Annotated in this window: 40 protein-coding genes; 28 read left to right on the top strand and 12 right to left on the bottom strand. The window is 63.5% G+C overall.

Annotation, left to right across the window (positions count from 1 at the left end; translation table 11 throughout):
- Together ACOZK4_RS14915 and ACOZK4_RS14910 are read right to left on the bottom strand one after the other, a co-directional pair.
- Nucleotides 1-993, bottom strand: a 993-nt coding sequence (locus ACOZK4_RS14915; RefSeq protein WP_421592547.1) for an MATE family efflux transporter, incomplete at its 3' end; no start/stop codon positions are given.
- Nucleotides 994-1,211: 218 nt separating this feature from the next.
- Nucleotides 1,212-2,435: an MFS transporter gene (locus ACOZK4_RS14910; RefSeq protein WP_421592546.1), complete on the bottom strand. Its 1,224-nt coding sequence runs from the start codon at nucleotides 2,433-2,435 to the stop codon at nucleotides 1,212-1,214.
- A 118-nt stretch (nucleotides 2,436-2,553) separates the two neighbouring features.
- On the opposite strand from ACOZK4_RS14910, the gene ACOZK4_RS14905 reads away from it, so the two are divergent.
- Complete coding sequence (locus ACOZK4_RS14905) at nucleotides 2,554-3,144, top strand: TetR/AcrR family transcriptional regulator (protein ID WP_313528656.1); 591 nt, start codon at nucleotides 2,554-2,556, stop codon at nucleotides 3,142-3,144.
- 6 nt (nucleotides 3,145-3,150) lie between these two features.
- Here the strand turns inward: ACOZK4_RS14905 and ACOZK4_RS14900 are convergent, their stop codons facing one another.
- Both ACOZK4_RS14900 and ACOZK4_RS14895 read right to left on the bottom strand, forming a co-directional pair.
- Nucleotides 3,151-4,302 carry a ceramide glucosyltransferase gene (locus ACOZK4_RS14900; RefSeq protein WP_421592545.1) on the bottom strand — a complete coding sequence of 384 codons (1,152 nt, stop codon included), beginning with the start codon at nucleotides 4,300-4,302 and terminating at the stop codon, nucleotides 3,151-3,153.
- Between the two features lie 147 nt (nucleotides 4,303-4,449).
- On the bottom strand, nucleotides 4,450-4,995 hold the full coding sequence (locus ACOZK4_RS14895; RefSeq protein ID WP_421592544.1) for a cysteine hydrolase family protein: 546 nt from the start codon (nucleotides 4,993-4,995) through the stop codon (nucleotides 4,450-4,452).
- Nucleotides 4,996-5,091: 96 nt separating this feature from the next.
- Between ACOZK4_RS14895 and ACOZK4_RS14890 the strand changes: the two genes are divergently transcribed.
- Entirely contained in the window at nucleotides 5,092-6,051 is a 960-nt protein-coding gene (locus tag ACOZK4_RS14890) for a GlxA family transcriptional regulator (RefSeq protein WP_421592543.1), read from the top strand.
- On the opposite strand, the gene ACOZK4_RS14885 is transcribed toward ACOZK4_RS14890, so the two are convergent.
- The 3 genes from ACOZK4_RS14885 to ACOZK4_RS14875 all read right to left on the bottom strand — a co-directional run bounded on the left by ACOZK4_RS14885 (nucleotide 6,048) and on the right by ACOZK4_RS14875 (nucleotide 9,526).
- Nucleotides 6,048-7,454 carry a protein kinase domain-containing protein gene (locus tag ACOZK4_RS14885; RefSeq protein ID WP_421592542.1) on the bottom strand — a complete coding sequence of 469 codons (1,407 nt, stop codon included), beginning with the start codon at nucleotides 7,452-7,454 and terminating at the stop codon, nucleotides 6,048-6,050. The two genes, ACOZK4_RS14890 and ACOZK4_RS14885, sit on opposite strands and share 4 nt — an antisense overlap.
- A complete protein-coding gene (locus ACOZK4_RS14880; RefSeq protein ID WP_421592557.1) occupies nucleotides 7,454-8,194 on the bottom strand; it encodes a metallophosphoesterase family protein in 741 nt (246 codons plus the stop codon). The genes ACOZK4_RS14885 and ACOZK4_RS14880 overlap by 1 nt, the downstream gene beginning before the upstream one ends.
- 96 nt (nucleotides 8,195-8,290) lie before the next feature.
- A complete protein-coding gene (locus ACOZK4_RS14875; RefSeq protein WP_421592556.1) occupies nucleotides 8,291-9,526 on the bottom strand; it encodes an NAD(P)/FAD-dependent oxidoreductase in 1,236 nt (411 codons plus the stop codon).
- 146 nt (nucleotides 9,527-9,672) lie between these two features.
- Between ACOZK4_RS14875 and ACOZK4_RS14870 the strand changes: the two genes are divergently transcribed.
- The 12 genes from ACOZK4_RS14870 to ACOZK4_RS14815 all read left to right on the top strand — a co-directional run bounded on the left by ACOZK4_RS14870 (nucleotide 9,673) and on the right by ACOZK4_RS14815 (nucleotide 22,270).
- Nucleotides 9,673-10,566 (top strand): VOC family protein, encoded by an 894-nt coding sequence (locus tag ACOZK4_RS14870; RefSeq protein WP_421592541.1) that lies wholly within the window; start codon nucleotides 9,673-9,675, stop codon nucleotides 10,564-10,566.
- Nucleotide 10,567: 1 nt separating this feature from the next.
- Nucleotides 10,568-11,407, top strand: coding sequence for a 3-deoxy-8-phosphooctulonate synthase (gene kdsA, locus ACOZK4_RS14865; RefSeq protein ID WP_421592540.1), 840 nt, complete (start codon nucleotides 10,568-10,570; stop codon nucleotides 11,405-11,407).
- A 131-nt stretch (nucleotides 11,408-11,538) separates the two neighbouring features.
- Nucleotides 11,539-12,813, top strand: coding sequence for a phosphopyruvate hydratase (gene eno, locus ACOZK4_RS14860; protein WP_421592539.1), 1,275 nt, complete (start codon nucleotides 11,539-11,541; stop codon nucleotides 12,811-12,813).
- A 476-nt stretch (nucleotides 12,814-13,289) separates the two neighbouring features.
- Nucleotides 13,290-13,598 carry an FtsB family cell division protein gene (locus ACOZK4_RS14855; RefSeq protein WP_257950752.1) on the top strand — a complete coding sequence of 103 codons (309 nt, stop codon included), beginning with the start codon at nucleotides 13,290-13,292 and terminating at the stop codon, nucleotides 13,596-13,598.
- A gap of 149 nt (nucleotides 13,599-13,747) precedes the next feature.
- A complete protein-coding gene (gene pdhA, locus ACOZK4_RS14850; RefSeq protein WP_313532303.1) occupies nucleotides 13,748-14,794 on the top strand; it encodes a pyruvate dehydrogenase (acetyl-transferring) E1 component subunit alpha in 1,047 nt (348 codons plus the stop codon).
- 17 nt (nucleotides 14,795-14,811) lie between these two features.
- On the top strand, nucleotides 14,812-16,194 hold the full coding sequence (locus ACOZK4_RS14845; RefSeq protein WP_421592538.1) for a pyruvate dehydrogenase complex E1 component subunit beta: 1,383 nt from the start codon (nucleotides 14,812-14,814) through the stop codon (nucleotides 16,192-16,194).
- Between the two features lie 15 nt (nucleotides 16,195-16,209).
- The gene (locus tag ACOZK4_RS14840; protein WP_421592537.1) at nucleotides 16,210-17,553 is read left to right on the top strand and encodes a pyruvate dehydrogenase complex dihydrolipoamide acetyltransferase; all 1,344 of its coding nucleotides are present in this window, start codon (nucleotides 16,210-16,212) and stop codon (nucleotides 17,551-17,553) included.
- Nucleotides 17,554-17,568: 15 nt separating this feature from the next.
- Nucleotides 17,569-18,210, top strand: a complete 642-nt coding sequence (locus tag ACOZK4_RS14835) for an SGNH/GDSL hydrolase family protein (protein ID WP_421592536.1) — start codon at nucleotides 17,569-17,571, stop codon at nucleotides 18,208-18,210.
- A gap of 58 nt (nucleotides 18,211-18,268) precedes the next feature.
- A complete protein-coding gene (gene lpdA, locus ACOZK4_RS14830; RefSeq protein WP_421592535.1) occupies nucleotides 18,269-19,714 on the top strand; it encodes a dihydrolipoyl dehydrogenase in 1,446 nt (481 codons plus the stop codon).
- Entirely contained in the window at nucleotides 19,686-20,783 is a 1,098-nt protein-coding gene (gene lipA, locus ACOZK4_RS14825) for a lipoyl synthase (protein WP_421592534.1), read from the top strand. The genes lpdA and lipA overlap by 29 nt, the downstream gene beginning before the upstream one ends.
- A gap of 193 nt (nucleotides 20,784-20,976) precedes the next feature.
- Nucleotides 20,977-21,429 carry a type II toxin-antitoxin system RatA family toxin gene (locus ACOZK4_RS14820; protein ID WP_421592533.1) on the top strand — a complete coding sequence of 151 codons (453 nt, stop codon included), beginning with the start codon at nucleotides 20,977-20,979 and terminating at the stop codon, nucleotides 21,427-21,429.
- Nucleotides 21,430-21,460: 31 nt separating this feature from the next.
- Entirely contained in the window at nucleotides 21,461-22,270 is an 810-nt protein-coding gene (locus tag ACOZK4_RS14815) for a hypothetical protein (RefSeq protein WP_421592532.1), read from the top strand.
- On the opposite strand, the gene ACOZK4_RS14810 is transcribed toward ACOZK4_RS14815, so the two are convergent.
- The 3 genes from ACOZK4_RS14810 to ACOZK4_RS14800 are packed head-to-tail and all read right to left on the bottom strand — an operon-like array spanning nucleotide 22,267 to nucleotide 24,145.
- Nucleotides 22,267-22,767, bottom strand: a complete 501-nt coding sequence (locus ACOZK4_RS14810) for a CinA family protein (protein WP_421592531.1) — start codon at nucleotides 22,765-22,767, stop codon at nucleotides 22,267-22,269. The genes ACOZK4_RS14815 and ACOZK4_RS14810 overlap by 4 nt on opposite strands.
- Nucleotides 22,764-23,984, bottom strand: coding sequence for a bifunctional 2-C-methyl-D-erythritol 4-phosphate cytidylyltransferase/2-C-methyl-D-erythritol 2,4-cyclodiphosphate synthase (locus ACOZK4_RS14805; RefSeq protein ID WP_421592530.1), 1,221 nt, complete (start codon nucleotides 23,982-23,984; stop codon nucleotides 22,764-22,766). Before ACOZK4_RS14805 ends, ACOZK4_RS14810 begins: the two co-directional genes overlap by 4 nt.
- Nucleotides 23,985-24,016: 32 nt before the next feature.
- Nucleotides 24,017-24,145, bottom strand: a complete 129-nt coding sequence (locus ACOZK4_RS14800) for a hypothetical protein (RefSeq protein WP_421592558.1) — start codon at nucleotides 24,143-24,145, stop codon at nucleotides 24,017-24,019.
- On the opposite strand from ACOZK4_RS14800, the gene dusB reads away from it, so the two are divergent.
- The 9 genes from dusB to hflX all read left to right on the top strand — a co-directional run bounded on the left by dusB (nucleotide 24,122) and on the right by hflX (nucleotide 35,599).
- Entirely contained in the window at nucleotides 24,122-25,147 is a 1,026-nt protein-coding gene (dusB, locus tag ACOZK4_RS14795; protein WP_421592529.1) for a tRNA dihydrouridine synthase DusB, read from the top strand. The two genes, ACOZK4_RS14800 and dusB, sit on opposite strands and share 24 nt — an antisense overlap.
- Nucleotides 25,144-26,295: a two-component system sensor histidine kinase NtrB gene (locus ACOZK4_RS14790; RefSeq protein ID WP_421592528.1), complete on the top strand. Its 1,152-nt coding sequence runs from the start codon at nucleotides 25,144-25,146 to the stop codon at nucleotides 26,293-26,295. The genes dusB and ACOZK4_RS14790 overlap by 4 nt, the downstream gene beginning before the upstream one ends.
- Nucleotides 26,295-27,749, top strand: a complete 1,455-nt coding sequence (gene ntrC / locus ACOZK4_RS14785; RefSeq protein WP_421592527.1) for a nitrogen regulation protein NR(I) — start codon at nucleotides 26,295-26,297, stop codon at nucleotides 27,747-27,749. The genes ACOZK4_RS14790 and ntrC overlap by 1 nt, the downstream gene beginning before the upstream one ends.
- Before the next feature lie 206 nt (nucleotides 27,750-27,955).
- Nucleotides 27,956-30,229 carry an ATP-binding protein gene (locus ACOZK4_RS14780; protein WP_421592555.1) on the top strand — a complete coding sequence of 758 codons (2,274 nt, stop codon included), beginning with the start codon at nucleotides 27,956-27,958 and terminating at the stop codon, nucleotides 30,227-30,229.
- Nucleotides 30,219-31,583 carry a sigma-54 dependent transcriptional regulator gene (locus ACOZK4_RS14775; protein ID WP_313526882.1) on the top strand — a complete coding sequence of 455 codons (1,365 nt, stop codon included), beginning with the start codon at nucleotides 30,219-30,221 and terminating at the stop codon, nucleotides 31,581-31,583. Before ACOZK4_RS14780 ends, ACOZK4_RS14775 begins: the two co-directional genes overlap by 11 nt.
- A gap of 29 nt (nucleotides 31,584-31,612) precedes the next feature.
- Nucleotides 31,613-32,989 (top strand): Trk system potassium transporter TrkA, encoded by a 1,377-nt coding sequence (gene trkA / locus ACOZK4_RS14770; RefSeq protein WP_421592526.1) that lies wholly within the window; start codon nucleotides 31,613-31,615, stop codon nucleotides 32,987-32,989.
- Nucleotides 32,990-32,996: 7 nt separating this feature from the next.
- The gene (locus tag ACOZK4_RS14765) at nucleotides 32,997-33,860 is read left to right on the top strand and encodes a D-amino-acid transaminase (RefSeq protein WP_421592525.1); all 864 of its coding nucleotides are present in this window, start codon (nucleotides 32,997-32,999) and stop codon (nucleotides 33,858-33,860) included.
- 99 nt (nucleotides 33,861-33,959) lie between these two features.
- The gene (gene hfq / locus ACOZK4_RS14760; RefSeq protein WP_023514954.1) at nucleotides 33,960-34,202 is read left to right on the top strand and encodes an RNA chaperone Hfq; all 243 of its coding nucleotides are present in this window, start codon (nucleotides 33,960-33,962) and stop codon (nucleotides 34,200-34,202) included.
- 77 nt (nucleotides 34,203-34,279) lie between these two features.
- Nucleotides 34,280-35,599: a GTPase HflX gene (hflX, locus tag ACOZK4_RS14755; RefSeq protein WP_421592524.1), complete on the top strand. Its 1,320-nt coding sequence runs from the start codon at nucleotides 34,280-34,282 to the stop codon at nucleotides 35,597-35,599.
- A 7-nt stretch (nucleotides 35,600-35,606) separates the two neighbouring features.
- Here hflX and mazG read toward each other — a convergent pair whose 3' ends face one another.
- Together mazG and ACOZK4_RS14745 are read right to left on the bottom strand one after the other, a co-directional pair.
- Nucleotides 35,607-36,458 (bottom strand): nucleoside triphosphate pyrophosphohydrolase, encoded by an 852-nt coding sequence (gene mazG, locus ACOZK4_RS14750; protein ID WP_421592523.1) that lies wholly within the window; start codon nucleotides 36,456-36,458, stop codon nucleotides 35,607-35,609.
- 7 nt (nucleotides 36,459-36,465) lie between these two features.
- Nucleotides 36,466-37,053 (bottom strand): nucleoside deaminase, encoded by a 588-nt coding sequence (locus ACOZK4_RS14745; RefSeq protein ID WP_421592554.1) that lies wholly within the window; start codon nucleotides 37,051-37,053, stop codon nucleotides 36,466-36,468.
- A 197-nt stretch (nucleotides 37,054-37,250) separates the two neighbouring features.
- Here ACOZK4_RS14745 and cysG point away from each other — a divergent pair, with 197 nt between their 5' ends.
- The 5 genes from cysG to ACOZK4_RS14720 all read left to right on the top strand — a co-directional run bounded on the left by cysG (nucleotide 37,251) and on the right by ACOZK4_RS14720 (nucleotide 42,238).
- The gene (gene cysG / locus ACOZK4_RS14740; RefSeq protein ID WP_421592522.1) at nucleotides 37,251-38,690 is read left to right on the top strand and encodes a siroheme synthase CysG; all 1,440 of its coding nucleotides are present in this window, start codon (nucleotides 37,251-37,253) and stop codon (nucleotides 38,688-38,690) included.
- A 1-nt stretch (nucleotide 38,691) separates the two neighbouring features.
- Nucleotides 38,692-39,006 (top strand): DUF2849 domain-containing protein, encoded by a 315-nt coding sequence (locus ACOZK4_RS14735; protein WP_421592521.1) that lies wholly within the window; start codon nucleotides 38,692-38,694, stop codon nucleotides 39,004-39,006.
- A 10-nt stretch (nucleotides 39,007-39,016) separates the two neighbouring features.
- Complete coding sequence (locus ACOZK4_RS14730) at nucleotides 39,017-40,690, top strand: nitrite/sulfite reductase (protein ID WP_421592520.1); 1,674 nt, start codon at nucleotides 39,017-39,019, stop codon at nucleotides 40,688-40,690.
- A gap of 13 nt (nucleotides 40,691-40,703) precedes the next feature.
- On the top strand, nucleotides 40,704-41,204 hold the full coding sequence (locus tag ACOZK4_RS14725) for a DUF934 domain-containing protein (RefSeq protein ID WP_421592519.1): 501 nt from the start codon (nucleotides 40,704-40,706) through the stop codon (nucleotides 41,202-41,204).
- Nucleotides 41,205-41,425: 221 nt separating this feature from the next.
- The gene (locus ACOZK4_RS14720; RefSeq protein ID WP_421592518.1) at nucleotides 41,426-42,238 is read left to right on the top strand and encodes a ferredoxin--NADP reductase; all 813 of its coding nucleotides are present in this window, start codon (nucleotides 41,426-41,428) and stop codon (nucleotides 42,236-42,238) included.
- Nucleotides 42,239-42,263: the final 25 nt, after the last annotated feature.

Raw genomic sequence — 42,263 nt, 5'->3', positions numbered from 1 at the left:
GACGGCGGCGAGGCCGACGCGCAGCACCGCATTGGCGCGCTGCGTCAGGCCGGCGCCATGATTGTTGCCGAGGATCGTCTGCACGGCCTGGCTCATGCCGAGCAGCGGGAGATAGGCGAAGGTCAGGATGCGGGTGACGATGCCGTAGGCCGTGACCAGGGTTTCGTATGCGCTACCTGCCGAGATTTGCAGGGCGGCGATGACCGCGGCGGAGACGAGCGCAAGACCGATGAAGCCGAGGCTTTGCGCCGCGCCGAGCGCCAGGATGTCTCGTGTCTGTTCGGACAGGCGGGATGGTTTGCCCATGATATCCGTAAGGCGCAGGTTCGTTTTCCCGACAGTTCTGAACACCACCAGAAAGCCGAGCGCCAACAGTTGCGCCAGCACGGTCCCGAGCGCGGAGCCGGTGACGCTGAGATCGAGCCCCACGATCAGGATATAGTTGAAGGCGAGGTTGGCGAGCGAGACGAAGAGGCTCGCCAGCGCCATCAGCCCGACGCGCCCTTCGCAGCGAAGCGCATCAACATTGACCGCCAGCAGCAGTTGGAACGGGGAGAAGAACACGACGATCGCGATATAGCGATAGGCCAAGGTTTCGAGCACCGGCGCGCCATTGCCGATGGCGGCGATGAGGGCGGGACCAACGGCAAGGAAGGCCAGGATGAAAGCTGCACCGAGGGCCAGCGCCAGCCAGTGGGCGGCAGAGAAGACGGTGCGGGCCGCCGGCAGATCGCCTGCGCCGAGACGGCGGGCCAGCAGGCTCGCCATGCCGCTGCCGACGAGGGTGGCGAGAGCCACCAGCAGCATGAAGATGGGAAAGACCGCCGTGACGGCGGCGACGGCCTCCGGCCCGGCATAGAGGCCGAGCATCACGGCATCCATGACAGTCAGAAGCCCGTTCATGCTCATGACGAAGACGATGGGGGCTGCCGTCCTGGCGAAAAGCGCGCCGAGCGGCGCGGTCAGAAATAGGTTGGAATGGTCTTGCGACATCCCGCTCTCCTCATATGCATTCCGATAAGAGGGAGGGGCTCGCATTACCTGCCGCACGAAATGCTTCGAGGGTCGGGGTCGTCGAAGATCAGATTTCACCGGGACTTACGTCTGCGAGCGGCAGGTATCTGAAACCTTGGAATGCTCGTTACCGGTGCGGCGCGATGGCGTCAAGCCGTGGGCGTGAAGGCCCGGCGCGGTGGCCGGGCCTTGCTGTCCTATTCCGCGGCCTGCGGCAGCGGGCAGATGCCGCTGGCGCAATCCTCGCCGGCCAGCGATCGTTGGCCGAGCGCGATGGTGAGCGCGGCACTGAGGCCGGCTGCGACGGAGACCCAAAAGCCGTTGTGCGGGCCAAAGGTATCGACGGCCCAGCCGGCGACGAAGGCACCGAGCGCCATGCCGATCCCGATGCCGGTCGTGACCCAGGTGACGCCTTCCGTCAGCATGGCCTCGGGCACGCGGCGTTCGACGATGCCGAAGGCGGTGATGAAGGTGGGTGAGATGGCGATGCCGCTGACGAAGACGGCGATGGCCAGCAGCGGCACCGTGCCGGCGAAGGGCAGCGGCAGTGCCGTGAGCGCCAGAATGGTGACGGCGATCATCAGCTGCTTCTGCAAGGCCAGCTTCGGGTTCAGCGCGCCGAGCACGAGGCCGACAACGAAGGAACCGATGGCATAGACGCCGATGACGAGGCTTGCGGCATTCGGCTGGCCGAGATCCTTGGTGATGGCGACCGCGCTGACTTCAGCCGTCGCGAAGGTTGCGCCGACGAAGACGAGGGCAAGCGTGATAATCTGGATCGGGCGCAGGCGAATAGCCGACTTCTGCGGCGCGCTGCCGGCGACGTGGCGAACAGCGGGTTCTGTGCTCCGCTGGAGCACGAAGGCGAGGGTGCCGAGCGCCAGGAAGGCGGTGCTGATCAGCATGCCGGCTTCCGGGAAGAGCGCGACGGCGAGGCCGACCGAGAGCGAAGCGCCGGCAATATAGACCAGCTCGTCGGCCGCCGATTCGAAGGCAAAGGCGGTGTTGAGCTCCGGGCGGTCGCGGAAGAGTTCGGTCCAGCGGGCGCGCAGCATGGCGGGCATGCTGGGCATGGCGGCGGCAAGCAGCGCGGAGGCAAACAGCGTCCAGACCGGCCAGCCCTGGTTTGCGGCGGCAATCAGCGTGAGGAAGGCGATGACGGAGACGATGGTCGTCGGCATCAGCACCGCCGACTGGCCGTAGCGGTCGACGGCGCGGGAGATTTGCGGGGCGATGAGGGCGTTGGTCAGCGCATAGGTCGCCGAAACGGCGCCGGCGAGCCAGTATTCACCATGGGTCTGCGACAGCATGGCGACGATGCCGATCGGTGCCATGGCGATGGGAAGGCGGGCGAGAAAGCCGGCGGCGGAGAACCCCTTGGTTCCCGGCACGCTGAAAATTTCCTTGTACGGGTTGGACATGGCCTGCTCCTGTAAACGGGCGGTTCCACCACTTACATACGTGGCGTATATCCAGGAAATAGTTGCATACGTGACGTATGTCAAATAAAATACGCGACGTATGTGAATAGGAGACGCCATGCGCAAGCCGCGCGAGGAAATGATTGCCGAAACAAGGGCAAAGCTGATTGCCGCCGGCCGCAAGGCCTTTGGCACCGTCGGCTATGCCGATGCGTCCATGGATGATTTTACGGCAAGCGCAGGGCTGACGCGCGGCGCGCTCTACCATCATTTCGGCGACAAGAAGGGGTTGCTTCAAGCCGTGATGCGCGAAATCGACGCGGAGATGACGGTGCGGCTCAACCGTATTTCGGCGGCTGCGCCGAACCGCTGGCAGGGCTTTGTCGATGAATGCGTCGCCTATATCGAGATGGCGTTGGAGCCGGAAATCCAGCGCATCATGTTCCGCGATGGGCCGGCGGTGCTGGGCGACGTCTCGCAATGGCCGACCAGCCGCGGCTGTATCGCGGCACTCAGTCGCAGCATTGACCATCTGAAGGCGGAGGGGACGATGGCCGAGATCGATACGGAAGCCGCCGCCCGGCTGATCAATGGCGCCAGCAGCCATGCGGCGTTGTGGATCGCCAATTCGGACGATCCGGAGGACACTTCGAAACGCGCCGTGCGCGGCTTCCGTACTGTGCTGGATGGCTTGCGCGCGAAAGCCTGAGGCGAGTCACGAGCCCGCCGGAGCTTCCTTCAGTTCCGACGCATTGGTGCCGATCGTCATCGTGTTGCCGCGCCAGTCGATGGTGCCGCCGATCCAGGCGCGCAGCCAGATGGCCGGCATCATGATATCGCGCGCCATCATCGCCGGCACGGACCAGCGCGAGAGATGCCAGCCCTTGAACCGTGCAAGGGCGAGTTCCGGCAGGTAGACGCCGGCCAGCACCATCAGGACGGTGGGCAGGAGCGTCAGGTCGCCCAGCGCGACGGCGACGAGTGCGAGCAGCAATGGCGGCAGCACGCCCAGAAGAATTTCCGGCGCGAAGAAGCTCGGGAAGGTGACGCGGCGCAGGCGCGACCAACGGGCCTGGCGTGACCAGATCTCCTGCTCGGTGCGGCGGCCGAGCGGTTGCTCGAACGGAGCGGATACCAGGTGGACCTTCAGGCCAAGCCGGTTCACCAGCTTGGTGGAGGCGGCATCCTCGGCGATTTCGGCATTGAGCGCATGGATGCTGCCGTTCGCATCGAGCATCGGCTTGTACCAGAGCATGCTCTTGCCCTGTGCAAAGCCGAGCCCGACGGCCTCGCCGGCATATTGCCAGCGCGCCTGCTGGGTGTTGAGGAACATGCATTCCACCTCCGCCCAGAAACCCACCGGCCGTGAGCCGAGCGGCGTGGAGCAGACGAGGCCAGAATCGCTGCGCCAGCTGCCCATGAGATGCTGGATGTAGTCCGCGGGCATCAGCACGTTGGAATCGGCAAGGATCACCCAGTGGTGCCGGGCGGCCTGCCAGCCTTTCACGCAATTGTTCAGCTTCGGGTTGGCGCTGATCCGGTCATCGCCGACGAGGATGCGCATTTCGATCTCGGGATGGGCGGCGGCGGTCTTTTCGATGAGCGGGATGATCGGATCGTTGCCGTGGGCGACGCAGAACAGCAATTCGTAGCGCGGCCAGGAGAGGCGGAAGGCGCGCTCCAGCGTTTCGCCGGTAAAATTCTCGATGCCGCGAACGGGGATGACGATGGAGACCGGCGGCTTCTTGCGCAAATCCGGCGGCGGTGCGCCCGTGGCATCCAGCCGCCTGCCGGCGATGAGGATGCTCGCGAGATTGGTCGCGACAAGAGCGCCCGAGGCAAGGGCGAAGGCCTGAGCCATGTCCATTCACGCAGTCTCCGAAAGGCGCCACGCTTTCAGGCGGCGGCCGGGGTGCATTCACGCGCGAAGGAACACCATTGTCACATGACAGGGGAATGACGGGCATAGTTCATCCCCTTCGCAACGCGGCGAAGGGGATGAAAGGAAAGCGCTTTACGACAGGTATTCCGCCGTCGTCGTAACCTTGCCGTAGCCGAATTCCAGCGCCGACATGATGGTGGCGTGGACCTGGGCGGCCGGCACGACCGAATCGCCGAAAGCTTTGTCGCGCGTAGCACAGGCATCGTGCACCACCGTCAGATCATAACCGAGATCGGCAGCGGCGCGGGCGGTGGCGTCGATGCAGACGTCGCTCATGGCGCCCACGACGACGACCTCCTCGATGCCGCCGGCCTTCAGCGTGTCCTGAAGAACGGTGTCGCGGAAGGAGTTGGGGTAGTTCTTGATGACGACGGTATCGCCGGCTTCCGGCTTCACGGCGGCGATCGGATTGATGCCATCGGTGTTGGGCGCAAAGAGCGGAGAATCGGCTTCCAGCGAGACGTGATGGACATGGACGATCTTGTCGCCGCGGCTGCGGGCCGCCGAGACGACGCGGGCGGCATTGTCAGCGGCGGCGTCGATACCTTCCAGTGCGAAGCTGCCGGTGGCGAGATAATCCTTCTGGAGGTCGACGATGATGACGGCGCGTTTGCTCATGAGAAATCCTTCCTCGGTTGATGTCATGGACATTCTTCCTCCATCCTGCCATCTCTCGCCATTGGCGATACCGACATAATCAAGGGTGAAAGTGACATGGTCTCCTCGGCCGAAATCGGACTGGTGATCTATCCCGGCGCGCAGATGGCGGCGGTGCTTGGCATGACCGACCTCTTCAATTCGGCGACCCATATGGCGCAGGCGAAATGCGGGGCGGGTGCCAAGATCCGGGTCAGCCACTGGCGGCTGGAGGACGGAAAGCCGGTACGGACCGATGCCAGCGCCGCGCCCGATGCGGCGGAGCGGCCGGCGGTGCTGGTGCTGCCGCCGGCCCTTGGCGACCCGATCCTGCGCGAGGAGGCGGCGCCCTTTGCGGCCTGGCTGCGCGAATGCCATGCCTCCGGCATCCAGCTCGCCTCGATCTGCGCCGGTGCCTTCCTGCTCGGAGAGACGGGGCTGCTCGCCGGCCGCACCATCACCACCAATTGGGTGATCGCCGAAACTTTCGAGATGCGTTTTCCCGACGTGACCGTCGATACGGACCGTTTGCTCAGCGAGGACGGCGATATCGTCACGGCCGGCGGCGTGATGGCCTGGGTCGATCTCGGACTGAAGCTGATCGACCGTTTTCTCGGGCCGACGATCATGCTGGAGGTCGCCCGGCAGTTCGTCGTCGATCCGCCCGGTCGCGAGCAGCGCTATTACAGCACCTTCTCGCCGCGTCTGCTGCATGGCGATGCGGCGATCCTCAGGGTGCAGCATTTCCTTCAGGCGAACGAGGCGCGGGAAACCGCGATCGATGTGCTGGCCGCGCAGGCGGGGCTGGAGGAACGGACGTTTCTGCGGCGCTTCCGCAAGGCGACGGGGCTGACGACCTCGGATTATTGCCAGCGGCTGCGTGTCGCCAAGGCGCAGGAGCTGTTGCAGTTCACCATCCGCTCGGTGGACAGCGTCGCCGTCGATGTCGGCTACAACGACCCCGGCGCGTTCCGGAAGGTTTTTGGCCGCATCGTCGGGCTGACGCCGGGCGATTATCGCAAGCGCTTTCGTTCTTAGCTTTCCGGACGCGTGCGGTTGCGTACCACGGTGACGGTGCAGGGCGCATGCGCCGCGACCTCGCCGGAGACGCTGCCGAGCATCGAGCGCATGGCTGATTCGGCGCGCGCACCCATCACGATATGGTCGACATAGTTTTCGCGGGCATAGGCGAGAATGGCATCGGCCGGCGAGACGGCCTCCAACACGTGGAACGTGATACCGCCGCCGGGTGTCGGCAGGCCCGTCGACCAGGTGCGCAGTTCCACCAGCCGCATGACATGCTTGTTGCGGCCTTCCTCGTCGAGCGAGGTGTCGAGCGCGATGCGGTTGATCTTCAGCACGTTGAGGCAGGCGATGCGGGCATCCGGCGTGTTCTCGATGATGCGTGCGACCGTCCTACGCTTTGCTTCGTCCAATTCCGGCGTGCTACCCGAAAGGTTGATCGCCACCGCAACGATCGGCGCATTGGCAAGCTGCGTTTCCGCCGTCTGCGGCTTCACCGTCTCGATCGGCACCGGATTGAAGCGGCGGCGCAGCACGGTGCCGAAGGTGTCGCGCTTCATTTTCTCCGCCCGCGCGGTGAGCTTGACCGCGGACATGTCCTGCAGATCGAGCGCGAGCTGTGCCGCACTCGGATAACGCCAGGCGGGGTTTACCTCCAGGCAGCGCAGGATGATTTCCTGTAGCGCCAGCGGGATCGCACCATTGCGGGCGCGCGGCGGCAAGGGATCGCGCCAGAGCCGGCGTTTCAGGCCCTTCAACCGCTGCGGATCGCCGAACGGGCGCGCGCTGGTCGCGAAGAAATAGAGCATGACGCCGAGCGCGAAGAGGTCGCTGCGGAAATCGCTGCGCGTGCCGAGCACCTGTTCAGGCGCCATATAGGGCGCGGTGCCATAGGGCAGGCGGAACTGCTCGTCCATCAGGTCCGGCAGATGGATGTGGCGGGCAAGGCCATAGTCGATCAGCACCGCCTCGCCGCTCTCGCGGAACATCACGTTGGAGGGTTTGAGATCGAGATGCACGACATTCTGCCGGTGCAGCGAATCGAGCGCGACCGCGACCTTGGCGCCGATGGCGGCGACCTCGTCGGGCGGCAGCGGCAGGCGCTCGAGCAGCGGATAGAGCGAGGTGCCGGGCAGGCGCTCCATGACGATATAGGGCAGGGTGGCAAAATCGCCGTTGGCGACGAAGCGCGGCACGTGCGGGCCGCTGAGGCGCGGCAGGATCATCTGCTCCATCTCGAAGCCGACGATGGCGGCGGGATCGTCGCCTTCGCCGATGACCGGCACCTTCATAAGGATAGGGCAGTCGATATCCGGCCGGGAAACCTGCCAGATCCGCGCCATGCCGCCATTGTGCGCGATGTCCTCGATGACGAAGCCATCGATCTCATCGCCGGGTTTCAGCCGTCCCTTTACCATCAGCGCCCCTCGAACAGCCGCTCGGCGAGCGAGACGGGCAGGCCGGCAGCCCGAATTTTATTCGCGGCGGCCGCAATATCATAGGCGGCGCGCAGGAAACGCAGGTCGGCGCTCTCGGTGTCGTACAGCGCGAAGGCGGCGCAGGGATTGCCGTCGCGCGGCTGGCCGACAGCACCCATCACGGCAAGCCAGCGGCGCTGCGGCAGGAGCGGCACGGGTGTCGCCGCCACGGGACGGAAATGCGTGACCTTGCCGCCGGGTGCCGTGCAGTAGAGCGCCGGCTTGTGCACATGGCCGCAGAAGCTGACGCGTGCCTCGCAGGCGCCGAGATGCTCGCCGGCATCGCTGGCGTCGAGCACATAGTTCCAGTCGGAGGGCGCGCTGGCATCGGCATGCACGAAGAGGCAATCGCCCTCGCGCGCCTTCAAGGGCAGGGCGGCGAGGAAGGCACGGGCAGCGCCGCCAAGCTGCCGGCGCGTCCATTCGAGCGCCATCGTCGCCGTCGGGTTCATCGTGACGGAGGCATTGCCGATGGCGTCGTCATGGTTGCCGCGCAGGACGATCGCGCCTGATTCCGCCAGGGATCTTGCTGTCTCGACACACCATTCGGGATCGGCGCCATAGCCGACGATGTCGCCGAGCACGACGAAGCGCTCCGCACCCGCCGCCTGCGCCGCCGCCAGTACGGCTTCGAAAGCTTCGCGATTGCCGTGGATATCGGAGAGAATGGCGAGCAGCATGACCGTCCGGATCGTTGCGGTGCCGGAGCATAGCGTGCCTTGCCGCATGCTGCCATTCAACGGAAGGGGAATATCACGCCCCCGAATCGCGCTCCGTCACGATTTTTCGAAGGCGAAAAGATCCGCATCGGCATCGTTGTGGCCGGCAATGTCGGCAGAGACGATCTCGGCGGCGATCTGGCTGAAGGTGATGCCGTTGCCGCCGAAGCCCATGACGGCGAAGACATTGGGGAGTTTCGGAACGCGCCCGATCAGCGGCAGGCCGGTGCGGGTAATGCCGAAGGGCGCTGCCCAGACATGATCCGGTTCCGGCAGCGTGACGCCCAGCAAAGCTTCCGCCTTGCGGCGGATGATCTTTGCCTTCTGCTTCAGCTTCGTCCGCGAGCCGTAGGCGTCTTCGCTGTCCTCGTCTTCGCCACCGGCAATCAGTCGGCCGTCGCGGGAGCGGCGGAGATAGAGATAGGGATCGGCGCCTTCCCAGACGATGCAGTCCTTTAGCCACGCCGGCAGTTCTATACCGGGCGGCGTGGCGAGTGCCCAGGTGGAGACGATGGCGTGGTTCTCGTTCGCGACGGTTTCCAGAAATTCGTAGCCGGAGCAGAAGACGGCGTGCCCGGCGGAGAGAATCCTCCCGTCCGACGTCGCGAGAAAGACCTCGTCGGTCGTCGCGCGCACATCGGTGATTTCGAGCGGGCTGACCACTTCGACGCCGCGCGTCATCGCCGCGCGCAAAATACCCGCCGCCATCTGGGCGGGATTGGCGGAGGCGGAGATATCGCTGAGGATGGCGCCGGTGCGATCTATGGCGAAACGCTCGGCCAGCGCCGTGGCATCGAGGAAATCGGCCTCTATACCGGCGGTTTGGCGGTTTTCGACCTCCTTGCGCAGCGCCCGCTGCCCATAGGCGTCGCCCGTCAGGAAGAGGGTCTTCTTGCGTTCGAAACCGCAGGACAGGTCAAGATCGGCAACGATCCGCGTAAGCTGCTCGACGGCGCGCGCGGATCGCCGCCAGGCGCGCCGGGCGTTCGGCACACCGATCATTTCCGTAAGCTTGTGCAGGGGGATATCGATCTCGTGCTGGATCATGGCGGTGCTGGCAAGCGTACTGCCGTGCGCGGGCTTGCGCCTGTCCACGACCAGCACGCGACGCTTTCCGTCTGCCAGCGCATGGGCCATCAGCGCGCCGGAAATGCCGGCACCGACGATGATCACGTCATACTCGCGGGCGGCGGGCGTTTGATGCAGGCGGACGGCGAGGCGCGGTGTGTCTGCCCATAAAGGGCGGGATTCGTGCAGGGCGCGCTGGCGGGTGAGGTCTGAGGAGGAAGAGATGGCGGGACTCCGGATGAGACGTTCCGCAGAAATGGCCGGCAACCGGAAAAGTTCCTCCCGTTCCTTATGGGCGCCTTGCATGCTTGCATTGCAGGCGCAAAGCATGCAAAGCACGGGGCGCCTGAAACACGACCGGATTTTTCGCCATGACCGTGAGTTCGAGAACGCCCCGCCCGATCGATCATCTGGTGCTGCCGGTGTCCGATCTCGGTGTTGCCCGTGACCGGCTGACGGCACTCGGCTTCACCGTCGCCAAGGACGCCCGCCATCCCTTCGGCACGGAAAACTGTTGCGTCTTTCTTTCCGACGGCAGCTATCTGGAACCGCTCGGCATTGCCAACCGCGAGGAATGCGAGGAAGCGGCGCGCGAGGGCAATGCCTTCATCGCCCGCGACCAGGCTTTCCGTTTCCGCCGCGGCATCGAGGGTTTTTCCGGCGTCGCCATGGCAACGAAAGATGCTCTGGACGATGACCGGCGCTATGCGGCGGCCGGTCTTTCCGGCGGTTCGGTGCTGGAATTTTCCCGCGACATGCTGCTGCCCGACGGCACCTCGGCGACCGGAAGCTTCCGGCTCGCCTTTGCCGCCGACCTGCGCAGCCCCGATTTCTTCTTCTTCGCCTCGCAGCGCGTCCAGCCGCTGCCGTCCGATCGCAAGGCGCTGGAAACGCACGAGAACGGTGTGGTCGCGCTGGCCGAGGTCGTCCTGTCGGAACAGAACCCCACGGATTTTCAGTACCTTGTGCAGGAAGCGGCGGATGAACGCGAGGTCGAGGCGCTGTCCTTCGGCATGTCCGTCGACACGCCACGCGGTCGCATCACCGTTCTGAACGATGCCGGCCTGGAAGGCTTTTACGGTATTCCGCCGGTCGCCGGCGCGGATCGCGGCCTCAAGGGACGGGCGGTCGTTTTCAAGGTGGCCAGCCTGACGGCATGTCAGCATGCGCTTACCCAACGTGGTGTCATGTTACAGATACGCGACAAACGTATCGTGGTGCCGCCGGCGCCCGGTCAGGGCGTCCACTTTATCTTCGGAGAATAAGATGCAGACAAATTCGACCGTCATCGTCGGCGAAGGGCCGAAGAAGGTCACCTTCTCGCAAACCGCCCGCTTCTCGCTGATTGCCGGCCCCTGCCAGATGGAAAGCCGCGACCATGCCTATATGATGGCCGGCGCGCTCGTCGAAATGACCGACAAGCTCGGCATCGGCCTCGTTTACAAGTCGTCCTTCGACAAGGCGAACCGCACCTCGCTCTCCGGCAAGCGCGGCATCGGGCTTGAGAAGGCCTTGGAAATCTTCGCCGACCTCAAGAAGGATTTCGGCTTTCCCGTCGTGACGGACATCCATACGGAAGAGCAGTGCGCCATCGTCGCCAAGACCGTCGACATGCTGCAGATCCCGGCATTCCTGTCGCGCCAGACGGACCTCTTGGTCGCCGCCGCCAAGACCGGCCGCGTCATCAACGTCAAGAAGGGCCAGTTCCTCGCCCCCTGGGACATGAAGAACGTGCTCGCCAAGTTCACCGACAGCGGCAATCCGAATGTCATGCTCTGCGAGCGCGGCGCCTCCTTCGGCTACAACACGCTGGTCTCCGACATGCGCTCGCTGCCGATCATGGCTTCGCTCGGGGCTCCTGTGGTCTTCGATGCGACCCATTCGGTGCAGCAACCGGGCGGGCAGGGCGGTTCGTCCGGTGGCGACCGCAAATTCGTCGAGACGCTGTCTCGTGCGGCCATCGCTGTCGGCATTGCCGGTCTCTTCGTCGAGACGCATGAGGATCCGGACAACGCACCTTCCGACGGTCCCAACATGGTGTACCTGAAGGATATGCCGCGGCTTCTGGAAAAGCTGGTGGCCTTCGACGATATCGCCAAGGCGTAAGACAGTTCAAACGGATGACATGATCGCATGTCATCCGTTTTTTCTTGGGCGGCAACGCCATTGTAATTTCTGCATCGTCGATTAAAAGTGGATTTTAATCGATTAATAAACCCCGAACCAGGACGATATCCATGACTGCTATCATCGACATCATCGGCCGCGAGATTCTCGACAGCCGCGGCAACCCCACCGTCGAAGTGGACGTGCACCTCGAGGATGGCAGCTTCGGCCGCGCGGCCGTTCCGTCGGGCGCCTCGACCGGCGCGCACGAAGCCGTCGAACTGCGCGACGGTGGCAAGCGCTACCTCGGCAAGGGTGTCGAAAACGCCGTCGCCGCCGTCAACGGCGAAATCTTTGAAGCCATCGGTGGCCTTGAGGCTGAAGACCAGATCGCCGTCGACCAGACGATGATCGAACTCGACGGCACGCCGAACAAGGCTCGTCTCGGCGCAAACGCCATCCTTGGCGTGTCGCTCGCCGTCGCCAAGGCCGCCGCCGAAGCCGCCAACCTGCCGCTCTTCCGCTATGTCGGCGGCCCGAACGCCCGCGTCCTGCCGGTGCCGATGATGAACATCATCAATGGCGGCGCGCATGCCGACAACCCGATCGACTTCCAGGAATTTATGATCGTTCCCGTCGGCGCCGACAATATCCGTGACGCCGTGCGCATGGGTTCGGAAGTGTTCCACACGCTGAAGAAGCAGCTCGCCGCCGACGGCCACAACACCAACGTTGGTGACGAAGGCGGCTTCGCACCGGGCCTCGCTTCGGCGCCCGCCGCACTCGACTTCATCATGAAGTCGATCGAGAAGGCCGGCTACCGTCCGGGCGAAGACATGCATATCGCGCTCGACTGCGCCTCGACCGAATTCTTCAAGGACGGCAAATACGTTCTGGAAGGCGAAGGCCGCACGCTGGAGCCGGAAGCCATGGCCGAATACCTCGCCGAACTGGCTGCCAAGTACCCGATCTTCTCGATCGAAGACGGCATGGCCGAAGACGACTGGGACGGCTGGAAGTCGCTGACCGATAAGATCGGCAAGACGGTTCAGCTGGTCGGAGACGACCTGTTCGTCACCAACTCGGCCCGCCTGCGCGATGGCATCAAGATGGGCGTCGCCAACTCGATCCTCGTCAAGGTCAACCAGATCGGCTCGCTGTCGGAAACGCTCGACGCCGTCGAGACCGCGCACAAGGCGAGCTACACCGCCGTCATGTCGCACCGCTCGGGCGAGACCGAGGATTCGACGATCGCTGACCTCGCCGTCGCCACTAACTGCGGCCAGATCAAGACCGGCTCGCTTGCCCGCTCTGACCGTACCGCCAAGTACAACCAGCTGATCCGCATCGAGGAACTTCTCGGCGCTCAGGCCAAGTATGCCGGCCGCGGCATCCTGCGCGGCTGATCGAAAAACAGTTTTTCCAAAATGGCGAAACCCGCGTCGAGAGGCGCGGGTTTTGTTTTTTGAGAGTGACCACAGGTTAATCGGGACGCGGTATGGCCCGCCTTTTTCATGCATCGTCTACCGTGCGGCGTGGATCCTCGGGTCAAGCCCTGACATGACGGAGGGGAGGGAGCGCCTCCCCCAGCCATCAATGCAATGGCCTGCGGCAAGGCTCGGGAATACCTTTTCGTTACACTTTCTCACCCTCTGCCGCTTGCTCTCTCCGGCCTCCTCCTCTCCCACGTCATGTCAGGGCTTGACCCGAGGATCCACATCGCACCCGCATCGTTTGGAGCGTGAGAGGCGGCCATGCCGGAGTGTTTTGTCACTCTGCCACACCCGCCCACCCGCTTTTTCCCGCCCCGTCCATCGTGGTCAATGATCGGTTAACCGCTTGGCGCTAATGTCTGAATCGTATTGCGTATCGGGGCACGTGCATGTGGACCAAACACCATAAGAAGCGGAAATTCGGGCGGCTGACGCTGCCGGTAATTACAGTCGCATTCCTCTCCTACTTCGGTTATCATTCCGTCCATGGCGACTTCGGTCTGCGCGGAATGGAGGATTTCGAGCGACAGAGAGTGGAACGGCAGGCGCGTCTGGACGTGCTCGTGCGGCAGCGCCAGATCCTGGAAAAAGAGGTGGCTCTGATGAGCGACGGTTCGCTCGAGCGTGACATGCTCGACGAGAAGGCGCGCTCGTACCTCAACATGTCCAGGGCTGATGAAATCGTCATTTTCCACTGAAATGCTCGATTAACCGAAATCAGGTTAATCGTAAATATGCCTTACTAATCAGTGGCTTGCCGAGAATATAAGCCATGCATTTATAGCATTGCTACGATCGGCATTCTTCCCTATGGTTTCGTCAAAAGGGCAAACATAGGGAGGAACCGATGGCTCCGCGTAAGACCGCGTCCACGTCCAGCCGCAAGATTGCGGCAAAGCCTGCGAAGAAAGACTTCAACGGCGGCACGATTGCCGACTTCTCCAAGGAAGACGACCTGAAGGCTTACCGCGAGATGCTGTTCATCCGGCGTTTCGAGGAAAAGGCCGGCCAGCTTTACGGCATGGGCTTCATCGGCGGCTTCTGTCACCTTTACATCGGCCAGGAAGCTGTCGTCGTCGGCATGCAGCTGGCGCTGAAGGAAGGTGATCAGGTCATCACCGGTTATCGCGATCACGGCCATATGCTGGCTTGCGGTATGAGCGCACGCGGCGTGATGGCGGAACTGACCGGGCGTCGCAGCGGCCTTTCCAAGGGCAAGGGCGGCTCCATGCACATGTTCTCCAAGGAGAAGCATTTCTACGGCGGCCACGGCATCGTCGGCGGTCAGGTGTCGCTCGGCACGGGGCTGGCCTTTGCCAACCGCTACCGCGGCAATGACAACGTCTCGCTGACCTATTTTGGCGACGGCGCGGCCAACCAGGGCCAGGTCTATGAAAGCTTCAACATGGCGGCGCTGTGGAAGCTGCCGGTCATCTACATCATCGAGAACAACCGCTACGCCATGGGCACCTCCGTCTCGCGCGCCTCGGCCCAGACGAATTTTTCCGAGCGCGGCACCTCCTTCGGTATTCCGGGCTACCAGGTCGACGGCATGGACGTCCGCGCGGTGAAGGCTGCGGCCGACGAGGCTGTGGAGCACTGCCGCTCCGGCAAGGGGCCGATCATTCTCGAAATGCTGACCTATCGCTATCGCGGCCACTCCATGTCCGACCCGGCGAAGTATCGCTCGAAGGATGAAGTGCAGAAGATGCGCTCGGAGCACGACCCGATCGAGCAGGTGCGTGCACGCCTTCTGGAAAAGGGCTGGGCCACCGAAGACGATCTTAAGCAGATCGACAAGGACATCCGTGACGTCGTCGCCGACAGCGCCGATTTCGCGCAGGCCGATCCGGAGCCGGATGCATCCGAACTCTACACCGACATCCTGCTGTAATCCGGGGAGGGACACCAATGCCAATCGAGATTCTCATGCCCGCCCTGTCTCCGACCATGGAGGAGGGTACGCTCTCCAAATGGGTCAAGAACGAGGGTGACACCGTCAAGTCCGGCGACGTGATCGCCGAAATCGAAACCGACAAGGCGACGATGGAAGTCGAGGCCGTCGATGAAGGCGTGATCGGCAAAATCCTGATTGCCGCCGGCACCGAAGGCGTCAAGGTCAACACGGCGATCGCCGTGCTGCTGCAGGACGGCGAAAGCGCCGATGCGGTCGCCGCCCCCAAGGCTGCCGCCGCTGAAAAGCCGGCCGAAGCGCCGGCACCCGCTGCTGCTCCGGCCGCCGCTGCAGCACCCGTTCCGGCTCAGCCGAAGGGCGAAGTCGCCGCTGATCCGGATATCCCGGCCGGCACCGAAATGGTGATGACGACGGTGCGCGAAGCGCTGCGTGATGCCATGGCCGAGGAAATGCGCCGCGACGCCGACGTCTTCGTCATGGGCGAGGAAGTGGCCGAATATCAGGGCGCCTACAAGATCACCCAGGGCCTGCTCCAGGAATTCGGCGACCGTCGCGTTGTCGACACGCCAATCACCGAACACGGTTTTGCCGGTCTCGGCGTCGGTGCGGCGATGACGGGTCTGAAGCCCATCGTCGAGTTCATGACCTTCAACTTCGCCATGCAGGCGATCGACCACGTCATCAACTCCGCTGCCAAGACGCTCTACATGTCCGGCGGCCAGATGGGTGCGCCGATCGTCTTCCGCGGCCCGAACGGCGCTGCCGCCCGCGTCGGCGCCCAGCACTCGCAGTGCTATGCCGCCTGGTACAGCCACGTTCCCGGCCTCAAGGTCGTCATGCCCTACACGGCTGCCGACGCGAAGGGCTTGCTGAAGGCCGCGATCCGCGATCCGAACCCGGTCATCTTCCTCGAAAACGAAATCCTCTACGGCCAGAGCTTCGAAGTGCCGAAGATGGACGATTTCGTTCTGCCGATCGGCAAGGCGCGCATCCACAAGAAGGGCAACGACGTCACCGTCGTCTCCTTCGGCATCGGCATGACCTATGCCCTGAAGGCGATCGCGGAACTCGAGAAGGACGGCATCGATGTCGAACTGATCGATCTTCGCACCATCCGCCCGATGGACCTGCCGACCATCATCGAATCGGTCAAGAAGACCGGCCGCCTCGTTGTCGTTGAAGAGGGCTTCCCGCAGTCTTCCGTCGGCTCCGAGATCGCGACCCGCGTCATGCAGCAGGCCTTCGATTATCTCGACGCGCCGATCCTGACGGTCGCCGGCAAGGACGTTCCGATGCCCTATGCCGCAAACCTCGAAAAGCTGGCGCTTCCGAACGTCGGCGAAGTCGTCCAGGCGGTAAAAACCGCCTGCTACAAATAAGGGGAGGGTCGAGGTATGCCGATCAACATTACGATGCCGGCCCTTTCGCCCACCATGGAAGAGGGCAATCTCGCCAAGTGGCTGGTCAAGGAAGGCGACACAATCAAGTCCGGTGACGTCATTGCCGAGATCGAGACCGACAAGGCGACGATGGAAGTCGAAGCCGTCGATGAGGGCGTTGTCGCCAAGATCGTCGTGCCGGCTGGCACGGAAGGCGTGAAGGTCAACAGCCTGATCGCCATCCTCGCCGCCGATGGCGAAGATGTGGCTGCTGCCGCAGCCGGCGGTGGTTCGGCCGCACCGAAGGCGGAAGCCAAGGCGACTGAGGCACCGAAGGAAGCCGAAAAGCCGGCTGCTGCCGCTCCGGCTCCCGTTGCCGCCGCTCCGGCGGCTGCGCAGAACCACGGCGGTGCCGGCCTGTTCTCCTCGCCGCTCGCCCGCCGTATCGCTGCCAATGCCGGTCTCGACATCAAGTCGGTCGCCGGTTCGGGTCCGCATGGTCGCGTGGTCAAGAGCGACGTCGAGAAGGCCATCGCCTCGGGCGGTGCCAAGCCGGCCGCCGCCGCAGCAGCAGCCCCGGCTGCTGCCGCCTCGGCCGCTCCCGCCGCAGCCCCCAAGGGCATGTCGGAAGAGGCCGTGCTCAAGCTGTTCGACGCCGGTTCCTACGAGCTCGTGCCGCATGACGGCATGCGCAAGACCATCGCCAAGCGCCTGCAGGAGTCCAAGCAGACGATCCCGCACTTCTACGTTTCCGTGGATGTCGAGCTCGATGCGCTGCTGGCGCTGCGTGCACAGATCAACGGTTCCGCACCGGAGAAGGACGGCAAGCCGGCCTACAAACTCTCGGTCAACGACATGGTCATCAAGGCCATGGCGCTTGCGCTGCGCGACGTACCGGATGCCAATGTCTCCTGGACCGATACGAACATGGTCAAGCACAAGCACGCGGATGTCGGCGTCGCCGTCTCCATTCCGGGTGGCCTGATCACGCCGATCATCCGCAGCGCCGAACTGAAGAGCCTGTCGGCCATCTCCAACGAGATGAAGGACCTCGGCAAGCGCGCCAAGGAACGCAAGCTGAAGCCCGAAGAGTACCAGGGCGGCACGACCGCAGTCTCCAACATGGGCATGATGGGCGTGAAGAACTTCGCGGCCGTCGTCAACCCGCCGCATGCGACGATCCTGGCGGTCGGCGCGGGCGAGGAGCGCGTCGTGGTCAAGAAGGGCCAGATGGTCATCGTCAACGCGATGACGGTCACGCTCTCCACCGACCACCGCTGCGTGGATGGTGCGCTCGGCGCCGAACTGCTCGGTGCCTTCAAGCGCTACATCGAAAGCCCGATGGGGATGCTCGTCTGATAGCGGGGTGCGGCCATGAAGACGGTTCTCTGCTACGGCGACAGCCTGACCTGGGGTTACAACGCGGAAACGCTCGACCGGCATGCCTTCGGGGATCGCTGGCCGAGCGTGCTCGCCAAGGCTCTCGGACCCGACGTCACCGTGATCGCGGAAGGCCTCAACGGCCGCACCACCGCCTATGACGACCATCTGGCGGATTGCGACCGCAATGGCGCCCGCATTCTGCCGACCATTCTGCACAGCCACGACCCGCTCGACCTCGTCATCCTGTTCCTTGGCGCCAATGACATGAAGCCGACCATCTGCGGCACGGCCTTCGGCGCGGTGCAGGGCATGGAGCGGCTGGTGCAACTGGTGCGTCACCACGCCTGGTCGTTCAGCGAGGAAGGCGGGCCGGAGGTGCTGGTCGTCTCCCCGCCGCCACTTTGCGAGACGGCGAACACCGCCTTCGCGGCGATGTTTGCCGGCGGCGTGGAGCAATCGGCCATGCTGGCGACGCTTTATGCGGATCTGGCGGATGAAACAGGCTGCGGCTTCTTCGATGCCGGCTCGGTCGCGGAAACGACACCGCTCGACGGCGTGCATCTCGATGCCAAGAACACGCGGGCGATCGGCAAGGGTCTCGAGCCGGTCGTGCGCATGATGCTGGGATTATAATTCTAGAGAACAAAGGCGCGGTGCTTCTTCCCGCGCGAGAAACAAGGCAGGAAACGACATGGCTCAGACTTACGACGTCATCGTTATCGGTTCGGGTCCGGGCGGCTATATTGCCGCGATCCGCGCGGCGCAGCTCGGCCTGAAGACGGCCATCGTGGAGCGCGAGCATCTCGCCGGCATCTGCTCCAACTGGGGCTGCATCCCGACCAAGGCGCTGCTGCGCTCGGCGGAAATCTTCCACTACGCCCAGCACCCTGGTGACTACGGCATCAAGGTCGAGGGAACGGTGACGCCGGACCTGAAGGCCATCGTCGCCCGCTCGCGCGGCATCGCGGGCCGCATGAACGGCGGCGTCGGCTTCCTGATGAAGAAGAACAAGGTCGACATCATCTGGGGCGAAGCCAAGATCACCAAGCCGGGCGAAATTGTCGTGTCCAAGACGACGAAGGCGATCCAGCAGCCGCAGGCGCCGCTGCCTAAGAATGTTCTGCCCGAAGGTACCTACACGGCGAAGAACATTGTCATCGCCACCGGTGCGCGCCCGCGCGCGCTGCCGGGCATCGAGCCCGATGGCAAGCTGATCTGGACCTATTTCGAAGCGATGAAGCCGGAGGAGATGCCGAAGTCCTTGCTGGTCATGGGTTCGGGCGCCATCGGCATCGAATTCGCCTCCTTCTACCGCACGCTCGGCGTCGATGTGACGGTGGTCGAAGTGATGAAGGCCGTCATGCCGGTCGAGGACGCGGAAATCTCGGCGCTGGCCAAGAAGCAGTTCGAAAAGCAGGGCATGAAGATCCATCTGGAGGCGAAGGTCGCCAAGGTGGAGAAGGGTGCCAACTCGATTACCGCCCATGTCGAGATGAAGGACGGCAAGGTGGAAAAAATCACCGCCGACCGCATGATCTCCGCCGTCGGCGTGCAGGCCAATATCGAGAATATCGGCCTTGAGGCCATCGGCGTGAAGACCGACCGGGGCTTCATCGCCATCGACGGCTACGGCAAGACCAACGTGCCGGGCATCTACGCCATCGGCGACGTCGCCGGTCCCCCGATGCTCGCCCACAAGGCCGAGCACGAGGCCGTCATCTGCATCGAGAAGATCGCCGGCCTGCCGAACGTCCACCCGATGGACAAGTCGAAGATCCCGGGCTGCACCTATTGCCACCCGCAGGTCGCCTCGGTCGGCCTCACTGAAGCCAAGGCCAAGGAACAGGGCCGCGACGTCAGAGTCGGCCGCTTCACCTTCGCCGGTAACGGCAAGGCCGTAGCGCTCGGCGAGGACCAGGGCATGGTCAAGACAATCTTCGACAAGAAGACCGGCGAGCTTCTCGGCGCCCATATGGTGGGCGCGGAAGTGACCGAGATGATCCAGGGCTTCGTCGTCGCCATGAACCTGGAGACGACCGAGGAAGAGCTGATGCACACGATCTTCCCGCATCCGACGATCTCGGAAACGATGAAGGAAAGCGTGCTCGATGCCTATGGGCGTGCGCTCAACGCTTGAACGTGCTAAAGCCCGCCTCCACATGAGGCGGGCTCGCTTTTTGAGTGTCCGCAGGACAGGCGCAAAAGCCTGCCAGGAAAGTGGAAACGACATGGTCACGATTCTCGACCGCACCAAGATCGACCCTGACGCCAAGCGCGTACGCCATCCGGAAAAGGCCAATCGGCCGGACACGGAAGTGCTGCGCAAGCCGGAATGGATCCGCGTCAAGGCGCCGGTTTCCAAGGGTTATCAGGAAACGCGCGATCTGGTGCGCAGCCACAAGCTGGTGACGGTCTGCGAGGAAGCGGGCTGCCCGAATATCGGCGAGTGCTGGGACAAGAAGCACGCTACCTTCATGATCATGGGCGAGATCTGTACCCGCGCCTGCGCCTTCTGCAACGTGGCGACGGGCAAGCCGAACGCACTCGACATGGCTGAACCGGAAAACGTCGCCAAGGCCGTCAAGCAGATGGGCCTGTCGCACGTCGTCATCACCTCGGTCGACCGTGACGATCTGGCCGACGGCGGCGCGGAACACTTCGAAAAGGTGATCTGGGCGATCCGCGCGGCCTCGCCGCTGACGACGATCGAAATCCTCACCCCCGACTTCCTCAAGAAGCCGGGTGCGCTGGAGCGCGTCGTCGCCGCCAAGCCCGATGTGTTCAACCACAATATGGAAACCGTACCGGGCAACTACCTTACGGTTCGTCCGGGTGCGCGCTATTTCCACTCCGTGCGCCTGTTGCAGCGGGTGAAGGAACTCGACCCGACCATGTTCACCAAGTCGGGCATCATGGTGGGCCTCGGCGAGGAGCGCAACGAAGTGCTCCAGCTGATGGACGACCTGCGCACCGCCGACGTGGACTTTCTGACCATCGGCCAGTATCTCCAGCCGACCCGCAAGCACCATGCCGTCATGAGCTTCGTGACGCCGGACGAGTTCAAGTCCTACGAGACCGTTGCCTATTCCAAGGGCTTCCTGATGGTCTCGTCGAGCCCGCTGACGCGCTCCTCGCACCATGCCGGCGACGACTTCGCCCGCCTCAAGGCCGCCCGCGAGCGCAAGGTTCTCGCCGCCGCGGAATAGACCCTATCCGCCGTCACCCTTCGAGCCCCGCCATCCGTCCGACGGCGGGGTTTTTCGTTTGGCGACAGCATTCAGCCCAAAGCGGCAAAGCCTTGCGGCCGATGGCCGCGATATGCTGGTTTGCGTGTTGAAATCGCGGGGCGAGAATGACCTTCCACTTGCAAGATTAGCCATGGTTCATTAGCTCTCGGCCATGCCCCAGTTCGAAACCCGCCGTCCGGTTCCCCACTCGCCCGAGCAGATGTATGCCCTCGTCGCCGACGTCGAGCGCTACCCGGAATTCCTGCCGCTTTGCGAGGCTCTGAGCGTGCGTTCGCGCAAGGAGCGTGACGGCAAGGAGCTGCTCGTGGCGGACATGACCGTCGGCTACAAGGCGATCCGCGAGACGTTTACCACGCAGGTGCTGCTGAACGGCGCAGAGCGGGCGATCGACGTGAAATATATCGATGGGCCGTTCCGCTATCTCGACAACCGCTGGCGCTTCGAGCCGCTGCCGGGCGGTGGCTGCTCGGTGCATTTCTTCATCGACTACGAGTTCAAGAGCCGCATTCTCGGCGCGCTGATGGGCTCGATGTTCGACCGTGCCTTCCGCATGTTCACCGAGGCGTTCGAGAAGCGCGCCGACACGATCTATCCGGCAGCCTGAATTTTTCAGTCCGCTCGCCCGTTACCGGGACATGATCACCCGGTTCGCTCCCTTCGCCCTGATCGCCTTCATCTGCACGCCTGCGGCCGCGCAGGAAGCGCCGGGTGACTACATTCTTCTCCTCGATGAACAGAACCGGCCGCTCACCGGTAGTTATCGCATCGGGCCGGATGTGAAGATGACGATCCAGGGCAGGGAGGATGGCTTGCCCCGAAATCCGGTTTATCTGGATCGCGCCTTCTTCCCCACGCGCGAAGCGGAGATGCTGGCCTTTTACAATACGCGCCATGCCTATTCCTCCGATCCGGCGGCGATCGATGTCGGCGGTGAGATGCGCATTGTGGACACGGAGACGCTGCAGCCTCCGCTCTTCAAGGACCAGAAACCGGAGCGCGAGAAGGCGCTGAAAGTGAAGGTCTCGGCGCGTCTGGCCTTCGAGGCGAGCGGCTACAAGCTCGTCGGCAAGGCCTATACGGTCGAGGGGGCTGAACTTGGCGACGAGGACCGGCGCCTCGGTGATTTTTTCCATGTCGAGACGTTCGATATCGTGCTGCCCGCACCGGCGGCCCGCAAGATCGCCGCCGTCGAGACCGGTAAGGCCCTGAGCTCCAGCGATTTCGAGGCGCTCTTCGTGGAGCGGACAAGCCCCATTCCGGATTTCACGAAATGTATAAGCGGAAAGCGCAAGACAGCTGACTATAAGGCGCTCGCCGAAAAGCAGAAGGCGAGCGTCGATGCTTTCCTCGCGAAGAATTTTCCTGCGGGTCAGGTTTTCTGGGCAGATACGGCGCTCTACGAGGCGAATTTCGCCATGAACATCTATTCGCTCTGCCCGAATTAATCCCGCGCGATTTCGATCAGCATTTCCAGCGCGGTGCGCACTGTCGCAAGCCTGACGGCATTGCGGCCGATATCGCCGTAGCGCATTTCCCGATGCAGCGTCTCGTGGCCGGTGCGCGCGGCGGCGAGGTGGACGAGGCCGACGGGTTTTTCCTCCGTGCCGCCGCCCGGACCGGCAATGCCGGTCACGGCAATCGAGATATTGGCGCCGGAATTGCCGATGGCGCCCTGCGCCATTTCCAGTGCGGTCGGGCGCGAGACGGCGCCGTGCGCCTTCAGCGTCGCATTGGCGACGCCGATCATTTCGCGCTTGGCCTCGTTGGAATAGGTGACGAAGCCTCGGTCGAAGACATTCGAGGAACCGGGAATTTCCGTGATCACGCCGGCAATCAGGCCTGCGGTGCAGGATTCGGCGGTGGCAATCAGCAGCTTCTTTTCGGTGAAATCGGCAACGAGGCCGCGTGCGGTCTCTTCAATGTCCTCAGGCCAGAAACTCATGCGTCGGTTCCCTTGTAGACGACGGTGGCGGTGGCGATGGCGGCAATGCCTTCGCGGCGACCGATGAAGCCGATCTTCTCGTTGGTCGTGGCTTTCACCGAACAGCGATCAATGGAAATGCCGAGGAAATCCGAGAGGTTCCGGCGCATCGCATCGCGGTGCGGGCCGACCTTCGGCGCCTCGGCGATCAGCGAGACGTCGGCATTCATGATCGTGCCGCCGTTCGCGCGCACGATACTTGCGGCGTGTTCCAGGAAGATGCGCGAGGCGGCGCCTTTCCATTGCATGTCCGATGGCGGAAAATGATCGCCGATATCGCCCGCGCCGCAGGTGGCGAGCAGGGCATCGGTGAGAGCGTGCAGCGCGACGTCGGCGTCGGAATGGCCCGAGAGTTTCTGGTCGTGCGGAATGAAGAGGCCACAGAGTGTTACGCCATCGCCCTCGACGAGCTGATGCACATCATAGCCGTTGCCGGTGCGCACGTCCGGAAGCCCGTGGGAGAGGCGCTGGTCGGCCATGGCGATATCCTTCTGCAATGTAAGCTTGACGTTACCGGCGCTGCCTTCGACGAGATGCACACGCACCCCGGCCCATTCGGCAATCGAGGCGTCGTCGGTGAAATCCGTGCGGCCGGAGGCCGCCGCCCGACGATGCGCTTCAAGAATGGTGGCGAAGTGGAAGGACTGCGGCGTCTGGGCGGCAAAGAGGCCGGAGCGCGAGACGGTCTCGGCAACATTGCCGTTGGCATCGGCGCGCTTCAGCGTATCCGCGACCGCGACGGCCGGCAGAACGGCGCGGGCGCCGTGGCTGAAGGCTGAGAGCGTGCGGTCCAGAATGGCGGGTTCGACGAAAGGACGTACGGCATCCTGGATGAGCACATGGCTGATGTCGTCCTTCGTCAGCACGTCGAGGCCGGCAAGGACCGATTGCTGGCGCGTCGCGCCGCCGTGAACCACGGTGATGCGGTCGCCGGCGGGCAGGGCGTTTTCGCGCGCCATCTCGAACAAAGCCGCGTCATCGGGATGTATCACGACCACGATACGCCGGGCGGGCTGCCAATTGACAAAGAGATCGAGCGTATGGGAGATGACCGGCCTTCCGCCGATGCGGCGGTATTGCTTGGGGCCTTCGGCATGACTGCCGGCCCGCTCGCCGCGACCGGCGGCAACGATCACCACACCACAGGAGTGCGCATTTTCCGCCTGCATTTCGGTCATCGACCTCCCGTTTCAAAGCGTTTTGAGGTGGTTTAGCCGGAAGGATGCCGCAATTCCAGCGCTGTCAGGAAAAATGCGGGTTCGCAGGATTGCGGCTTGGCAAGAACGACAATGATGGCTAAAAATAGTGCAGAGACATGACCTGCTTGAAAGATGAGCATTTGACGATCCCCGCTCTGTCGGCACCGCTGGCGATCCGAAACCAGACCCTGCGCAACCGCGTGGTGCTGGCGCCGATGTCGGGTGTCACGGACCTGCCGTTCCGCGATCTCGCTTGGCGTTTTGGCGCGGGGCTGGTCGTGACGGAAATGGTGGCGAGCCGGGAACTGGCTCTGAATGCGCGGGAAAGCTGGTCGCGCATCCGCAATTGCGGCATCGCGCCCCATATGGTGCAACTCGCCGGCCGCGAGGCGCATTGGATGGCAGAAGCCGCGAAGATCGCCGAAGGCGAGGGTGCCGACATCATCGACATCAATATGGGCTGCCCCGCCAAGAAGGTGATCGGCGGCTATTCCGGTTCGGCGCTGATGCGCGATCCCGATCATGCGCTTGGGTTGATCGAAGCGACGGTCAATGCCGTGAAGGTGCCGGTCACGGTGAAGATGCGGCTCGGCTGGGACCATGATTCGCTCAATGCCCCGCATATCGCATCCCGCGCCGAGGCGGCAGGTGCCGCCATGATCACCGTGCATGGCCGCACGCGCATGCAGTTCTACGAGGGCAAGGCGGATTGGGACGCGATCCGCGCGGTGCGCGACGTGCTGTCGATCCCGCTCGTCGCCAATGGCGATGTCGAGACGCCGGAGGACGCCGCGGAGATCCTGCGCCGCTCGGGCGCCGATGCCGTGATGGTCGGCCGCTCCGCGCAGGGCCGTCCCTGGCATCCGGCGGTTCTCGCCGGCGCCATCGAACACCCCGCGCTGGATGTGGTCGCAGCGACGGCGGTGGAGCACTATCGCATGATGCTCGATTTCTACAGCGTCGAAGCGGGCCTGCGCCATGCCCGCAAACATGTCGGCTGGTATCTCGGCCATTACGCACCGGACATATCAGGCGCGGCGAAGGCGGAGATCATGACGGCGCGTGACTGCGAATTCGTCGCACGCCGTCTGGAAGCGGCCATTCTGGACGCGGGTTCCGCAGGAATCGGAGAGGCCGCATGACGGACAAGGCCCCACAGCAGAACGCCGCCAAGGCGCCGGAGCTGGCGCTTGCCGTGCTCAATTCCATCCAGAACCCGGTCATTCTCGTCGATATCGACGGCCATGTCGCCTTCGCCAACTGGGAGGCGGAGTCCTTCTTCGGTGCGAGCGCCAACCATCTGGCGAAACACAAGGTTTCGAGCCTCATTCCCTTCGGAAGCCCGCTTCTGACGCTGATTGATCAGGTGCGCGAGCGCAAGGCGCCGGTCAGCGAGTACCGGGTGGACCTGTCGTCGCCGCGTCTCGGCGCAGACAAGCTCGCCGATCTCTATGTCGCGCCCGTGACGACCGAACCGGCCGGCTCCGTCGTGGTCGTCATCCAGGAACGCTCGATGGCCGACAAGATCGACCGGCAGCTGACACATCGCGGGGCTGCCCGCTCCGTCACCGGCCTTGCCTCGATGCTAGCGCATGAGATCAAGAACCCCTTGTCCGGCATTCGCGGCGCGGCCCAGCTTCTCGAAACCTCCGTGCTCGACGAGGATCGGGCGCTGACGCGGCTGATATGCGACGAGACCGACCGCATCGTCTCGCTGGTCGATCGCATGGAGGTGTTTTCCGACGAGCGCCCGGTCGATCGCGTGCCGCTCAACATCCACGCCGTGCTCGACCATGTGAAGGCGGTAGCGAAAGCCGGCTTCGGCCGCAACATCAAGATCACGGAACTCTACGACCCGTCGCTGCCGCCGGTCTTTGCCAACCGGGACCAGCTGGTTCAAGTCTTCCTCAACCTCATCAAGAATGCCGCGGAGGCGATCGGCGACCGGCCGGAGGGCGAAATCCAGCTGACGACGGCCTACCGGCCCGGCATCCGGCTTTCCGTCGCCGGCACGCGGGAGAAAATCTCGCTGCCGCTGGAATTCTGCGTGCATGACAACGGCCCCGGCGTGCCTTCGGACCTGGTGCCGCATCTCTTCGATCCCTTCATTACCACCAAGACCAACGGCTCCGGCCTCGGCCTTGCGCTGGTGGCGAAAATCATCGGCGGCCATGGCGGCATTGTCGAATGCGACAGCCAGGGTTCGCGAACCACCTTCCGCGTGCTGATGCCGGCCTCCCGCGGCGTCAGTGAAGACGACGACTTTCCCAAGACCAAAGGACATATCTGATGACAGGCGCCACAGTCCTCGTTGCCGATGACGATGCCGCGATCCGCACGGTTCTCAATCAGGCCTTGAGCCGCGCGGGCTATGACGTGCGCATCACCTCCAATGCGGCGACGCTGTGGCGCTGGATTTCCGCCGGCGAGGGCGACATCGTCGTCACCGACGTCGTGATGCCCGACGAGAACGCCTTCGATCTCTTGCCGCGCATCAAGAAGGCTCGCCCGGACCTGCCGGTGCTGGTGATGAGCGCGCAGAACACCTTCATGACGGCGATCAAGGCCTCGGAGAAGGGCGCCTACGACTACCTGCCGAAACCCTTCGACCTGACCGAACTCATCGCCATTATCGGCCGCGCGCTTGCCGAACCGAAGCGCAAGCCGGTGCGGCTGGACGACGACACGCAGGACGGCATGCCGCTGGTCGGCCGCTCGGCGGCGATGCAGGAAATCTACCGCGTTCTGGCGCGTCTCATGCAGACGGACCTGACGCTGATGATCACCGGCGAATCGGGCACCGGCAAGGAACTCGTCGCCCGCGCGCTGCATGACTACGGCAAGCGCCGCAACGGCCCCTTCGTCGCCATCAACATGGCGGCCATTCCGCGCGACCTCATCGAATCGGAACTGTTCGGCCATGAGAAGGGCGCCTTTACCGGTGCGCAGAACCGCTCGACAGGTCGATTCGAACAGGCCGAGGGCGGCACGCTGTTCCTCGACGAGATCGGCGACATGCCGATGGATGCGCAGACGCGCTTGCTGCGCGTGCTCCAGCAGGGCGAATACACCACCGTCGGCGGCCGCACGCCGATCCGCACCGACGTGCGCATCGTGGCGGCGACCAACAAGGACCTGAAGCAGTCGATCAACCAGGGCCTTTTCCGCGAAGATCTGTACTACCGCCTCAACGTCGTGCCGCTGCGCCTGCCGCCGCTGCGCGACCGCGCGGAGGATATTCCCGATCTGGTGCGCCATTTCGTGCAGCAGGCGGAGAAGGAAGGGCTCGACGCCAAGCGTTTCGACCAGGAGGCGCTGGAACTGATGAAGGCGCATGCCTGGCCGGGCAATGTGCGCGAACTGGAAAACGTCGTACGCCGCCTGACCGCGCTCTATCCGCAGGATGTCATCACCCGCGAGATCATCGAGACGGAGCTGCGGGCGGATGTTCCCGACAGTCCCATCGAAAAGACGGTGACGCGCAGCGGCTCGCTCTCCATCTCCCAGGCTGTGGAGGAGAATATGCGGCAGTATTTTTCAAGCTTCGGCGATGGACTGCCGCCGGCGGGTCTTTATGACCGGGTGCTGGCCGAGGTGGAGTATCCGCTGATTCTCGCAGCCCTCACGGCGACCCGCGGCAACCAGATCAAGGCGGCCGATCTGCTCGGCCTGAACCGCAACACGCTGCGCAAGAAAATTCGCGAATTGGGCGTGTCTGTGTACAGAAGTTCCCGCTCCGCTTGACTTAACGGCAAGAGGCGTTGCATTTTGGCCACAATCTGTTGCTTGAGGGTAACAGAGGGGTTTGCGGCCGAATGGGTCCGCGTGCCTGAACGTCAAGGTTTCGGGTGCGACTGCGACCGATCCTCCATGCGGTCGGCGCCATCCCGAAAACAAGAGAAGAACGCCGGCGCCTTTCGAGGCGTTCGGCCGGGGAAGCGATGCAGCAGATGGACGAGCGGTTGGACCTGCTTGCGGGCGGCGGTGAGGGTAAGGTGTCGGCGGACCGGCGTGCCTCCTTCGCTCTGCCGGGTCTCGTGCTGGCCGGTGGTGCGCTCGTCGCCGCCACGCTGTCACTGTTCATCCTGCTTGGCCTGACGCCGATCAAGCCGGTCGCCAATGTCGTCATCGCCTCGGCGGCGATCAACGCCATCTTCATCGTCGGCCTGATGTTCCTGATCGGGCGGGAAATCGTCCGGCTGCTGCGTGCCCGCAGCCGTGGCCGTGCCGCCGCGCGGCTCCATGTGCGCATCGTGGCGCTGTTTTCGATCGTCGCGATCACGCCGGCCGTGCTTGTGGCGATTTTCGCGTCGATCACGCTCGATGTCGGCCTCGACAGGTGGTTTTCCATCCGCACGCAGTCGATCGTCAGCTCCTCGCTGAACGTTGCGCAGGCCTATATGTTGGAAAACGCCAGCTACCTGCAGGGCCAGACCGCCTCGATGGCGAACGATCTCGACCGCAACCGCCAGCTCTACAGCCTCGACCGCACCGGCTTTACCGAACTGATGACGCGGCAGGCGCGGGGACGCGGTATGCTCGGCGCCTCCCTGCTGCGCGCCGACGGTTCCGTCATTCTCCAGGCCAATATCCCGACGGAAAACCGGCTGCCGCCGGCGCCGGAAGATGCGCTGCGCGCGTCCGCCGCCGGCCAGCCGACGCTTATTCCGCCGGGCCAGACCAATCTCGTCGGCGCCATCATCAAGCTCGACAACATCCCGGACGCCTTCCTCTACACGATCCGCACAGTCGATCCCGAAGTCATGCGCTCCATGCGGCTGATGGAGGAGAACACGGCGGAATATCGCGCGCTGGAAGCCGGCCGCACGACGCTGCAGATCGCCTTCGGCGTGCTCTATCTCGGCTTCGCGCTCATCGTGCTGCTTGCTGCGATCTGGACCGCCATTGCCGTTGCCGACCGCATCGTCCGTCCGATCCGCCAGTTGATCGGCGCTGCCGACAGCGTTGCCTCGGGCAATCTCGACGTGACCGTGCCGGTGCGCGTGGCCGATGGCGACGTGGGCAATCTCTCGCGCACGTTCAACAAGATGATCGCCGAAATCCGCACCCAACAGGGCGAGATTCTCGATGCCAAGGACGAGATGGACCATCGCCGCCGCTTCATCGAGGCGGTGCTGTCGGGTGTGACCGCGGCCGTGATCGGCGTCGAGGGGGACGGGCGTATCACCATCGTCAATCTTTCCGCCGAAATCCTGCTCGGCCGCAATGCGGTCGACCTCATCGGCGAACCGCTGGTCGGCGTCACGCCGGAGATTGCCGCCGTGCTTGCCGAGGGTTCTGCCCGCCACCGCAACGAATTCCGCAAGCAGATCAATATCATGCATGGCGGAAAGGAGCGGACGCTGAATGTGCAGGTGATCCGCGAGGAAGCGAGCGACGCGCAGGAATCCTTCGTCATCAGCGTGGACGACATCACCGATCTCGTCATCGCTCAGCGCTCGACCGCCTGGGCGGATGTGGCCCGCCGCATCGCGCATGAGATCAAGAACCCGCTGACCCCGATCCAGCTTTCGGCCGAGCGTATCCGCCGCCGCTACGGCAAGCAGATCGACCAGGAGGACCGCGCGGTCTTCGACCAGTGTACGGATACGATCGTGCGGCAGGTCGAGGATATCGGTCGCATGGTGGACGAGTTCTCCTCCTTCGCACGTATGCCCAAGCCCACCAAGGAGCGCTCTGACCTGCGCAATATCCTGAAGGATGCCGTTTTCCTGCGCGAGATGGGCAACAACCACGTCGCCTTCTTGAAGGATCTCGGCGAGGTGCCGCTGACGGGGCTGTTCGACGCGCGCATGCTCGGCCAGGCCTTCGGCAATCTCATCAAGAATGCGGTGGAGGCGATCGAGGCGCTGCCGCCGGATGCCGATCGCGGCGAGCACAAGATCCTCGTGCGCGCCGAGGCCGACGACGCGGGACGGCGGTTCGTCGTCGACGTCGTCGACAACGGCAAGGGCCTGCCGACCGAGAATAGACATCGCATTCTCGAACCCTACATGACGATGCGCGAGAAGGGCACGGGCCTCGGTCTCGCCATCGTGAAGAAGATCATCGAGGACCATGGCGGGCAGCTGGAACTGCACGATGCCCCCCAGGACTTCGACCACGGCCAGGGGGCGATGATTCGCGTGATCCTGCCCTATGAAGAAACTTCGGCCGTCGAGGCGGACAAGAATAAGAGCAAGGAAATGAACCATGGCGTCTGATATTCTGGTCGTTGACGACGAAGAGGACATCCGCGAGATCGTCTCCGGCATCCTGTCGGACGAAGGGCACGAGACACGCACCGCCTTCGACAGCGACAGCGCGCTCGCGGCGATCAGCGACCGCGTACCGCGCCTCGTCTTCCTTGACATCTGGATGCAGGGCAGCAAGCTCGACGGGCTGGCGCTGCTTGACGAGATCAAGAGCCGCTATCCGGACCTCCCAGTGGTGATGATTTCCGGCCACGGCAATATCGAGACGGCCGTTTCGGCGATCCGCCGCGGCGCCTACGATTTCATCGAGAAACCCTTCAAGGCCGACCGGCTGATCCTCATCGCTGAGCGGGCGCTGGAAAATTCCAAGCTGCGCCGCGAGGTGACCGAGCTGAAGAAACGGTCGGGCGATCCGGCCGAGCTGATCGGCACCTCCGTCGCAGTCTCGCAGCTGCGCCAGAATATCGACAAGGTCTCGCCGACCAACAGCCGCATCATGATCCTCGGCCCCTCCGGCTCCGGCAAGGAACTGGTGGCGCGTATGATCCACCGGAAATCGACGCGGGCGAGCGGTCCCTTCGTCGTGCTGAATGCCGCGGCGATCACGCCCGAGCGCATGGAAGTCGCGCTGTTCGGCACGGAGGGCACGCCCGGACAGCCGCGCCGTACCGGCGCGCTGGAAGAGGCCCATGGTGGCATCCTCTATCTCGACGAGATCGGCGAAATGCCGCGCGAGACGCAGAACAAGATTCTGCGCGTGCTGGTCGACCAGCAGTTCGAGCGTGTCGGCGGCTCCAAGCGGGTGAGGGTGGATGTGCGCATCATCTCCTCCACTGCCTACAATCTCGAGAGCCTGATCGCCGAGGGCGGGTTCCGAGAAGACCTCTACCATCGCCTCGCTGTGGTGCCGGTGCGCGTGCCGCCGCTGGCCGAGCGGCGCGAGGACATCCCCTTCCTGGTCGACATGTTCATGCGCCAGGTCAGCGAGCAGGCGGGCATCCGCGCCCGCAAGATCGGCGACGATGCCTTGGCCGTTCTGCAGGCGCACGACTGGCCGGGCAACATCCGCCAGCTGCGCAACAATATCGAACGCCTGATGATTCTCGCCCGCAGCGACGGTCCGGATACGCCGATCACCGCCGACATGCTGCCGACCGAAGTGGGCGACATGCTGCCGAAGATCTCCACGCAGGGCGACCAGCACATCATGACGCTGCCGCTGCGTGAAGCACGTGAAATGTTCGAGCGTGACTATCTGATCGCGCAGATCAATCGCTTCGGCGGCAACATTTCCCGCACGGCCGAATTCGTCGGTATGGAACGCTCCGCGCTCCATCGCAAACTGAAGTCGCTTGGCGTATAAGGCGCCCGGGGATTGAGGGATTCTAGGGCATGAAGGTCATCATCTGCGGCGCCGGACGCGTCGGCTACGGTATTGCCGAGCGGCTCTCGGAAGAGGGCAACGACGTATCCGTCATCGACACGCAGCCATCGCTGATCTCGGCCATCACCGAGACGCTCGATGTCAGCGGCGTCATCGGCCATGGCGCGCATCCGGAGGTGCTGGCCAAGGCGGGCGCCGACCAGGCGGACATGCTGATCGCCGTGACCCTGTTCGACGAGATCAACATGGTCGCCTGCCAGGTCGCCCATTCGCTGTTCAACGTGCCGACCAAGATCGCCCGCATCCGCGCGCAGAGCTATCTGGCCCCGGAATATTCCGACCTGTTCTCGCGCGAAAACATGCCCATCGACGTCACCATCTCGCCGGAGGTGGAGGTCGGCAAGATGGTGCTGCGGCGCATCTCTTTCCCCGGTGCGACCGATGTCGTGCGCTTTGCGGACGACCGCATCGTCATGGTGGCGATCGAGTGTATGGAGGATTGCCCTGTCGTCGAGACGCCGCTGAAGCAGCTCAGCGAACTCTTCCCGGACCTCAATGCGACCGTCACCGGCATCTTTTCCAACGGCAAGCTGACCGTGCCGAATTCCTCCGACCAGCTGCATTCCGGTGATCTCGCCTATGTGGTCTGCGACAAGGGGCATGTGCGGCGCACGCTCGCGCTCTTCGGCCATGAAGAGCAGGAGGCGGCACGCATCGTCATCGCCGGTGGTGGCAATATCGGCTATTTCGTCGCCAAGGCCATCGAGGACTACCAGCCGAAGACGCGGTTGAAGATCATCGAGAGCGATCGCGAGCGGGCGGTTCTTGTTGCCGACAAGCTGCGCAACACCGTGGTTCTGCATGGCTCGGCGCTCGATCAGAAGATGCTGTTGCAGGCGGATATCCAGGATGCCGACCTTGTCGTCGCGCTCACCAACAACGACCAGATCAACATTCTCGGCAGCGTCATGGCCAAGCGCCTCGGCTGCAAGCAGAACCTCGTTCTGATCAACGATCCCAGCTATCAGGATTTCACCAAGACGCTCGGCATCGATGCGAGCATCAATCCGCGCGCCGTGACGATCTCAGGCATCCTCCAGCACGTCCGCAAGGGCCGTATCCGCTCCGTCTATGCGGTGCAGAAGGGCTCTGCGGAAGTGATCGAGGCCGAGGCGCTGGAAACATCGCCACTCGTCGGCAAGCCGCTGCGCGATATCGAACTGCCGCCCGGTATCCGCATCGGTGCCATCTATCGCGACAAGACGGTGATCCGGCCTGATGGAAACACCAAGATCAAGGCGAAGGACCGGGTGGTGCTCTTTGCGGCAGCCGCTGCCGTGCGCCATGTCGAACAGCTGTTCCGCGTCAGCATCCAATATTTTTAGGATCCCTATGCCGCGCTTTGCCTATGTCAACGGCCGCTATGTCCGCCATGCCGATGCTGCGGTCTCCATTGAGGATCGGGGCCTGGTCTTCGGCGATGCGGTCTATGAAGTCTGCCAAGTGCAGAAGGGGTTCATCGTCGACCTGACGCGCCATCTCGACCGGCTCGATCGTTCGCTTGGCGAAATCCGCATCCGTCCGCCGATGAGCCGCGCGGCCCTCGTTGGGATCATGCGCGAGGTCTTGCGCCGCAACCGCGTCGTCAACGGCATGGTCTATCTCCAGATCTCGCGCGGCGTCGCCCGGCGCGATCATGTGTTTCCGTCGCCCGAGGTGCGGGCGTCGCTCATCGTCACGGCGAAAAGCCTAAACCCGGCGATCAATGCGGCGAAATACGCTGCCGGCATCAAGGCGATGACCGTGCCGGACGATCGCTGGGGCAGGGTGGATATCAAGACCGTCGGCCTGCTGCCGAACGTGCTGGCCCGCCAGCAGGCGAAGGAGGCGGCCGCGCAGGAGGCGATTTTCGTCGATCAGGACGGCAACGTCACCGAGGGCGGCGCAACGAACCTGTGGATCGTCGACAAGGCCGGAGTGCTGGTGACGCGCCCGGCCGACCACGCGATCCTCAAGGGCATCACCCGCACCACCGTGATGGATGTGGCGGAAAAACTTGGGATTGCGGTTGAGGAACGGCGCTTTTCGGTGACGGAAATGCTCGAAGCGCGCGAGGTTTTCATCACCGGGGCCACGACCATCTGTCTGCCGGTTGTCTCCATCGACGGACACAGCATCGCCAACGGCCATCCCGGCATGACGGCGCAGAAAATCAGGGATGCTTTTTTCGCCGTTGCGGAGAAGACTGTGATTTGATACCAAAATCGACGGTCCGACACATTTGCTGTCGGGCCTGGGGGCAATTTATTTCATTCAACCGGTCTCAAGGGCCGGCAATCAGAAAGAAGCGGCGCGATGGCGGAACGTTCTCAGAACCTGCAGGATCTTTTTCTTAATACCGTTCGCAAGCAAAAGATTTCTCTTACGATCTTTCTCATCAACGGGGTCAAGCTGACCGGGGTTGTCACCTCCTTCGACAATTTCTGCGTGCTGCTCCGTCGCGACGGTCACTCGCAGCTCGTGTACAAGCACGCGATCTCGACCATCATGCCCGGCCAGCCGCTGCAGATGTTCGAGACCGAGGAAAGCGGCTCCTGACAGGACCCAAGACCATTAAAAAATCTGATTCATCCAAGGATTCCATCGTCCCGGACGTCGAAAAACGCCGGGACGACATGCGCGCTATCGTCATCGCCCCCGTCCTGAAGGGGCGCACGAAGCCGGATCCGACCGTCGTGACGCGCTCCGACGAGGCCCGCCTCGAGGAGGCTGTCGGTCTCGCGCGCGCCATCGACCTCACCATCGTTGCCTCGATGCTTGTGCCCGTCAGCCAGCCGAAGCCCGGCACGCTGCTCGGCAGCGGCAAGATAGAGGAGATCAAGGCCGCGCTCGATGAACACGATGCCGGCCTCGTCATCGTCGATCATCCGCTGACGCCGGTGCAGCAGCGCAATCTCGAGAAGGAGTGGAACGCCAAGGTCATCGACCGCACGGGCCTCATTCTGGAAATCTTCGGCCGCCGCGCCTCCACCAAGGAAGGCACGTTGCAGGTCGAGCTTGCGCATCTGAATTACCAGAAGGGCCGCCTCGTGCGCAGCTGGACCCACCTTGAACGCCAGCGCGGTGGTGCGGGCTTCATGGGCGGCCCCGGTGAAACGCAGATCGAAGCCGACCGCCGCCTGTTGCAGGACAAGATCGTCAAGCTGGAGCGCGAGCTGGAGCAGGTGCGCCGCACCCGCCAGCTGCACCGCTCCAAGCGCAAGAAGGTGCCGCATCCGATCGTGGCGCTCGTCGGCTATACCAATGCCGGCAAGTCGACGCTGTTCAACCGCATCACCGGCGCCGGTGTGCTGGCCGAAGACATGCTCTTCGCCACGCTCGACCCGACGCTGCGCCGCATGAAGCTGCCGCAGGGCCGCACCGTCATCCTGTCCGACACCGTGGGCTTCATCTCGGATCTGCCGACCCACCTCGTCGCCGCCTTCCGCGCGACGCTGGAAGAGGTGCTGGAAGCCGATTTGATCCTGCATGTTCGTGACATGTCCGACCCGGACAATGGCGCACAGTCGTCCGATGTGCTGCGTATCTTGACCGATCTCGGCATCGACGAGAAGGACGGCGCGGAGCGCATCCTCGAAGTCTGGAACAAGATCGACCGGCTGGAGCCAGAGGCGCGGGACGCGCTGGTGCAGAAGGCCGAGACGCAGCCGAACGTGATCGCCGTCTCCGCGATTTCGGGCGAGGGCGTCGATGCGCTGCTCTCGGAAATCAACCAGCGTCTTTCCGGTGTGCTGGTCGATCGCGATATCACTGTGCCGGTCATGCAGCTGCAATTGCTGCCGTGGATCTACGATCACTCGATCGTCGACGCCCGCGAGGACCTCGAAGACGGCAATGTGCGGCTGGAGCTGCGGCTGACGGAAACCGAAGCCGCCGAACTCGATCGCCGCCTCGGCATCGGTGGCAGGGTGGCGCGTGAGGATTGGGAGCGCTAACGCGGCGTCAGTCTGCTGACGTTGCGTTACCCAGACTGCGCTCGATCTGCTTGGCAGCCTGCCACAGCTCTTCCATGCGCTCCAGCGTCGCCGCCTCCAGGCTTTCGCCATTGGCTGCGAGGCTGTCCTCGATATGCGAGAAGCGGTTGCGGAACTTGGTGTTCGTGCCGCGCAGCGCCATTTCCGGATCGGCGCCGACATGGCGACCGATATTGACCAGTGCGAAGATGAGGTCGCCAAGTTCATCGGCGACAGCCTTGGGATCATCGTAGCGCAGGGCTTCGCGCAGCTCGCCGATTTCTTCCTCGATCTTGTCGAGGATCGGCGCCGGCTCCGACCAGTCGAAACCGACCTTCGCTGCCCGCTCCTGAAGTTTCAGCGCCTCGACAAGGGCCGGGAAGGAGCGCTGCACGGAGCCGAGATGGCCGCGCAGCGGATCCTCCGGCAGGCCGCGTTTGGCACGCCGCTCCTTGCGCTCGCGCTTTTCGGCCTGCTTGATCGCATCCCATTGCAGCTTCACGGCCTCGGGCGTATCCGCATCCGAACGGGCGAAGACATGCGGGTGGCGACGGATCATCTTGCGCGTCACCGCCTCAACGACGCTGCCGAAATCGAAGTCGCCCCGCTCCTCCGCCATCCTTGCATGGAACACGACCTGCAGAAGCAAGTCTCCGAGTTCCTCGCAGAGGTCGTCCATGTCGTTGCGCTCGATCGCGTCGGCGACCTCATAGGCCTCCTCGATCGTATAGGGCTTGATCGTCTCGAAGGTCTGGACCACGTCCCAGGGGCAGCCGGTTTCCGGCTGGCGCAGGGCCTCCATGATCTCGATCAGGCGCTCGATGTCGCGGCTCGGCTGCATGGCACTCTCAGTTCAGCGGAATGTTGTTGTCGGCCTTGCCGGACTGGTAGCTTTCCGACAGCGCATCATAGGCGGCACGGATTTTTGCATCCTGCGTCTTGAGATCGGCCTTGGCCGTCTCGTCGGCGGTGGCGATCAAGTCGGCAATGGCGGCGGAGTGCCAGAAGGCGTTGGTCTTGGCATAGCCGCCGGGATCGAGCCGGAAGACTTCCTTCAGGATGCGCAGGTCGTGCGGGATGGCAAAGCTGTCGCGCGAATCTTCATGGCTGAAGAAATAATAGAAATTGTCGAAGCCGGCCCAGGTGATGGCCGAAAGGCACATGGAGCAGGGCTCATGCGTCGAGAGGAAAACATAGTCCTTTGTGTTGGGGTTCCCCACGCGCTCGTAGAGGCGTTTCAGCGTGTGAATTTCACCGTGCCAGAGCGGATTTTCCGTCTCGTTGTTCGTTTCGGCGAGAACGAGCGAGAGATCTGCCTTGTTGAGAATGGCCGCGCCGAACACCTTGTTGCCCGCGGCGACGCCTTCTCGCGTCAATGGCAGAATGTCGAATTCCATCACGTCGAGCAGACGTTTTGCGAGCGCGGCCTGGTCCATCGCGGGTTTCCCTGTTGGCGTCATGCGGCATCCTTACCGGGCGGCCGGGCGGACAGGCAAGACCGCCCGGTGACTTATGCTCAAAATGCCGGGTCGCAGAGCAAAACAATACGCCCCTTCGAGGCCATTGGAATTTCTGTTTCTTTTGTTTCTTGTCGTTTTTCGCGATAGTGCGCACACTTCAACCGGACCAGATCATGACCGAGGCACAGCAGAAGCTTTCGACATTCCCGGCGTTCTTCCGCGTCAGCGGCAGGACGGTCGTTGTCGTGGGCGAAGGCGACGAGGCCTTCGCCAAGGCCCGTCTGCTGTTCAACACGGATGCCCGGATCGTCGTTCTGGCCGAAGCGCCGGAAGCGGATTTTGCCCGTTTCATCGCTGACAAGGGGCTGACGCTGGTCCGCGCGCCGTTTTCGAAGGAAGCGATCGCCGCGGCCACGCTGGTTTTTGCGGCAACGGGCGATGCCGCCGCTGACCGCGCCATTTCGAAGGCCGCACGCGCGCTGCGCATTCCGGTCAACGCCGTCGATCAGCCCGACCACTGCGATTTCTTCACGCCGGCGCTCGTCAATCGTGCGCCTGTCGCCGTCGCCATCGGCACGGAAGGGGCTGGCCCCGTTCTGGCGCAGATGATCCGCGCGCAGGTTGATCAAATCCTGTCGCCGTCGCTCGGCCGCCTTGCAAGCCTTGCCAACGGTTATCGCGAGGCCGTCGACCATATCCTGCCGCGCGGCGTGACGCGCCGTGTCTTCTGGCGCCGTTTCTTTCAGGGCGCGGTCGCCGATGCCGTCAACAATGGCGATATTGCGCTGGCCCGCCACACCGCCGATACGCTACTCAACGCGCAGGGCAAGGCCGCCGGCCATGTTTGGCTCGTCGGCGCCGGTCCGGGCGCCGAGGACCTGCTGACGCTGCGCGCCCAGCGCGTGATGATGGAAGCCGATGTCATCGTGTTCGATGCGCTGGTGCCGCAGGCCATTGTCGATATGGGCCGCCGCGATGCCGAGCGCCTTTCGGTCGGCAAGCGCAAGGGTTGCCACTCCAAATCCCAGGACGAGATCAACGACCTGCTCGTCGAACTCGGCAAGTCGGGCAAGCGCGTCGTGCGCCTGAAATCCGGCGATCCGCTGGTCTATGGCCGCGCGGGCGAGGAAATGGCGGCGCTGCGCCAGGCGGGCGTCACCTATGAGGTCGTGCCGGGCATTACCTCCGCCTTTGCCGCCGCCGCGGATTTCGAACTGCCGCTGACGTTGCGCGGCGTTGCCTCCTCGCTCGTCTTCACGACGGGCCACGACCTCACGGGCTCCGTGCTGCCGGATTGGGCACGCCTTGCGATTTCCGGCGCCACCGTCGCCGTCTATATGGGCCGCTCGGTCGCCGCCTCCGTTGCCGCACGGCTGATGGAAGCCGGCCTGCCGGACGAGACGACCGTCGCCGTCGTCGAAAACGCCAGCCGCCGCGAAAAGCGCCTGCTGCACGGCACGCTCAAGGATCTTCCGGGCCTCGAACACCGCGACGAACTGTCCGGCCCGGTCATGGTTATCATCGGCGACGCGGTTGCGGGCGCCAATTTCGAACATTCCGAACCGCTTGCCATCCGGCAGACGGTTCGCGACACAGCAGCACTGGGAGCATGACATGGCCGACAAGGTTCTGACAGCCAATCGCCTTTCCGACGGCATTTCCGTCTGGCTGGATGCCGCCGGCACCTGGAACGAATCCTTGCAGGCCGCCTTCGTCGCGCGCCATAAGGAAGCCGTCGAGGCCCTGGAAGCCACCGGCAAGCAGGCCTTCGCCGACAACAAGGTGGTTGACGTGAACGTCGTTGATGTCGAAGACGTCGATGGTGTTCTCCGGCCGCTGCGCATGCGCGAGCGCATTCGTGCCGAAGGTCCTTCGATCCCCTATGCGGTCGGCTATGCCGGCCTGGTTGCGACGGCCCCGGCCGCCTGAGGAAATTTAGATGTATCGTTACGACGAATTCGATCACGCCTTTGTCTCCGACCGTGTGGAGCAGTTCCGCGATCAGGTCGCCCGCCGCCTGTCCGGCGAGCTGGCCGAGGATGCGTTCAAGCCGCTGCGCCTGATGAACGGCGTCTATCTCCAGCTGCACGCCTATATGCTGCGCGTCGCCATTCCCTACGGCACGCTGAACGGCCGCCAGATGCGCATGCTGGCCCTCATCGCCCGCAAATATGACCGTGGCTATGGCCATTTCACCACGCGCCAGAATATCCAGTACAACTGGCCGAAGCTTTCGGAACTGCCGGATGCGCTCGCTGATCTCGCCACCGTCGAGATGCATGCGCTGCAGACCTCGGGCAACTGCATTCGCAACGTCACGGCCGACCATTTTGCCGGCGCTGCCGCCGATGAAGTCGCCGATCCCAGGCCCTATGCGGAAATCTTGCGCCAGTGGTCCTCGGTCCATCCGGAATTCTCGTTCCTGCCCAGAAAATTCAAGATCGCCGTCACCGGTGCGGAGCGCGACCGTGCGGCAATCCAGGTGCACGACATCGGCCTGCATTTGAAGAAGGACGAGAACGGCCGCATTGGCTTTGCCGTCTATGTCGGCGGCGGGCAGGGCCGCACGCCGATGATCGCCAAGAAGATCCGCGACTTCCTGCCGGAAGAGGACCTTCTGTCCTACACGACCGCGATCATGCGCGTGTACAACCTGCACGGCCGCCGCGACAACAAGTACAAGGCACGCATCAAGATTCTCGTGCACGAAACGGGTGCCGAGGAGTTGGCTCGCCAGGTCGAGGTCGAGTTCGCCGCCCTCAAGGACACCGAGCTGAAGCTGCCGGAGCGCGACGTCGCCGCCATCTCCGCCTATTTCGCACCGCCGGAGTTTCCGCCGCGCGCCGAAGGCTGGGCGAACCTTGCACAGTGGAAGAAGACCGATGCCGACTTCGCCCGCTGGGTTCAGCAGAACGTGCAGCCGCACAAGCACCCCGACTATGGGATGGTCACGATCTCGCTGAAGCCGATCGGCGGCATTCCGGGGGACGCGACCGACGCGCAAATGGAAGCCGTCGCCGATATCGCGGAGGAATATGCCTTCGATGAGATCCGCGTCAGCCACGAACAGAACCTGATCCTGCCGCATGTCGCGCTCGCCGATCTGGAACCGGTCTATCGCGGCCTCGTCGCCGTCGGTCTGGCGACCGCCAATGCCGGCCTGATCACCGATATCATTGCCTGTCCCGGCTTGGACTACTGCGCCCTGGCAAACGCCCGCTCGATCCCGGTCGCGCAGGAGCTTTCGCTGCGGTTCGGGGCGCCCGAGCGTCAGGCCGAGATCGGTGAACTGAAGATCAAGATTTCCGGCTGCATCAATGCCTGCGGCCACCACCATGTGGGCCATATCGGCCTGCTCGGTGTGGAAAAGAAGGGCGAGGAACTCTACCAGATCACGCTCGGCGGCTCGGGTGACGAGAACACCTCGATCGGCGAGATCATCGGCCGCGGCTTCGAGCCGGAGAAGGTAACGGATGCTGTCGAGGTGATCGTCAATACCTATCTCGGCCTGCGCCTCGACCCCACGGAAATCTTCCTCGATGCCTATCGTCGCGTCGGACCGCAGCCCTTCAAGGATGCGCTCTACGGCGACAAGACGGCCGCGGCAGCCTGAGGAGTTTTGAAACATGACGAAAATCTGGAACGAATCCGGCTTTGTGACCGACGATCCCTGGATCATCGAAACCGAGGAAACCAAGGCCGGCTCGAACGAGAAGGCGATCCTGGGCCTCGATCATTTCCTGGCGAAGGTTGCCGAAGGTGACGAAACGGGCCTCGGTGTGCTGATCAACCCCGCCGACGACGTGCGCAGGCTGGAAGGCCATCTCGACCGGCTGGCGCTGGTGGCGGTCGCTTTCCCTGCCTTCAACGACGGCCGTGCCTTCAGCCATGCCTCGCTCTTGCGCTCGCGGTTACATTTTGCAGGCGAGGTGAGGGCGGTCGGCGATGTTCTGATCGACCAAATCTCGCTGATGCTGCGCTGTGGCATCGACAGCTTCGCCGTCACCAACGCGACGGCGCTGAAGCGTCTTGCGGAAAACCGCTTGCCGGGCATCGACAACCACTACCAGCCGACCGCGCGTCCCTCGCAGGACGTCGGCTCCTACAGCTGGCGCCGCCGGGCCTGATTTCAGGCCCGGTTTGCGGGATCGCCGGCGAAAGGCCGCAATTGCGGTGTAGTCTTGCGTCAGGTCAAGGACGCGGGCCGTGCTTTGCGGGAAAGTTGCACGTGCGGCAAACTATTGCGCGGCCAATCGGCGCATTGGAACGGGATACCTTCCTTTGGCGCTCCACATGTAATATCTGCCTATCGTCAAGATTATCAGACGCAGCCAGGATCGATCCCGAAATGAACGCACCTGCCAAGACCGAAGAATTCGTGCCCGCCATCCCCGCCGGTGTTTTCGCCGAGACGGTGACGAGCGTGCAGCATTATACGGATCGCCTGTTCCGCTTCCGCATGACGCGCCCGGAAAGCTTCCGCTTCCGCTCCGGCGAATTCGCGATGATCGGCCTGATGGTCGGTGACAAGCCGGTTTACCGCGCCTATTCGATCGCCAGCCCGTCCTGGGACGAGGAACTCGAATTCTTCTCGATCAAGGTGCCGGAAGGCCCGCTGACCTCGCATCTCCAGCAGATCAAGCCCGGCGACACCGTGCTGATGCGCAAGAAGCCGACCGGTACGCTGGTGCTCGACGCGCTCACCCCCGGCAAGCGCCTCTACATGTTTTCGACCGGCACGGGCATTGCGCCCTTCGCCAGCCTGATGCGCGATCCGGAGACCTATGAGAAGTTCGACGAGGTCATCCTGACGCATACCTGCCGCGAAGTGTCGGAGCTGAAATACGGCTTCGATCTCGTCGAGGAAATCCGCAATCATGAATTCCTCGCCGAAGTCGTCGGCAACAAGCTGCGCCACTATGCGACCGTGACGCGCGAAGACTTCCCGTTCCAGGGCCGCATCACCGACCTCATCAAGAACGGCAAGATGTTCGCCGATCTGGGCGTACCGCATTTCGACCCGGCGGTTGATCGCGGCATGATCTGCGGTTCGTCCGCGATGCTGAAGGAAACCAAGGCGCTGCTGGAAGAGGCAGGTCTCGTTGAAGGCTCCAACAACAAGCCCGGCGAATTCGTGATCGAGCGCGCCTTCGTCGATTGATCGACGTCCATAATTTTAAGAAAAG

The organism is Shinella sp. M27, from assembly GCF_049199905.1.
Taxonomy (GTDB): Bacteria; Pseudomonadota; Alphaproteobacteria; order Rhizobiales; family Rhizobiaceae; genus Shinella.
The sequence above is the reverse complement of the archived record's forward strand: the minus strand, read 5'-3'. Positions and strand labels throughout refer to the sequence as shown.

Coding starts and splice junctions, on each gene's coding strand:
- hfq (WP_023514954.1), top strand. CDS start 33,960: ATGGCGGAACGTTCTCAGAACCTGCAGGATCTTTTTCTTAATACCGTT.
- ACOZK4_RS14745 (WP_421592554.1), bottom strand. CDS start 37,053: ATGGACCAGGCCGCGCTCGCAAAACGTCTGCTCGACGTGATGGAATTC.
- ACOZK4_RS14905 (WP_313528656.1), top strand. CDS start 2,554: ATGCGCAAGCCGCGCGAGGAAATGATTGCCGAAACAAGGGCAAAGCTG.
- ACOZK4_RS14845 (WP_421592538.1), top strand. CDS start 14,812: ATGCCAATCGAGATTCTCATGCCCGCCCTGTCTCCGACCATGGAGGAG.
- ACOZK4_RS14910 (WP_421592546.1), bottom strand. CDS start 2,435: ATGTCCAACCCGTACAAGGAAATTTTCAGCGTGCCGGGAACCAAGGGG.
- ACOZK4_RS14800 (WP_421592558.1), bottom strand. CDS start 24,145: ATGCTCATCTTTCAAGCAGGTCATGTCTCTGCACTATTTTTAGCCATC.
- pdhA (WP_313532303.1), top strand. CDS start 13,748: ATGGCTCCGCGTAAGACCGCGTCCACGTCCAGCCGCAAGATTGCGGCA.
- hflX (WP_421592524.1), top strand. CDS start 34,280: ATGCGCGCTATCGTCATCGCCCCCGTCCTGAAGGGGCGCACGAAGCCG.
- eno (WP_421592539.1), top strand. CDS start 11,539: ATGACTGCTATCATCGACATCATCGGCCGCGAGATTCTCGACAGCCGC.
- lipA (WP_421592534.1), top strand. CDS start 19,686: ATGCCTATGGGCGTGCGCTCAACGCTTGAACGTGCTAAAGCCCGCCTC.
- trkA (WP_421592526.1), top strand. CDS start 31,613: ATGAAGGTCATCATCTGCGGCGCCGGACGCGTCGGCTACGGTATTGCC.
- ACOZK4_RS14840 (WP_421592537.1), top strand. CDS start 16,210: ATGCCGATCAACATTACGATGCCGGCCCTTTCGCCCACCATGGAAGAG.
- cysG (WP_421592522.1), top strand. CDS start 37,251: ATGACCGAGGCACAGCAGAAGCTTTCGACATTCCCGGCGTTCTTCCGC.
- kdsA (WP_421592540.1), top strand. CDS start 10,568: ATGCAGACAAATTCGACCGTCATCGTCGGCGAAGGGCCGAAGAAGGTC.
- ACOZK4_RS14870 (WP_421592541.1), top strand. CDS start 9,673: ATGACCGTGAGTTCGAGAACGCCCCGCCCGATCGATCATCTGGTGCTG.
- mazG (WP_421592523.1), bottom strand. CDS start 36,458: ATGCAGCCGAGCCGCGACATCGAGCGCCTGATCGAGATCATGGAGGCC.
- ACOZK4_RS14780 (WP_421592555.1), top strand. CDS start 27,956: ATGGACGAGCGGTTGGACCTGCTTGCGGGCGGCGGTGAGGGTAAGGTG.
- dusB (WP_421592529.1), top strand. CDS start 24,122: ATGACCTGCTTGAAAGATGAGCATTTGACGATCCCCGCTCTGTCGGCA.
- ntrC (WP_421592527.1), top strand. CDS start 26,295: ATGACAGGCGCCACAGTCCTCGTTGCCGATGACGATGCCGCGATCCGC.
- ACOZK4_RS14880 (WP_421592557.1), bottom strand. CDS start 8,194: ATGCTGCTCGCCATTCTCTCCGATATCCACGGCAATCGCGAAGCTTTC.
- ACOZK4_RS14815 (WP_421592532.1), top strand. CDS start 21,461: ATGATCACCCGGTTCGCTCCCTTCGCCCTGATCGCCTTCATCTGCACG.
- ACOZK4_RS14900 (WP_421592545.1), bottom strand. CDS start 4,302: ATGGACATGGCTCAGGCCTTCGCCCTTGCCTCGGGCGCTCTTGTCGCG.
- ACOZK4_RS14890 (WP_421592543.1), top strand. CDS start 5,092: ATGGTCTCCTCGGCCGAAATCGGACTGGTGATCTATCCCGGCGCGCAG.
- ACOZK4_RS14730 (WP_421592520.1), top strand. CDS start 39,017: ATGTATCGTTACGACGAATTCGATCACGCCTTTGTCTCCGACCGTGTG.
- ACOZK4_RS14885 (WP_421592542.1), bottom strand. CDS start 7,454: ATGGTAAAGGGACGGCTGAAACCCGGCGATGAGATCGATGGCTTCGTC.
- ACOZK4_RS14810 (WP_421592531.1), bottom strand. CDS start 22,767: ATGAGTTTCTGGCCTGAGGACATTGAAGAGACCGCACGCGGCCTCGTT.
- ACOZK4_RS14790 (WP_421592528.1), top strand. CDS start 25,144: ATGACGGACAAGGCCCCACAGCAGAACGCCGCCAAGGCGCCGGAGCTG.
- lpdA (WP_421592535.1), top strand. CDS start 18,269: ATGGCTCAGACTTACGACGTCATCGTTATCGGTTCGGGTCCGGGCGGC.
- ACOZK4_RS14775 (WP_313526882.1), top strand. CDS start 30,219: ATGGCGTCTGATATTCTGGTCGTTGACGACGAAGAGGACATCCGCGAG.
- ACOZK4_RS14735 (WP_421592521.1), top strand. CDS start 38,692: ATGGCCGACAAGGTTCTGACAGCCAATCGCCTTTCCGACGGCATTTCC.
- ACOZK4_RS14820 (WP_421592533.1), top strand. CDS start 20,977: ATGCCCCAGTTCGAAACCCGCCGTCCGGTTCCCCACTCGCCCGAGCAG.
- ACOZK4_RS14720 (WP_421592518.1), top strand. CDS start 41,426: ATGAACGCACCTGCCAAGACCGAAGAATTCGTGCCCGCCATCCCCGCC.
- ACOZK4_RS14725 (WP_421592519.1), top strand. CDS start 40,704: ATGACGAAAATCTGGAACGAATCCGGCTTTGTGACCGACGATCCCTGG.
- ACOZK4_RS14765 (WP_421592525.1), top strand. CDS start 32,997: ATGCCGCGCTTTGCCTATGTCAACGGCCGCTATGTCCGCCATGCCGAT.
- ACOZK4_RS14835 (WP_421592536.1), top strand. CDS start 17,569: ATGAAGACGGTTCTCTGCTACGGCGACAGCCTGACCTGGGGTTACAAC.
- ACOZK4_RS14895 (WP_421592544.1), bottom strand. CDS start 4,995: ATGAGCAAACGCGCCGTCATCATCGTCGACCTCCAGAAGGATTATCTC.
- ACOZK4_RS14855 (WP_257950752.1), top strand. CDS start 13,290: ATGTGGACCAAACACCATAAGAAGCGGAAATTCGGGCGGCTGACGCTG.
- ACOZK4_RS14805 (WP_421592530.1), bottom strand. CDS start 23,984: ATGACCGAAATGCAGGCGGAAAATGCGCACTCCTGTGGTGTGGTGATC.